Annotated in this window: 54 protein-coding genes, 1 tRNA gene and 5 pseudogenes (1 of these 60 cut by a window edge); 29 read left to right on the plus strand and 31 right to left on the minus strand. The window is 58.3% G+C overall.

What is annotated here, in order from left to right:
- Positions 1–298: 298 nt before the first annotated feature.
- The 7 genes from KDX37_RS14515 to KDX37_RS14545 form a co-directional block, all read right to left on the minus strand.
- Positions 299–1,021 (minus strand): oligogalacturonate-specific porin KdgM family protein, encoded by a 723-nt coding sequence (locus KDX37_RS14515; RefSeq protein WP_231653374.1) that lies wholly within the window; start codon positions 1,019–1,021, stop codon positions 299–301.
- Between the two features lie 134 nt (positions 1,022–1,155).
- Entirely contained in the window at positions 1,156–1,920 is a 765-nt protein-coding gene (locus KDX37_RS14520; protein ID WP_231653375.1) for an ABC transporter ATP-binding protein, read from the minus strand.
- 10 nt (positions 1,921–1,930) lie between these two features.
- On the minus strand, positions 1,931–2,770 hold the full coding sequence (locus KDX37_RS14525; RefSeq protein WP_231653376.1) for an ABC transporter ATP-binding protein: 840 nt from the start codon (positions 2,768–2,770) through the stop codon (positions 1,931–1,933).
- Positions 2,771–2,787: 17 nt separating this feature from the next.
- A complete protein-coding gene (locus KDX37_RS14530) occupies positions 2,788–3,693 on the minus strand; it encodes an ABC transporter permease (protein ID WP_231653377.1) in 906 nt (301 codons plus the stop codon).
- Complete coding sequence (locus KDX37_RS14535; RefSeq protein ID WP_231653378.1) at positions 3,693–4,730, minus strand: ABC transporter permease; 1,038 nt, start codon at positions 4,728–4,730, stop codon at positions 3,693–3,695. The genes KDX37_RS14530 and KDX37_RS14535 overlap by 1 nt, the downstream gene beginning before the upstream one ends.
- Positions 4,731–4,770: 40 nt before the next feature.
- Positions 4,771–6,393 (minus strand): ABC transporter substrate-binding protein, encoded by a 1,623-nt coding sequence (locus KDX37_RS14540; protein WP_231653379.1) that lies wholly within the window; start codon positions 6,391–6,393, stop codon positions 4,771–4,773.
- A 90-nt stretch (positions 6,394–6,483) separates the two neighbouring features.
- Positions 6,484–7,638, minus strand: coding sequence for a mandelate racemase family protein (locus KDX37_RS14545; RefSeq protein WP_231653380.1), 1,155 nt, complete (start codon positions 7,636–7,638; stop codon positions 6,484–6,486).
- A gap of 615 nt (positions 7,639–8,253) precedes the next feature.
- On the opposite strand from KDX37_RS14545, the gene pmrG reads away from it, so the two are divergent.
- Genes pmrG through KDX37_RS14560 form a run of 3 tightly spaced genes read left to right on the plus strand, consistent with a single transcriptional unit; the run spans position 8,254 to position 10,444 of the window.
- The gene (pmrG, locus tag KDX37_RS14550; RefSeq protein WP_231653515.1) at positions 8,254–8,865 is read left to right on the plus strand and encodes a lipopolysaccharide core heptose(II)-phosphate phosphatase PmrG; all 612 of its coding nucleotides are present in this window, start codon (positions 8,254–8,256) and stop codon (positions 8,863–8,865) included.
- Positions 8,862–9,713 (plus strand): phosphatase PAP2 family protein, encoded by an 852-nt coding sequence (locus tag KDX37_RS14555; RefSeq protein WP_231653381.1) that lies wholly within the window; start codon positions 8,862–8,864, stop codon positions 9,711–9,713. The genes pmrG and KDX37_RS14555 overlap by 4 nt, the downstream gene beginning before the upstream one ends.
- Before the next feature lie 56 nt (positions 9,714–9,769).
- On the plus strand, positions 9,770–10,444 hold the full coding sequence (locus KDX37_RS14560; protein ID WP_231653382.1) for a response regulator transcription factor: 675 nt from the start codon (positions 9,770–9,772) through the stop codon (positions 10,442–10,444).
- Between the two features lie 129 nt (positions 10,445–10,573).
- On the opposite strand, the gene KDX37_RS14565 is transcribed toward KDX37_RS14560, so the two are convergent.
- Positions 10,574–11,488, minus strand: a complete 915-nt coding sequence (locus tag KDX37_RS14565) for a GGDEF domain-containing protein (protein ID WP_231653383.1) — start codon at positions 11,486–11,488, stop codon at positions 10,574–10,576.
- A gap of 105 nt (positions 11,489–11,593) precedes the next feature.
- Between KDX37_RS14565 and KDX37_RS29550 the strand changes: the two are divergent.
- A pseudogene (locus tag KDX37_RS29550) lies at positions 11,594–11,921 on the plus strand (energy transducer TonB); the annotation flags it as partial.
- Positions 11,922–11,965: 44 nt separating this feature from the next.
- Here the strand turns inward: KDX37_RS29550 and KDX37_RS14570 are convergent.
- Complete coding sequence (locus tag KDX37_RS14570; RefSeq protein ID WP_231653384.1) at positions 11,966–12,367, minus strand: DUF4430 domain-containing protein; 402 nt, start codon at positions 12,365–12,367, stop codon at positions 11,966–11,968.
- Here KDX37_RS14570 and KDX37_RS29420 point away from each other — a divergent pair.
- Entirely contained in the window at positions 12,366–12,494 is a 129-nt protein-coding gene (locus tag KDX37_RS29420) for a hypothetical protein (RefSeq protein ID WP_264759254.1), read from the plus strand. The genes KDX37_RS14570 and KDX37_RS29420 overlap by 2 nt on opposite strands.
- A 28-nt stretch (positions 12,495–12,522) precedes the next feature.
- Here the strand turns inward: KDX37_RS29420 and KDX37_RS29750 are convergent, their stop codons facing one another.
- A complete protein-coding gene (locus KDX37_RS29750) occupies positions 12,523–13,368 on the minus strand; it encodes a methyl-accepting chemotaxis protein (protein ID WP_406646031.1) in 846 nt (281 codons plus the stop codon).
- Between the two features lie 15 nt (positions 13,369–13,383).
- Positions 13,384–14,520 (minus strand): annotated as a pseudogene (locus KDX37_RS29755) (HAMP domain-containing protein); the annotation flags it as partial.
- Positions 14,521–14,772: 252 nt separating this feature from the next.
- Between KDX37_RS29755 and KDX37_RS14580 the strand changes: the two are divergent.
- Positions 14,773–14,848 (plus strand) — tRNA-Asn (locus KDX37_RS14580).
- Between the two features lie 175 nt (positions 14,849–15,023).
- Here KDX37_RS14580 and KDX37_RS14585 read toward each other — a convergent pair.
- Positions 15,024–15,800 carry a class I SAM-dependent methyltransferase gene (locus KDX37_RS14585; RefSeq protein ID WP_231653386.1) on the minus strand — a complete coding sequence of 259 codons (777 nt, stop codon included), beginning with the start codon at positions 15,798–15,800 and terminating at the stop codon, positions 15,024–15,026.
- Between the two features lie 190 nt (positions 15,801–15,990).
- Between KDX37_RS14585 and KDX37_RS14590 the strand changes: the two genes are divergently transcribed.
- Positions 15,991–17,232 carry a M20/M25/M40 family metallo-hydrolase gene (locus tag KDX37_RS14590; protein ID WP_231653387.1) on the plus strand — a complete coding sequence of 414 codons (1,242 nt, stop codon included), beginning with the start codon at positions 15,991–15,993 and terminating at the stop codon, positions 17,230–17,232.
- A 289-nt stretch (positions 17,233–17,521) separates the two neighbouring features.
- On the opposite strand, the gene mapR is transcribed toward KDX37_RS14590, so the two are convergent.
- Both mapR and KDX37_RS14600 read right to left on the minus strand, forming a co-directional pair.
- Complete coding sequence (gene mapR / locus KDX37_RS14595) at positions 17,522–18,931, minus strand: GntR family transcriptional regulator MpaR (protein WP_231653388.1); 1,410 nt, start codon at positions 18,929–18,931, stop codon at positions 17,522–17,524.
- A gap of 60 nt (positions 18,932–18,991) precedes the next feature.
- Complete coding sequence (locus KDX37_RS14600) at positions 18,992–19,495, minus strand: cupin domain-containing protein (protein WP_231653389.1); 504 nt, start codon at positions 19,493–19,495, stop codon at positions 18,992–18,994.
- Positions 19,496–19,750: 255 nt separating this feature from the next.
- Between KDX37_RS14600 and KDX37_RS14605 the strand changes: the two genes are divergently transcribed.
- Positions 19,751–20,377, plus strand: a complete 627-nt coding sequence (locus KDX37_RS14605; RefSeq protein ID WP_231653390.1) for a glutathione S-transferase N-terminal domain-containing protein — start codon at positions 19,751–19,753, stop codon at positions 20,375–20,377.
- 51 nt (positions 20,378–20,428) lie between these two features.
- Here the strand turns inward: KDX37_RS14605 and KDX37_RS14610 are convergent, their stop codons facing one another.
- The gene (locus KDX37_RS14610) at positions 20,429–21,745 is read right to left on the minus strand and encodes a sensor histidine kinase (RefSeq protein ID WP_231653391.1); all 1,317 of its coding nucleotides are present in this window, start codon (positions 21,743–21,745) and stop codon (positions 20,429–20,431) included.
- A 128-nt stretch (positions 21,746–21,873) separates the two neighbouring features.
- Positions 21,874–22,509: a TetR/AcrR family transcriptional regulator gene (locus tag KDX37_RS14615; protein WP_231653392.1), complete on the minus strand. Its 636-nt coding sequence runs from the start codon at positions 22,507–22,509 to the stop codon at positions 21,874–21,876.
- A 142-nt stretch (positions 22,510–22,651) separates the two neighbouring features.
- On the opposite strand from KDX37_RS14615, the gene KDX37_RS14620 reads away from it, so the two are divergent.
- The 4 genes and pseudogenes from KDX37_RS14620 (at position 22,652) to KDX37_RS14635 (ending at position 27,040) form a co-directional block, all read left to right on the plus strand.
- Positions 22,652–23,902 carry a serine hydrolase domain-containing protein gene (locus KDX37_RS14620; RefSeq protein ID WP_406642416.1) on the plus strand — a complete coding sequence of 417 codons (1,251 nt, stop codon included), beginning with the start codon at positions 22,652–22,654 and terminating at the stop codon, positions 23,900–23,902.
- 122 nt (positions 23,903–24,024) lie between these two features.
- Positions 24,025–25,352, plus strand: a pseudogene (locus tag KDX37_RS14625) (alginate export family protein).
- Between the two features lie 38 nt (positions 25,353–25,390).
- Positions 25,391–26,488 carry a polyamine ABC transporter substrate-binding protein gene (locus KDX37_RS14630; protein ID WP_231653393.1) on the plus strand — a complete coding sequence of 366 codons (1,098 nt, stop codon included), beginning with the start codon at positions 25,391–25,393 and terminating at the stop codon, positions 26,486–26,488.
- A gap of 48 nt (positions 26,489–26,536) precedes the next feature.
- A complete protein-coding gene (locus KDX37_RS14635; RefSeq protein ID WP_231653394.1) occupies positions 26,537–27,040 on the plus strand; it encodes a DUF3237 domain-containing protein in 504 nt (167 codons plus the stop codon).
- Here KDX37_RS14635 and KDX37_RS14640 read toward each other — a convergent pair.
- Positions 27,007–27,443, minus strand: a pseudogene (locus tag KDX37_RS14640) (NADPH-dependent F420 reductase); the annotation flags it as partial. The gene KDX37_RS14635 and the pseudogene KDX37_RS14640 overlap by 34 nt on opposite strands.
- Positions 27,444–27,480: 37 nt before the next feature.
- On the opposite strand from KDX37_RS14640, the pseudogene KDX37_RS14645 reads away from it, so the two are divergent.
- From KDX37_RS14645 to KDX37_RS14665, 5 genes and pseudogenes are all read left to right on the plus strand, one after another.
- Positions 27,481–27,731, plus strand: a pseudogene (locus KDX37_RS14645) (DUF1348 family protein); the annotation flags it as partial.
- A 112-nt stretch (positions 27,732–27,843) separates the two neighbouring features.
- Positions 27,844–28,854: a GlxA family transcriptional regulator gene (locus tag KDX37_RS14650; protein WP_231653395.1), complete on the plus strand. Its 1,011-nt coding sequence runs from the start codon at positions 27,844–27,846 to the stop codon at positions 28,852–28,854.
- 134 nt (positions 28,855–28,988) lie between these two features.
- On the plus strand, positions 28,989–29,219 hold the full coding sequence (locus KDX37_RS14655) for a zinc ribbon domain-containing protein (protein ID WP_231653396.1): 231 nt from the start codon (positions 28,989–28,991) through the stop codon (positions 29,217–29,219).
- Positions 29,220–29,470: 251 nt separating this feature from the next.
- Positions 29,471–29,899: a DUF2231 domain-containing protein gene (locus tag KDX37_RS14660; RefSeq protein WP_231653397.1), complete on the plus strand. Its 429-nt coding sequence runs from the start codon at positions 29,471–29,473 to the stop codon at positions 29,897–29,899.
- Entirely contained in the window at positions 29,896–31,188 is a 1,293-nt protein-coding gene (locus tag KDX37_RS14665; RefSeq protein WP_231653398.1) for a PQQ-dependent sugar dehydrogenase, read from the plus strand. The genes KDX37_RS14660 and KDX37_RS14665 overlap by 4 nt, the downstream gene beginning before the upstream one ends.
- 146 nt (positions 31,189–31,334) lie before the next feature.
- On the opposite strand, the gene KDX37_RS14670 is transcribed toward KDX37_RS14665, so the two are convergent.
- Entirely contained in the window at positions 31,335–32,252 is a 918-nt protein-coding gene (locus KDX37_RS14670) for a LysR family transcriptional regulator (protein WP_231653399.1), read from the minus strand.
- 90 nt (positions 32,253–32,342) lie between these two features.
- Here KDX37_RS14670 and KDX37_RS14675 point away from each other — a divergent pair, with 90 nt between their 5' ends.
- Complete coding sequence (locus tag KDX37_RS14675) at positions 32,343–33,296, plus strand: DMT family transporter (RefSeq protein ID WP_231653400.1); 954 nt, start codon at positions 32,343–32,345, stop codon at positions 33,294–33,296.
- A 15-nt stretch (positions 33,297–33,311) separates the two neighbouring features.
- On the opposite strand, the gene KDX37_RS14680 is transcribed toward KDX37_RS14675, so the two are convergent.
- From KDX37_RS14680 to KDX37_RS14690, 3 genes are all read right to left on the minus strand, one after another.
- Positions 33,312–33,767: a type VI secretion system amidase immunity protein Tai4 gene (locus KDX37_RS14680; RefSeq protein ID WP_231653401.1), complete on the minus strand. Its 456-nt coding sequence runs from the start codon at positions 33,765–33,767 to the stop codon at positions 33,312–33,314.
- A complete protein-coding gene (locus tag KDX37_RS14685; RefSeq protein ID WP_231653402.1) occupies positions 33,767–34,267 on the minus strand; it encodes a type VI secretion system amidase effector protein Tae4 in 501 nt (166 codons plus the stop codon). The genes KDX37_RS14680 and KDX37_RS14685 overlap by 1 nt, the downstream gene beginning before the upstream one ends.
- 282 nt (positions 34,268–34,549) lie before the next feature.
- The gene (locus tag KDX37_RS14690; protein ID WP_231653517.1) at positions 34,550–35,056 is read right to left on the minus strand and encodes a nucleotidyltransferase family protein; all 507 of its coding nucleotides are present in this window, start codon (positions 35,054–35,056) and stop codon (positions 34,550–34,552) included.
- A gap of 256 nt (positions 35,057–35,312) precedes the next feature.
- On the opposite strand from KDX37_RS14690, the gene KDX37_RS14695 reads away from it, so the two are divergent.
- Complete coding sequence (locus tag KDX37_RS14695) at positions 35,313–35,753, plus strand: hypothetical protein (protein ID WP_231653403.1); 441 nt, start codon at positions 35,313–35,315, stop codon at positions 35,751–35,753.
- A gap of 65 nt (positions 35,754–35,818) precedes the next feature.
- On the opposite strand, the gene KDX37_RS14700 is transcribed toward KDX37_RS14695, so the two are convergent.
- Positions 35,819–36,256, minus strand: a complete 438-nt coding sequence (locus KDX37_RS14700) for a winged helix-turn-helix transcriptional regulator (RefSeq protein ID WP_231653404.1) — start codon at positions 36,254–36,256, stop codon at positions 35,819–35,821.
- Between the two features lie 251 nt (positions 36,257–36,507).
- On the opposite strand from KDX37_RS14700, the gene KDX37_RS14705 reads away from it, so the two are divergent.
- The gene (locus KDX37_RS14705; protein WP_231653405.1) at positions 36,508–37,293 is read left to right on the plus strand and encodes an SDR family NAD(P)-dependent oxidoreductase; all 786 of its coding nucleotides are present in this window, start codon (positions 36,508–36,510) and stop codon (positions 37,291–37,293) included.
- Positions 37,294–37,358: 65 nt separating this feature from the next.
- Here the strand turns inward: KDX37_RS14705 and KDX37_RS14710 are convergent, their stop codons facing one another.
- Positions 37,359–38,777, minus strand: coding sequence for a sugar porter family MFS transporter (locus KDX37_RS14710; RefSeq protein WP_231653406.1), 1,419 nt, complete (start codon positions 38,775–38,777; stop codon positions 37,359–37,361).
- Between the two features lie 100 nt (positions 38,778–38,877).
- Positions 38,878–39,153, minus strand: a complete 276-nt coding sequence (locus KDX37_RS14715; protein WP_231653407.1) for a hypothetical protein — start codon at positions 39,151–39,153, stop codon at positions 38,878–38,880.
- Positions 39,154–39,195: 42 nt separating this feature from the next.
- Here KDX37_RS14715 and KDX37_RS14720 point away from each other — a divergent pair, with 42 nt between their 5' ends.
- The 7 genes from KDX37_RS14720 to KDX37_RS14750 all read left to right on the plus strand — a co-directional run bounded on the left by KDX37_RS14720 (position 39,196) and on the right by KDX37_RS14750 (position 46,518).
- A complete protein-coding gene (locus KDX37_RS14720; RefSeq protein WP_231653408.1) occupies positions 39,196–40,599 on the plus strand; it encodes an amidase in 1,404 nt (467 codons plus the stop codon).
- A 32-nt stretch (positions 40,600–40,631) separates the two neighbouring features.
- The gene (locus tag KDX37_RS14725) at positions 40,632–41,438 is read left to right on the plus strand and encodes a DeoR/GlpR family DNA-binding transcription regulator (protein WP_231653518.1); all 807 of its coding nucleotides are present in this window, start codon (positions 40,632–40,634) and stop codon (positions 41,436–41,438) included.
- Entirely contained in the window at positions 41,416–42,696 is a 1,281-nt protein-coding gene (locus KDX37_RS14730; RefSeq protein ID WP_231653409.1) for a Zn-dependent hydrolase, read from the plus strand. The genes KDX37_RS14725 and KDX37_RS14730 overlap by 23 nt, the downstream gene beginning before the upstream one ends.
- Positions 42,697–42,705: 9 nt before the next feature.
- Entirely contained in the window at positions 42,706–43,662 is a 957-nt protein-coding gene (locus tag KDX37_RS14735) for a phosphotransferase family protein (RefSeq protein WP_231653410.1), read from the plus strand.
- A complete protein-coding gene (locus tag KDX37_RS14740) occupies positions 43,659–44,594 on the plus strand; it encodes a choline kinase family protein (protein ID WP_231653411.1) in 936 nt (311 codons plus the stop codon). The genes KDX37_RS14735 and KDX37_RS14740 overlap by 4 nt, the downstream gene beginning before the upstream one ends.
- 137 nt (positions 44,595–44,731) lie before the next feature.
- Positions 44,732–44,992, plus strand: a complete 261-nt coding sequence (locus tag KDX37_RS14745) for a hypothetical protein (RefSeq protein WP_231653412.1) — start codon at positions 44,732–44,734, stop codon at positions 44,990–44,992.
- On the plus strand, positions 44,989–46,518 hold the full coding sequence (locus KDX37_RS14750; protein WP_231653413.1) for a sodium:solute symporter family protein: 1,530 nt from the start codon (positions 44,989–44,991) through the stop codon (positions 46,516–46,518). Before KDX37_RS14745 ends, KDX37_RS14750 begins: the two co-directional genes overlap by 4 nt.
- Positions 46,519–46,623: 105 nt before the next feature.
- Here KDX37_RS14750 and KDX37_RS14755 read toward each other — a convergent pair whose 3' ends face one another.
- Positions 46,624–47,475: a pirin family protein gene (locus KDX37_RS14755; RefSeq protein ID WP_231653414.1), complete on the minus strand. Its 852-nt coding sequence runs from the start codon at positions 47,473–47,475 to the stop codon at positions 46,624–46,626.
- A 114-nt stretch (positions 47,476–47,589) separates the two neighbouring features.
- On the opposite strand from KDX37_RS14755, the gene KDX37_RS14760 reads away from it, so the two are divergent.
- Together KDX37_RS14760 and KDX37_RS14765 are read left to right on the plus strand one after the other, a co-directional pair.
- Positions 47,590–48,516 (plus strand): LysR family transcriptional regulator, encoded by a 927-nt coding sequence (locus KDX37_RS14760; RefSeq protein ID WP_231653415.1) that lies wholly within the window; start codon positions 47,590–47,592, stop codon positions 48,514–48,516.
- 218 nt (positions 48,517–48,734) lie between these two features.
- Positions 48,735–50,573 carry a bifunctional diguanylate cyclase/phosphodiesterase gene (locus KDX37_RS14765; protein WP_231653416.1) on the plus strand — a complete coding sequence of 613 codons (1,839 nt, stop codon included), beginning with the start codon at positions 48,735–48,737 and terminating at the stop codon, positions 50,571–50,573.
- A 200-nt stretch (positions 50,574–50,773) separates the two neighbouring features.
- On the opposite strand, the gene KDX37_RS14770 is transcribed toward KDX37_RS14765, so the two are convergent.
- From KDX37_RS14770 to KDX37_RS14795, 6 genes are all read right to left on the minus strand, one after another.
- Positions 50,774–51,220 (minus strand): helix-turn-helix domain-containing protein, encoded by a 447-nt coding sequence (locus tag KDX37_RS14770; protein WP_231653417.1) that lies wholly within the window; start codon positions 51,218–51,220, stop codon positions 50,774–50,776.
- A 322-nt stretch (positions 51,221–51,542) separates the two neighbouring features.
- Entirely contained in the window at positions 51,543–52,169 is a 627-nt protein-coding gene (locus KDX37_RS14775; protein ID WP_231653418.1) for a PqiC family protein, read from the minus strand.
- Positions 52,166–53,845: a PqiB family protein gene (locus tag KDX37_RS14780; RefSeq protein ID WP_231653419.1), complete on the minus strand. Its 1,680-nt coding sequence runs from the start codon at positions 53,843–53,845 to the stop codon at positions 52,166–52,168. Before KDX37_RS14780 ends, KDX37_RS14775 begins: the two co-directional genes overlap by 4 nt.
- Positions 53,838–54,452 carry a paraquat-inducible protein A gene (locus KDX37_RS14785; protein WP_231653420.1) on the minus strand — a complete coding sequence of 205 codons (615 nt, stop codon included), beginning with the start codon at positions 54,450–54,452 and terminating at the stop codon, positions 53,838–53,840. The genes KDX37_RS14780 and KDX37_RS14785 overlap by 8 nt, the downstream gene beginning before the upstream one ends.
- Positions 54,449–55,078: a paraquat-inducible protein A gene (locus KDX37_RS14790; protein ID WP_231653421.1), complete on the minus strand. Its 630-nt coding sequence runs from the start codon at positions 55,076–55,078 to the stop codon at positions 54,449–54,451. The genes KDX37_RS14785 and KDX37_RS14790 overlap by 4 nt, the downstream gene beginning before the upstream one ends.
- A 233-nt stretch (positions 55,079–55,311) precedes the next feature.
- Positions 55,312–55,441, minus strand: partial view of a protealysin inhibitor emfourin gene (locus tag KDX37_RS14795; RefSeq protein WP_231653422.1) — the final stretch only. It continues 170 nt past the right edge of the window; the window shows 130 of its 300 coding nt (coding positions 171–300); its start codon lies off the right edge, out of view; its stop codon occupies positions 55,312–55,314.

Raw genomic sequence — 55,441 nt, forward strand, 5'->3', positions numbered from 1 at the left:
CAGGCTGAGTTCTGGCGCTGATCCGGGGGGCAATCGGCAGGGATGCCGATTGAGCTGCACCGGGCCATGGATGGCCCGTTGCAGCGACCGCCGGATCAGGGTCAGGATGAAGGAATCCGCCGCAGGCGGACCCAACCGGAGCCTGGGGCTTTGCCCACTTTGGCCCCATCAAAGCGGGTCGCCGAGGGGCGAAAAGGTGACCTGAGTCGAGCACTCAGGTCACTAAGTCCACAGTCCAGAGTCCAGAGTCCAGAGTCCAGAGTCCAGAGTCCAGAGTCCAGAGTCTACAAACTACAAACTACAAAAAGTTGTACTGCACACCCACGCGCAGCCGCAACTGGCGTTTATCGTCTTCGGAATTGACCTTGATATCGCCCACCTCAAAGAACGGCACCCAATTCTTGTCCCACTTGTATTTAAACGCAGCGTTCTGTTCGTAATCGGTCTTGTCGTTATCGTAGCGAATATAGTCAGCATCAAACCAGGTGAACTGATACTCGTAGGTCCACGGTCCCTTGGGCGCGTAGTTGAGCCACACGTCATAGCGATTGACCGACTGGTCATTCATCTGGTTATCCGGCATGTCACGGTTGACCTTGTCGCGGTCCAGTTTGATCGAGTCATAACGGTAGCGGCCGGATACGGTCAGTTGGTCGGTCACTTTGTAGCCGACCTTGAGCCCCATCTTGTAGGCCGTCGACTTCTCGATGCTTTCCAGCGCCAGCGAGGGCGTGAGCAGCCATTTGTCGTTGAGCCGGTGCTGATAGCTGACCGTCAATTCGTGGCCGTTGCCGACGGTGTTGTCGAACGCCACGTCCTGGCGGTCGCCAGCAGTCTTGTATTTGAGTTCACCTTCAAAGCCCCAGCCACTGTCCAGGCGTGTGCCGAACTTGACCCGGTCAGCGTGCATGCGTGTGCTTTCGGCGTACTGGTGGCGGTAGTTGATGTACGCGCTGTCGGCATGGGTCCATGCGCTTGGGAACAGGGCGGTCAGGGAGAGCAGAGCGATTGATTTTTTCATTTTTTTATTCTTGTTTGGGTGAGAATTGGGTGAGTTGAAGCAAATCGCAGGCAGCCGGGTTCCGTGGCCAATCTGGCCTGGGATCACGGTGTCAGCAGGGGCTCGGTGTCAGCGTCAGCCAGACGGGTTCTGGATCACCCGCTCGGGCGAACGTCCATGTCGCGACTGGCCTGGATCAGCATTCGCGAATAGTCGTGCAGGGCCTGGTCGTTGATCAGCTGGCTGCTGTCGAGGGTTTCCACTACCTGGCCCTGCTGCATCACCGCGACCCGGTCGCAGAGGTGTGCGACGACGCCCAGGTCATGGGTGACCATCAGGTAGGTCAGGCCTTGCTGATGACGCAGGTCCGCCAGCAGGTTGAGGATTTCAGCCTGCACCGACACGTCTAGTGCAGAGGTGGGCTCGTCGAGCAGCAGCACGCGCGGCTCCAGAATCAGCGCTCTTGCAATAGCTACGCGCTGACGTTGGCCGCCGGACAACTGGTGTGGATAGCGAAAGCGAAAGCTCTCGTTGAGGCCGACCCGGTTGAGCACCTCGCACACGCGCCGGTCGCGCTCGTCGATCTTGTGAATGCTCAACGGCTCCTTGAGCGCCGCGTCGATGGTGTGGCGTGGGTGCAGCGACGCATAGGGGTCCTGAAAGACCATCTGCACGGTGCGGTAGTGGCTGGCATCCAGCTTGCGCCGCACCGCCTGGCCCGCCACGCTGAGCGCGCCGCTCCAGTGATGATATTGCCCCGCCAGGCAGCGCAGGACCGTGGTCTTGCCAGAGCCCGACTCGCCGACCAGGCCGAACGACTGGCCTGGTTCGACTTGCAGGTTGACGTCACGCAGAACCTGATTCAGCGCCGTGCCGGTGCCAAAGCTCAAGTTCAGTGAATCGACTTGGATCATGGTCATGGTCGTAGTCTCAGTGAGTGAGCCAAAGGGGATCGCGCTGCAGAACCGGGAGGCTGGCGCGCGGACGATCGAGGCTGGGCAGGGCGGCCAGCAGGCCTTGGGTGTAGGGATGACGCGCCTGATCCAGCTCGCTGGCATTGAGCGACTCCACCACGCGGCCGGCGTACATCACCAGCACCCGGTCGCAGAAGTGCCGGACCATGTTCAGGTCGTGACTGATGAAGATCAGCCCCAGGTCGCGCTCGCTGACCAGTTCCTCCAGCACGTTGAGGACCTGACGGCGCACCGAGACGTCGAGCGCCGAAGTGGGCTCGTCGGCAATGATCACCTGCGGATCGGTGATGACCATCATGGCAATCATGATTCGCTGCCCCATGCCGCCCGAGACTTCGTGCGGGTACAGTTCGTACACTCTTGCCGGTTCGCGGATATGCACCTTGGCGAGCATGTCCAGGGTGCGTTCACGCGCCTCTTTTCTGGAGACCCTGTGGTGCGCCAGATAGGCTTCGGCGATCTGCTCGCCGACCTTGATCACCGGGTTCAGCGAGTATTTCGGGTCTTGCATGATCATCGACATGCGCCGACCGCGAATGCCCTGGATCTGCTTTTCGCTGCACGCCAGCAGATCAACATCGCCAAAACGCAGGGTCTTGGCCGTGACGCGGGCGGTCGCCGGGTGCAGTCGCAAGAGGCTGCGACCCACCGTGGATTTGCCCGAGCCAGACTCGCCGACAATCGCCAGCTTTTCCCGCCCCAGATTGAAGGACACGTCGCGTACTGCTGCTGTGGTCTTGCCAGCGTGGCTGAACTCGACCCGCAAATCTTCTACCGCAAGCTTTATCTGTGACATGGCTGTCGTCCTTGTTGTTATTCGCTGCGTGGATCAAGTACATCGCGCAGGCCGTCGCCCAGCAGGTTGAAGGCCAGGCTGACCAGCATGATGGTGGCGCCGGGGGCTGCGACCAGCCACCAGCTTTCCAGCATGTAACGTCGGCCGCTGGAGATCATCGCGCCCCATTCAGGCAGCGGAGCCTGCGCACCCAGGCCGAGAAAGCCCAGCGCTGCGGCGGTCAGGATGATGCTGGCCATGTTCATGGTCAGGCGGATGATCACGGATGACGGGCACATCGGGATGATGTGGCGCCCGATCACACGTACCGCAGAGGCGCCTTGCAGCTTTACGGCCACCACGAAATCGGCATTGCGCAGCGACAGGGTTTCGGCACGCGCCAGGCGGGCAATGGGAGGCCAGGCGGTGAGGGCAATGGCGATGACCGCGTGCTCCAGACCCGGACCGAGAGCCGCGATGAAAGCCAGCGCCAGCACCAGGCTCGGGAACGAGATGAAGATGTCGGTGATTCGCATGAACAGGCTGTCGACCCAGCCGCCGAAATACCCCGATACCGTGCCGATCAGCAGGCCGATGGGGCCGACGATCACGGTGACCAGCATGACGATGTACAGCGTGATCCTAGAGCCATACACCAGGCGGCTGAACACATCACGGCCGTATTCATCGGTGCCGAACCAGTTTTGCGCGCCGGGCATACGCAATGCGGCCGACAGGTCCTGGGCGAGCGGGTCGTGGGTGGCGATCCATGGCGCGAACAGAGCGACGATCATCAAGGTGCTGATGACAATCAAACCGGCCAGTGTCATCGGGTTGCGCAACAGAAAACGCATCAGGCGTGCACTGCTGGCGGCGAACGCGGCCAGGCTCGAAGTGGGGGCCTGAACCAGGGGTTTGGTGCTGCTTGCCAGGGAAGTCGTCATCAGCGTGTTCTCGGGTCAAAGACTTTGTAGAGGGCGTCGCTGATCTGGTTGAGGATCACGAAGATCAGACCGATCAGCAGCACGCAGGCCATCACCGCATTCATGTCGCCCAGCAACAGGCTGCTGGTCAGGTACTGGCCAAAACCAGGCCAGGCGAAGACGGTTTCGATCAGCACCGCACCTTCCAGCAGGCCGCCGTAGGCGAGGGCGACGATGGTCAGCAATTGCACACGAATGTTGCGGAAGGCATGGCCCCAGACGATGCGTCGTTGGGACAGGCCCTTCACGCGGGCGGTGATGATGTATTCCTGCGACAGTTGTTCAAGCATGAAGCTGCGCGTCATGCGGCTGATGTACGCCACCGAGTTGAAGCTGAGGATCACCGCTGGCAGCAGGATATGGCGCAGGGCGCTGCGAAACGCCTCCCAGTCGCCGGACAGGGCGGTGTCGATCAGCAACAGACCGGTGCGGGTTTCGATAAGGCCGTCGTAGGCCAGGCCGATACGCCCCACGCCACCGGCCCAGCCCAGCCAGGCATAGAACACCAGAAATGCCATCATGCCGAGCCAGAAAATGGGCGTGGAATAGCCGAACAGGGTTATCACCCGTGCAACATGGTCGCCGGCACGGCCTTGATGCGTGGCTGCGTAAACGCCGAGCGGCAGGCCGATCAGCACGCCAAACAGGATGGCCAGGGTTGCCAGTTCCAGTGTGGCGGGGAACACCCGCACGATGTCGTCGATCACCGGATGGCCGGTGAGCAGGGCATTGCCCAGATCACCATGCAACAGGTCCTTGAGATACATGACGAACTGGGTGGTCAGCGGCTTGTCCAGCCCCAGCTCCTGAAAAGCCTGGGCGTAGGCGGCCGCGTCTGCGTCCGGGCCGACAATGGCCAGTACCGGGTCCAGCGGCATGACCCGACCGATAAAGAAAGTGAGCAACAGCAGGCCGAACAGGGTCGCCGCCACTGATCCGCTGCGACGGGTGCCATTGGCGACCCGACTGCTCCAAAATGAAATCGATGCACTCGACATGGTTATTCCTGCCTTGGCTTGAGCGATTGAACGCGGGGTTTCAGCGTTGCTTGTAGACGTCGCGCAGTCGCGTGGTAGCGGCGCTGTGACCTATGTATTCCCTGACGTCGGCGTGAATGACCACTTCGTCGGTCATCTGCGACACCGGCATGATCGGGCCGGCTTTCTGGTCATAGAGCGTCTGAATGCGCTGGTAATAGGCCAGTTGCTGAGCTGCGTCGCGCTCGCGCTCGGCCTGTTCGATCAGCTGATTGATCTCGGCGTCGTAGAACGAGGTGCGCCAGCCCTGAAAGTTGCTCAGCTTGGCTTCTTCCCGGTTGTCGGGGTTGTAGATCAGAGCGCGCAGGCTGGAATGCGGGTGTCGTTCGGCACCACCACCGCCCCGGCCGACCAGGATGTCGAAGCGCCGATCACGCATGGCGCCATAGATCTGATTGCCGGTGCCGGTAATGATCGTTGCCTGAATCCCGGCCTGGGCGAGGGTGGATTGCAGGCTGGTGGCGATGTTGATAAAGGGTGAGTCGGTGAGTGAGCGAATGGTGATTTTGAAGCCGTCCGGGTACCCGGCCTCGGCCAGCAGGCGTTTTGCCTGAGCAACGTTGAGGGCGTAGCCCGGATCATCGAGCCTGGCCGCCAGCCCCAGTTGCAGCGGACGCTGGTTGATCAGGCCATAGTGCGGCATGACCACATTATTGATGCCCTGATAGTCGATCAATGCGCGAATCGCCTGGCGCACCCGAATGTCCTGAAACAGCGGTTGTTCCATGCTCAGGGCTACGTAGTACAGCGTGCCGCGCGGGATGGTCTGCACGGTGACCTCGTCCGACCGTGTCAGGGCCTTGATGTCGGTGGCGGCCATGCCGCGTGCCACATCCAGATCGCCACGCTCGACCATCAGGCGCAGTGCCTGGGACTCGGTCATGTTACGCATGATCACCCGGCGCATTTTGGCTGGGCCGCGCCAGTACTGATCGAAGCGGCTCATCAGGATGACATCGTTGGCGCGCCAGATGTCCAGCTTGAACGCACCGGATCCGGCCGTGTGAGTGGTCAGCCAACCTGCACCGAGGTCATCGCCCTTGGCGTGTTGCAGTGCCGTGAGGCGATCGATGACAAACGCGCTGGGCGAGGTCGCCAGCGTGTTGAGCACCAGCATCGGATCGGTGGCTTTGGGCAGGTCGAGCACAAAGGTCGAAGGACCCTCGGCGCGCATCAGCTCGCTGACGTTTTTGGCCGTGTAGCCATAGGCCTTCCAGGTCGAAGCCAGCGCCTTGTTCAGGGTGACAACGCGTTGCAGCGACCAGGCGACGTCGTGTGCGGTCAATGGGTTGCCGGAATGAAACGTCACAGCGGGGCGCAGGTGAAAGGTCAGGCGCATGCGGTCGGGACTGATTTCCCAACGCTCGGCCAGGGCGGGAATCAACTGGTCCGGGCTTGCCGCGTCCTGTTCCAGCAGCATTTCGTAAACGTTGGCGTTGACCTCGGAGACTTCCAGGCCGGTGGCGCCTGCGGGGTCGAGGGAAAGCAGGTTGATCATGCTCATGCCTACCACCAGTTGGTCGACCGGTGTTTCGCCGCGTGCCAGGGCGGGCGGGGTGTACATGAGTGTCGCCGTCAGGGCGAGGCATAGCAGCCAGGGCAGGCGCTGGGGCCAGAGCTTCATGGGGGCGGTCCTTTTTTATAGTTATAAAGACACGTGTCTGTTGATGTGCCTGCGACAAGGGCGTGCTGGTCGCCCTTGTGGCGTGGCCGGTCAGTAGCGTTGCACGGTGTGCGTCTCGATATAACTGAAGTTGATGTCTTCGCCCAGTCCCGGCTTTTGGGAAAGATGCACGAAGCCGTCGCTGTCCATCGGGTCGACCAGCGTATTGAGGTAGGCAGGTACGTCATCGTAATCAAGGAAGGGGTGCAGCAGGCCTCGTTCGTACCAGCGACAGTTGCTGATCGCGCCTACCACCGCCAGGTTGGCGGCACCGTTGCCGTGAACCTCGCAGTCCATGCCGAACGACTCGGCCAGGTGCGCAACTTTCAGGCAAGGCCCGATACCGCCGACACCTGCAACCCCTGCACGCAGAATGTCGCAGGATTTGTTGGCAACCCAGCTGGCGCGGCTGTGGTATTTGCCAGCGATGCTTTCGGGGCCGAGTACCGGAATATCCAGATTGGCTGCGAGCCAGGCGTAGGACTCGGCGGAGTCTTCCATCATGGGCTCTTCAAACCAGGCGAAGTCGAGCTTTTGCAGTTCACGCCCGATATACAGCGCGTCGGTGCGGCTGTACCAGTGATAACCGTCCAGCATCAGCGCGATGTCCGGGCCTACTGCTTCGCGGACGGCGGCGCAAGCCTGTACGTCCATGCGGGGGTTGGGCGCAAACGAGATCGGCGGCATCCAGGTGTGCAATTTGATGCCTTTGTAGCCGCGTTGAACCAGCTTTTCGGCGAACTGGCCGTACTCGTCAGGTGTGGACAAACCTCCCGGCAAGTCGTCGCCGCACATGGTTGAACCGTAAGCCAGAACCTTGTCGCGGTAGCCGCCCAGCAGTTGGTGAACCGGCAGCTTCAAAGCGCGCCCGGCCAGGTCCCACAGTGCCTGTTCCACCAGGGCCAATGCCCGGTCGGTGAACTGACTGGCGCTGCCGCGTTGCCAGTGGGCGAGTTCCTGCCAGATCTTTTCGCGGTTCATCGGGTTTTGACCGACCAGTACCTTTTTCACGAACGAATCGATGACGTGCGGGCGAACCAGTTCAGGTGCGCCGAAAGCAAAGCCTTCGCTGCCATCGTCACAGGCGATGCGCAGCATGGCAGTTTTGACCGGTTTTTCTTCGCCCGGGTGGGCATGGCCTGCGCTGTCTACGGCGCGACGGGAGGGGAAGGTGAAGACGTCGACGTTGACCGAGGTGATTTTCATGATGACCTTCATGGATATTGTAGTTATCAGATTTTATTAGTATGTCGTCATACAACTTTTAGCCGATTATTTGCGTTCTTGTAGGACGATGTCAATAGTCGTATGACGACTAATTTTTCAATTTTCCTTGTTTTAAAGCCTATAAGGAGCACTTGATATGTTTATGGGTGAGGCAAGAGGCGGTTGGCAGTCTATAAGTCGTCATACCTATTCGTATGAGTGTCGGATCTCTTTTCTATCTGGTTGAAAGAAATTCACCCGATGCGGGAGAGGTGGTTACCAAACTGTCGGCGCATTTCAGAAAAAAATCGGAGTCAGTTTCCATGTGCGTTTCGCCATGCAGCACCCTGGGATGGCGCTGAGCGGGCCTGTCAGCCTGGTTCCAACTTCTTTTTCACATCTTCTTCACCGCTTCCGTACGACTGCGACCCTATCTTTGCCGCCATGTGAGGGTGATGCAGCCGGCTCTGCCTGGCGCTCAGCCTCGGCGTCTGTTCAAGCAGGGGTAGCCACGTGGTGCGTAGTTCAATAAGTAGATCTTCGGCAGCAGCCGACGTACTGGTTCTCAAGCCGGAAACCGGAAAGTCCTTTCTGAGCAACCGGCGCATCGCTCTCATGGGCATGGCTGTCGTTGTGACGGCGCTTTGCGCCTGGGCCTGGAGCGTGTTCTCGATCGCTCATGTCGTTGATTTGAGCGCAGACAGCAATCTGACAAAGTCCGGTCTGTATAAGCTTTGGTTGCAGGGCGATGTGGTGGTGATGATCCGGCATGGTGAGCGTTGTGATCGATCCAGCAATCCATGCATGAATGGCGGGGATGGCATTACGCGAGTGGGCAGTGAAGCGGCATTGGCCGTCGGGGCTGGCCTGAAGAAGCTGGGGCTGGGCAAGGCTGTCATGATTGCCAGCCCCACGACGCGCACCCAGCAGACCGCAGAGCTGGTGTCAGGCCATGCCGTTGCGACTCAGGACTGGGCCAACGATTGTGACAGTAGCTTCAAGGACGCAGTGGTTGCGCACAAGAATCGCGGCGAAAACCTCGTCCTGGTCACACACAGCGGCTGCATCGATCATTTCGAGCGCAAGCTGGGCGTGCCTTTCAATGAGCGCTCCGCCGCCTACGCAGAAGCCGTTTTCGTTCAAATAGACGGTACACACAGGCCCAGGATTCTGGGCTCTATCAAGGCCGGACAGTGGGCAGACCTCAATAGCGAGCAGTTGAATTGATCAAACCAGCCAGTGGTCGTTTCAGATTTTACGGCAGCAACCTGATGATTCCGGTGTTGCTGGGTGTGTTGGTGTTTGTAGCCTTTGACCTGACTGGTCTGGACCGGATGCTGAGCGATATGCTCTATGACCCGGCTGCGGGTGTATTTCCTCTGGGTGAGAGCCATCTGTTCGAGAAAATCACCCATAAATGGGCGCGTATTCTGCCGAACTGGACGGGCGAGCTGGCAATAATCGGCGCACTTCTGTCGTTTATCTGGCCGTTGCTGGAAAAACGCCCCAATGGCCGACTGATGCACTGGGCAGGCCGCGCGCGGATCGCTGCTCCGTTGCGTTTCACGCACCGTTATCGGCTGGACTTCTTCTACGTGGTGGTTGCTTTTGCGCTGAGTACCGGCGCGATTCACTTCCTGAAAAGCCACACCAGTGTTTATTGCCCGGTCGAAACCACACTGTATGGCGGCGCCCAGGCTCATTACGAGTGGTACAAGAACTTCACCCTGTGGCATGAGGCAGGCGCAGGTCGTTGCTGGCCCGGCGGTCATGCGTCCAGCGCGTTCAGCCTGTTTGCGCTGTATTTCGTCGCCCGTCGCCACGCCTGGCCTTATACCCGTCTGGTGTTTGCTGCGGTGACCGTGCTGGGCTTGATCTATGGCACGACACGTGTCCTGCAAGGCTGGCACTATATGTCGCATACATTCTGGGCCGGGCTCGTCGTGTGGCTGGTGATGTTCGTGGTAGCGCTATGTTTCTATGGTCGGTCCAGATTGCAGCAACCCCTGAACGACGTCCGTAAGGTACAACGCAGCGATACACTGATCATCCGCAGCCCCGAGTCTGTGGTGTGATGTCCGGGTTAGCTCCGCTGGCAGCGGGTCGGGTAGAAAAACAAGAAGGCGCTGCAATGAATATTCTGGTTATAGAAGACCACCGTGACATCCACGACAACCTGGTGGAGTTCTTCGAGCTGCGTGGCCATGCGGTCGAAGGTGCGCTCGATGGTTTGAGCGGGCTGCACCTGGCCGCATCCAAACCCTTCGATGCAATCATTCTGGACATCATGTTGCCGGGTATCGACGGCAACCAGATCTGCCAAAGCCTGCGTCAGTACTCCAAGTCTGAAGTGGCCATCGTGATGCTCAGTGCTCGCGATGAGCTGGAGGATCGCCTGATCGGCTTCAAGGTCGGTGCCGACGACTACATCACCAAGCCCTTTGCGATGTCCGAAGTGCTGGCGAGGATCGAGGCGGTCGTCGGGCGTCGGCAACGCAAGGACAACCGCATCATGGTCGTGGCCGACCTGACGTACGATCTGGACACCCTCGAAGTGTGCCGGGCCGGCAAGCCGCTGAAACTCAACCCGACCAACATGAAGCTGCTGGAACTGCTCATGCGCAAGAGTCCGCATATTGTGATGCGCGCCGAAATGGAGCATCTGGTGTGGGGGCGCGACGCCCCGAACAACAGCAGCTTGCGCAGTAACGTTCACCTGTTGAGGCGCGCGCTGGACGATGGTTTCGACTTTCCGCTGCTGCACACCGCGCATGGCCTGGGCTACAAGCTGTGCAGGCAGCACTGACTTACGTTATCAATCGAAGCGGAACAGGCGCTGGATCAGGGTCGGTGTGCTGCCGGTCCAGCGGTAGTGGCCCGGAATGAAGCGGCTGTCGGCTTCTTGTCCATCGCTTTTGAGGGGCATGGATGCCCCTCAGGCTGTACGCGTCAGTGGGTGACGAGCACGCGCCAGCGCGAGATTGAGGCGCCGCAGCAGATTGTCCGGCGTTTCGGTGAGGGCCATCACCACCGCCACACTGGCAGACAGATGAATCCGCTCGCCATGCAATCGTGTCTTGTGGGCCAGGCTGGCAACCGCTTGCTGCAATTCGAGCGCCAGCAGCTTGGCCTCGCTTTCACCGGTGTCGGGCAGCAATACCACAAAACGGTCGCCGGCCAGGCGGCAGAGCAGATCTTGACGCCTCAGGTTCAACGCCAGCAGATGGCTGAGCGCCGACAACACTTCATCGCCTTCGGGGTGCCCGTAAGTCCAGGTGATCGCGCTGAAATCATCCACGTCCACAGCCAGCAGCGATAACGGCTGTTGTTGCGTGAGGCTCTGTTCCAGGCTCAGCACCAATTGACGCTTGAGGTAATCGGTGCTGCCCAGAGGGGTGAGCTTGTCGTAAAGCAGATGCTCGCGAAAGCCGCGTTCGCGCTTCTCCATCTGCGCGCTGATCGCCAACTGCTCGCGGTGCCAGTGGTAAATGCCGATGGTCAACAGAATCTGCCCGACCGGCATGAGACCGGATTCCAGCCAGCGGTCCCACTCGATCTCGGCGGGTAGTCGAATGAACTCATCCAGCGCGTCGATCCACCAGGAAAAGAACACGCAGATCAGCCCGATCGCCAGGTAATTGGTTGCGCGTCCGACAGGACGACTCTTGAACACCAGAAACAGCCAGGCCAGCGACAGCAGGGCAGAACCGCCTTTACCTACGATGTCGAGCCACTTCCATTCGCTGACGTATTTGATGTCGCCAAAGGCGAGAAACGCCAGCAGTCCCAGGTTGCAGGCAATCAACAGCACAGCGAGCTTCCAGCGATGAGGTTGAATAATCCTGAACATGGCGGGCAGGCTCCTGAAGTACTGAGTCGGCCAGCAAAACAGAGGCAGATGACACTCGAGTGACGGGTGGCAGGGGCACCACAGAGGTCGAATCAGTGACAGAACCGCCAGCCGGAGCAGGCTGCGCTGGCGCGCGAGCGTGAGGAGGAGCAAAAGCGAGAACGTGAAATCGAGCAACGACCAGCCGCTGAGCAAGGACGCCCGGATTACTCCGAGCGTGCACTGTACAAAGGCATTGAGGGCGATTCCCCGGGCTCTGCGACGTCTCGCCACAAGGCCGGGTGATAAACCCGCAGGTGCGGGGCAGCGGTTATTGTTCATGCGCCCGTCAGTGGTCGTGGCTGAAACCTTTCGGTATCAGCCACGGCTTGTCGAGAGCGAGGCAGTGATGGTTCCCTGGGTGAAAAACACCTTTCACTATCGGATCAAATAGCGGCGATTTGAGCGCAGATCCGGGTCTGATCTGCCGGGCAGACGTCAGCGAGTCGCCAACGTCGACTGCGATTCGTTTTTACCGGCCACGGTCGATAACGCGTGCTTGGTCGCGTTATACGCTTCGAATTCGAAGCTGATCACGTCACCGGCATTTAGTGTGACCCCGTCGATACCGCTGGGCGAAGCCACCCCGTTGACCAGGAATTCCCAATAGAAATACGGTGCAGATGATGAGACAAATGAATCATAGGTCTCGTTGATCATCATCACCAGATAGCCGAACTGACTGCCGTAATACTGCAGCGCGTAGGTGAACTTTGCGGTGCTGTTGATCTGGTTATAAGCGCTTTCCAGTGCAGTTTGCGCATTCATGCCTTGCTGCCAGGGCACCGTTGCACTGGGTCCGCCAACGACGTTTACGGTTACCGAAGGGGTGGTGTTCATGAGGCCGCTCATCCTTTTGCTGTTTGAGTTGGCGCTGCTTGAGCAACGCAACGTGCCAGAAGGCCTGAGCGGTATAGTTGACGGTGGGGAGTTTGTACAATGGCGCATCACTGCGCAGCGAACCTGACGCGCGCTGCGTCAGGTTCGCCCAGGCCTCAACTGACTTTGAAGCGACGTACCAAGGCGATCAGGCGGGTATTGGACTCAGAGAGTGCCGCCGTGCTGCGCTCGTTGCTGGAACCACCCTCAACCAGCTCTTCGACGATATGACGCACAGCAATGATGTTGCGACTGATTTCCTCGGACACCGCGCTTTGTTCCTCGGCGGCCGTGGCGATCTGCATACTCAGGTCGTTGATGCGCAGTACCGAACTGGTCATGTCATCCAGCCCGGCGGTCACTGCCGTGGTCTTGCCGGCGGTGGCTTGACAGCTCTGGCGGGTTTTTTCCATGGCTGCAACCGCTGCGCTGACGCCTTGCTGCAGACTGCTCAACATCTCGTTGATTTCCGAGGTGCTGGCCTGGGTACGGGCGGCGAGGGCGCGTACTTCGTCAGCCACCACCGCAAACCCGCGACCCTGTTCACCGGCCCGTGCCGCTTCGATGGCCGCGTTGAGTGCGAGCAGGTTGGTCTGACCGGCGATTTCACCAATCACCGCCAATACGGCGTTGATGCGCTTGGCGTCCTGCTCCATCGATTGCACTTTGCTGGTGGCAGAGTCCACTTCGCTGATCAGCGCGGTCACGCTGTCCGATGCATCGGCTACAACGGTCTTGGAGATTTGCGCGTTTTCATTGGCTGATTGCGTGAAACTGGCAGTCTGTGCCGCGCTGCGCGCTACTTCATCGGCCGTGGACGACATTTCGGTGATCGCTGTAACGGCCTGATCGGTCTCGTTGGCGTGACGGACCAGAATGGCACTGGTGTTGCCCGACTGACTGCGCAACTGTTCAATCCCGCTGGCAATCTCGCTGGTGGAACTGCTGACTTCCAGCATCATGCGCTGCAGGTAAGCAATGAAGCGATTGACGGATTCGCCCACCTGATCCACTTCGTCCTGGCCCTTGACCGCGATGCGGCGGGTCAGGTCAGCGTCACCGGCCGACAGCGTATCGATGTTGGTCTTGAGCACATTCAGGCGATGCATCAAGGCGCGCAGTGCGACAACCATCAGCACCAGCAATACCAGCACCATCGGGATCTGCAGCCAGGCCAACGTCTTGAGGACCGCTTCGCTCTGGCTTTTCAGCAGGGCTGTTTTCTGCGACACGGCCAACAACCAGGGCGTGCCTGCGACCGGCATCAGGAACAGGGTCGACTCTTCGCCGTCGGCGTTGTCATAGGTCAGGCGTGAGGTGCCGTTTCCCTTGGCCGCCAAGGCCGATTTGATGCCGTTGATGAAGGGCGACTGTGCAGCCAGTTCGGAGATATTGCGCAGTACGATCTTGTCGCTGCTGCCTGGCACGTTCGACAGGATCTTGCCGTCGGCCTCGATGATCATGATGCGCCCGTTGACTTCGCGCTCTTTGGCTTCAACCAACTGATTGAAAAAGCCCAGCGTCACGTCGATGGTCGATACGCCCCAGGGCTTGCCGTCCTTGGTGATCGCCATGGCGCAGTTGGTGCGCGGTTCAGGGCTTGCAGCGTCCTGATAGGCAGGCGCCCAGGCGCATTGGCCGGCAGGCGAGTTCAAACCGCCTTTATGCCAGCCTTGCTCGAAGTAATTGAGCGACTCGGGCGAGTTCCAGTGGGTGTTGACGATCAGCTTGCCCGACGCATCGCGGTGGTAGAAGGTGCTGTGCTTGGCACGCCCTGGGGTGCGTGCATCAGGTAGCGGCCAAATGCCGCCGCCAAAGACCTTGGCTTCGCCGTACTGGTTGACCAGGAATGGCAACAGGCGGTCGATGTCGTCGCTGGACAACTGCGGCACCAGCTCGGTGATCGCGCGCTGTTGAGCTTGAACTCGCGCCAGCTCGGTCTTGATTTCGTTACTGATATCAGCCGCCTTTGCGGTCAGCATATTCTCGTCAGTCGCGGTGAGCCTTGGGGTCACGAATTGGCCGATGCCATAAACGGTCAACAGGATGACCAGCGCCATGAATCCCACGAATGTTGCGGTGTAGCGTGCTTGCACAGTTTTTAGCGTGGCCATTGTTTTTATACCTGCGACGTGAGAATTCAGCTGCCTGAATCAGGTGTCGGCATCACAAGGTATTTCTTGAAAGGGGAAATCGGCCATTTTTGGGTATGGCTATCCTCATTGAGCCCACATTGAGGAGTAAGTTGAAAGATCTACGACCCCGGCATTTGCACGGCTGGCGATGAGTCAGATGGGGATATAGAGCAAAAAAAATTTACTGAGCTGGCTTGACTTCGTTTTGTGAATCAGTAACATAGCGCTCATTCCGCGATAGCTCAGTTGGTAGAGCAAGTGACTGTTAATCACTGGGTCCCTGGTTCGAGTCCAGGTCGTGGAGCCAGACACGGTTTCGAAGGCAGCTTGCAAAGCCTCTGATAGCCCTCAAAAACCCGCCCTTCGGCGGGTTTTTGCGTTTCAGGGGTTTTCCGGCCTTTTGTGCCTGCGACGCCCTTGCTCGTCGAGTCTGGGTGCAGGTCAGTAACCTGTCTCAGCCATCACCGCGACTCACCACCCCCTTATTCTGAATTGATCCGGTGGCAGAGATAGGCCTGGGTCTGATACGGAAATTCGATGATTTCACGGCCCTTCAAAGACGGGTGAGTGGCTATCAGCGCGTGCAGCTGTTCTGTCACGTTGGCTTTATCGGCTGGCGGCAATGCGGCGATGAAGCTCACCGAGAGGAAACGGTCGAGGATGACCTCCTGAGGGCTGCCTGAATGCACGTACTTGAAGCAGGTCATCTGCGGCTCTGAAAAATGAGGGCCGCTGAAAGGCGCCCGCCAGAGCCCGGTGTGGAAACGCGGCGTATCGCCTTCGTAAGGGGTCATGATGTCGGTAATGGCGGCCACCCAGTCCACCGACTCGTCCCGCACGTTCCAGATCATCCCCAGTCTGCCGCCCGGTTTCAGAACTCGATGAATCTCGGCAAGCGCACTTTCGCTGGCAAACCAGTGGAAGGCCTGCGCGCAAACCACTGCCTCTGCGGTGCTTGAATCGACCGGAATGCATTCGGCAGTGCCGTTCAGAATACTGAGGTCCGGCAGGGCCTTCGAGAACTCCGCCCGCATGGCCTCGACAGGTTCGATTGCCACAACATCCCGGGTTATTGAGTTCAACAGCCGCGTGAACTTGCCGGTGCCTGCACCCAGGTCGATCACGGTTGACTCCGAATCGATCCCCAGCTCATCCATGAGCCAGGCTTGCAGCTCGATCGGGTAGCTGGGGCGTCCTTTGGCATAGGTGCCTGCCTGAGATGAGAAGCCAATCTGCGCAGCTTTTTGAATGCCGGCCATGGGGTGCGGTCCTGGTTGGGAAGTTGATCGATTTTACAACGTGATCCGTTCATGGGCGAGGCGGGCTCCACTGGATGCAGACATTTCGAGGGCGAGCGTCAGGTGGGGCGTTACCGCGCCGTTGAAAGTGTACTGTCCTGTTGTAAGGTACGTCTGCACACTCAATGTCAGTCAAAAGGATGTATTCAGGATGATCACACTTTCTCGCCGAACACGTGCCGTGGGTCTGGGCCTTGCGCTTGCCTTGTCCGCTTTTGCGCCCTTCGCGCTGGCCGAGCCTCACGCAAAGATCCAGGCCGACGCCGAGCAGTATCAGGGTGAGGCCTTGAAGCTGCTGGAGCGCCTGGTCAACATCGACTCGGGTTCCGGCTACGCGCCGGGTATCAATCAGGTGGGCGACATCGCGATTGAAGAGCTGAAAAAGCTCGGCGCGACCATCGAGCTTGTGCCGAACACACCGGACCCCAGTAATCATGTGATTGCCACGCTCAAAGGCACCGGCAAGAAAAAGATTTTGCTGATGGCGCACATGGACACGGTCTTCAAGGAAGGCACCGCAGCGGAGCGACCGTTCACCATCAAGGACGGGCGAGCCTACGGCCCCGGCGTGATGGACGACAAGGGCGGAATCGTTGCCGCTGTCTACGCCCTGAAAGTGCTGAATAACCTCAAGTTCACCGACTACGCGCAGATCACCGTGCTGCTGGACGCCAGTGAGGAAACCGGCTCCAGCGTCGGCACCGAGCTGATCAAGAAAACCGCCAAAGAGCATGACGTCACGCTCAATCTGGAGCCCGGCCGCCCGGCAGACGGGCTTGTGGTGTGGCGCAAGGGCGTGGCGACGGCGCTGGTCGAGGTCAAGGGCAAGTCGTCTCATGCAGGCGTTGCGCCAGAGCTTGGGCGCAATGCGGCAACCGAGGTGGCGCACCAGATTCTGCAGCTTGGGAAGCTGGGTGACGAAGCCAGGAAAACCACCATCAACTTCACCGTGCTCAAGGCCGGTGATCGCACCAACGTAATTCCTGATCAGGCCAGCGCCAAGGCTGATGTGCGTGCGGTCTTGCCGGAAGAGTTTGATCGCATTGAACAGGATCTGGCAAAAGTGTCGGAGAACCGCCTGGTGCCGGATACAGAGGTCAAGACCAGCCTGGTGCGTGGCTTGCCGCCGATGCCACAAACCCCTGAATCCGACGCGTTGGTTGCCATGGCGCAGGACATTTATGGTGAGCTGGGACGCAAGCTCACCATCGAAGGCAGCGGCGGGGCGGCTGACTCCAGTCTGTCGGCCAGTGTGGGTACACCGACGCTGGATGGCTTTGGCATCGTGTGTGGCAATATCCACACCGCTGATGAATACGCTGAAGTCAACAGCGTGGCACCACGTATCTATCTGCTGGCGCGGATGATCATGAAGGTTGCCGGGGCGCAGTGATATAAACCCGACGCACAGGTTGCGGCGCGTCGGGTGGCGTCATCCAGTGTCAGGACGGCGGAATGGTGGCGAGCAGGCCAATGGCAATGGTGAACGCTAAAAAGCCCAGTAAAGACAGTGCAAGCTTACCCATGAGAACCTCTTGAACAGTGGGTTTGAGTCACGGTGGCGCAATGCACACATCGGCGTGGCGTCAGGGCCGTGGCAACTGAGTGCATGGCCATTATCGGGCTGCTCGCATTTCTGGTACAGATTCAGAAAGGAGAAAAAAACAGAGATCAGATGGGGTTCAGAATGAGGCGGTGATGCGACCCAGCGTCGCCATCGCTGCTTCACTTCGCTCATCCCACGGGCTACCGTAATTGAGGCGGGCACAGTTCTGAAAACGCTGCGAAGGTGAAAATATCGGGCCCGGCGCAACGCTGATGCCTTGCTCCAGTGCCTGTTGAAAAAGCTGCAACGAATCAACCTGCTCAGGAAACTCGAACCACAGAAAGTAGCCGCCCACAGGCTTGGTCACGCGTGTGCCCGACGGAAAGTAGCGGGCTGCGGCCGTGAGCATCGCAGACTGCTGGCGTTCGAGCGCGTCACGCAGTTTTCGCAGGTGGCGGTCATATCCACCGTGCTTGAGATAGTCCGCGAGCGCGGCCTGGGCCGGCACCGACGGCGAAATCGTGGTCATCAGCTTCAGGCGATTTATCTGCTCGGTGTAGCGTCCGCCTGCTACCCAGCCTACCCGATAGCCTGGCGCGAGTGCCTTGGAAAACGAACTGCAATGCATGACTCGTCCGTCGCGGTCCAGACTTTTGATCGGGTGGGGCGCCTGGGTGCCGAAGTACAACTCGGAGTACACGTCATCCTCGATCAGCGGCACGTCATGTTTTTCGAGCAAGTCATAGAGTTGCGTTTTTTTCGTCTGCGTCAGGCTGGCGCCCAACGGGTTCTGAAAACTGCTCATGAACCAGCAGGCCTTGACCGGCAACCGCGCAAGGCTTTCCTCCAGCGAAAGCAGGTCCACGCCGTCGCGAGGATGCACGGGTATTTCCACTGCTTTGAGTTTCAGCCGTTCAAGCACTTGAAGGCAGGCATAGAACGCGGGCGCTTCGATGGCGACCAGATCGCCGGGCTGGGTGACGCATTGCAGGCACAGGTTCAAGGCTTCCATTGCGCCGTTGGTGATCACCAGTTCACTGGCGGGCAGGCGTACGCCGCTGATCATGTAGCGCAAGGCGATCTGACGGCGCAGTTCGTCGTTTCCGGTGGTCATGGCGCTGACAATGGCGGCTGGTGTCAGCGCACGAACCGCCGAGGCCATGGACTTTGCCAGGCGCGGCAGGGGATAAAGATGCGGACTCGGGAACGCCGAGCCAAACGGAACCGTATCAGGGTCCTTGAGCGAGGCCAGCACCGAAAAAATCAGGTCGCTGACGCCGACATCGGTCCCGTCACTGGTGTGTCTGATCAGCTCCGGCTCAGTCATGGTTTGCGAGCTGGCGTCTCGCACGTAATAGCCTGAGCGGGCTCGGGCCTGGATCAGGCCCTTGTCTTCGAGCAGGTAGTACGCCTTGAACACCGTGGTGGGGCTGACCGCGTAAGTGCGGCTCGCCATTCTCACCGACGGCACTTTTGCGCCGGGCGGCAGGATACCGTTGCGGATCAGTTCAGCGATGTCGGCGGCGAATTTTTCGTAGCGTTTCATAGACGGCATCAAGCGGATGATGCACGCATCATGCTTGAAAGCGGACAGTCAGCACAAAGCCTAGGGTTCGCCATCCCAGTAATCAACGCTCTGATCGACGCGTTGACTTGCCACGAAATAGCCGCCTGAGCTCGACGCCATTGCCTGATACTTGCCGGAGTCGGGGTATTCGCAGATTTCCGGTTTTTCTCTCGTGCTGACCGACAGGTATTTGAGGGGCAATGATGACGTGTTGATGATCTGATGAGGGTATTCAGGGCCTGCCGGGATGAAGATCACATCGCCGGTCTTGATCGGCAGCATTTCACCCGCGACCCGCAGGCTGCCGTCACCTTCAATGACGATGAACATCTCTTCCTGAGCGTGATGAAAGTGATAAGGGCACGAGCGTTTGCCCGGCGCAACGATATCGACAGAGGCGCCCAACTTTGTCGCTGCCGTTCCGGTACCGAGACGAGCCGCGAGACTTTCATACAACGGTTCGCGCACCTCGTGTTCCAGGGCTGCGTCATTGAAATTGCGGATCAGCCGGGAAGCCAGTTCATGCCTGGATATATTCGTCATTGCTGCGCGACCTGCGAACTTCGGAGAACCTGAACTGTAGACCATTATGTTTCAGCGGCTGGCGCTCGATGGCCCGTTTTCGACGGGGCGCCTCTGGAGTCGCTGCTACCCTTTATTTACCTTGTGATACTGCTGATCGTGTCCCTCGTCATGCACTGTCAGGTTTGGCAGTGATCAACGCAGAGTAACCCTGTACCGGTAAAACATGTCGCTACCCAGTCAGGATTGACTGATGGACCTGAAGGACTCTCGAACATGTACACACTTTTTGGCGCCGAAGGCTCGGGCTCGGTGGCTATCGAAATTGCCCTCGGCCGTTGCAACGTTTGTTACACGCTGATCCCTGCATGCGCTTGGGAAGAGGGGTCAGACAAGGAGGCGCTTGAACAGGCCAATCCACTTGTTCAGGTACCGACCCTGATCCTGCCTGACGGTAGCGTAATGACGGAAAGCGTCGCGATATTGATTCATCTGGGGCTTGAGTTCCCCGAGTCTGGACTGCTGCCTCGAAGCGTTGTCAGTCAGGCCCATGCGTTGCGGGCGCTGGTTTATATTGCCGCCAATTGTTATTCCGCCATCGGGATCATTGATCATCCGGAACGCTGGATGCCCGATACTGATCAGGTGTCGTTGACGCGGCTGGAGGAGGGTGCTCGTTTGCGCCTTTACGAACATTGGGAAACATTCAGCGATGTGTTTGTGCAGCCAGACTTCTGGAGGCCCGATGCGCCAGGGGCGGTCGAGGTTCTGGCAGCCGTCGTGACTCGATGGAGCGGTACGCGGGAGCACCTGCAAATGCGACGTCCCGAGTTCCATGTTTCGCTGTTGCAGATCGATGCTCATCCGACAGTCAAGCCTGTTGCCGAGCGCCAGTGGGCATAGCCTGCCTGGATGAAATTATCCGATATCTGATGCCTGCACTTACGGGAATAGCTACGACGCCAGCGGCTGCCTGCGGTCAATACGACCCAATATTCGCAGGTAAATATTCATCGAGGCCCCGCCCCCCGGAGAGTTTTCGACGCGGACGCCACCGCCGGCACTGACGGCGAATTCCTGAACCTGCGCCAGGCCAAGGCCGGTGCCCAGTCCCGTCTTTTTGGTGGTGAAGAAGGGTTCGAAAATGCGCGTCACCAACTCTTGGGGGATGCCCGGTCCGTTGTCGGTCACGCTGAGTACCAGGTAATCACCTTCAGGCAATTGCAGGTCCTCCTGAATGGATTCCGTGCGTGTGCTGATGTGCGCGTGGCCAGGGCCGGACATGGCATCGCGGGCATTGGCAAGCAGGTTCAGGATGGCAGCGTGAAGTTGCGGCTCGACGCACAGCACGCCCCAGCCTTTGGCTTCAAGGTCGAACGACAGCTTCATTTCGTCACCCACCGAGCGCAACAGCAGGTCACGTGCGGCTTCCAGCCGCTCACTGACATCAATGCAGATCAGCTCTGGGCCATCCTGGCGAACACTGGTGAGCAGGCGGCTGACCAGCTGTCGGCCATGCTCCACCGCTTGCAAGCCGGTGTCGCTGAAGCTTTCGACGTCAGTGGGGCGCCTGGCACGCATGCGGATCAGTTGCAGGCTGGCGCTCAACGCCTGAAGCAGGTTGTTGAAGTCATGGGCGATGCTTGCCGTAAGCATCCCCAGCGATGAAACGCGTTGCGAATGCTGCAGATTACGCTCGGTTGCCCTGCTCTGACTCTGTGCGTTGTCGAGGTCTGCCGAGAGCTCGGCGACACGTTGCTGATGTTGCTGATCGAGCAATCGTAACTGCATCAACGCAGCGGTCTGCCGCGCCAACGCCTGCAAGGCCAGACGCTGCTGTTCAGTGAGCGTACGCGGACGCGTGTCGATCACACAGACAGTCCCCAGCGACAGGCCCGACTCGGTACAAATGGGCGCACCGGCGTAGAAACGGATGTACGGCGGGCCCAGTACCAACGCGCTTTCCTGAAAGCGTGGATCCAGCGTGGCGTCTTCCACCACCAGGACGTCGGCAGGTTGCAGGATCGCATGGGCGCAGAACGCCAGGTCACGGTGAGTCTGGTGGACGTCAAGCCCGATGCAGGCTTTGAACCACTGGCGCTCGCGGTCAATCAGTGACACCAGTGAAATAGGCACGTCACACAAAGTGGTAGCCAACAGCACAACATCGTCGAAGCCTTGCTCAGGTGCGCTGTCCAGAATCCTCAGATGCTCCAGGGACAGGATCCGGTCTTTCTCGTTTGCTGGAAAAGGAGCGGGACGGTGAGTCATGGCAGCGCATCACAACGGGGATAAAATGTGTCGGTATCATGCCTTTACACCCGACGGCACAGCAAGAAACTTCAACGAGGCGTTACCGGTATTCAGAATATGTGCTACCTGCGCCTCGAATTGTATGTTTATGACGAGGAAATGCCGGGGTTTACCGGTCGCATCCCTTCGAACACCAGGCGGGTGATGCGCCTGACCTGCTCGCGGTGGCCTTGCAGATCCAGTTCCGGGCGGCTGGTCAGACGCAACAGTTGCAGGTGTGAATAATCATTGAGCAGGTAAGCCGCCAGATCGATATCCAGGTCAGGCCGCAGCTTTCCGGCATTTTGCAGTTCCGCCAGCACCAAGGTGATCTGCTTTTGCAGGACGCCGTTCATTTGCCGGTAGGTTTCCGGCAGCCCGCCATCGCCGCCGCTCAGTATCAGCGGCAGCAGTTGACGCCAGAGAGGCGCGCCGAGGACGTCCAGCGCGTAGCCCACCAGCAGACTTTCAAGGTGGCACAACGCGTCGACAGGGTCGTCGAAATCGGACAGGCAGGCGCGGGTGTCCAGAATCGCGCGTTCGTCCGCCGCCCGTAGCATCTCCAGAATGATTTCCTGCTTGCTGCCGAAGTATTTGAATACCGTTGGTGCTGACACTCCAGCCACTTGGGCGATGCGCTCAATGGTGGTGTTTTCAAACCCCTGACTTTCGAACAACTCGACCGCTGCCTTGGCGATAGCCTGGCGGCGCATTTCTTTTTGACGCTCTCTGAGTCCGCTCACGTGCGCTCACTGTTTGATCTGATGCAGAGATCATAGCGGGGATGCTTTGTTCTGAAAAATAATTTATTGACTAAAGAAATTTATCTGTTTAATTTTTTAAACGCAGCTGCCATCGGCGGCGTCATTTTTTCAGGACATCTTCATGAGTCGTTCCCTTGAACTGATCTACGAAAACGCCCGGCAGCCTGCAGGTCCGGTATCGTCGGCAGAGGATTTGATGCGCGGTTTTCCAGCCACGGACGAGCGTCGGGTGACGTGGCATAACTGGATGCGTGCCCCCTTCAATCAATGGGGTTTCCGCCATTTGGCGCGTTTGCGCCCATCGATCAGCGTCAGGGCCGGGCAGGGCAGCGCTTCGGCGTTCACCCAGGCGCCGCAGAATCTTGATGGGCTGTTTTTCGATAGCGAGTGCGGACAGCGTGTCAGTGTTGCGGAACATCTCAATGCCAGCCACACCGATGCGTTCATTGTGGTCAAAGGCAATGCCATCGTGTTTGAGCGCTACTTCAACGGTCAGCGTGACCACGATCGGCACATCATGTTTTCGGTCACCAAGTCACTGATCGGCATTCTGGGCGAACAATTGGTGTCCGAAGGTCGACTGCTTCCGGACGCGCTGGCGAGTGTTTATGTACCCGAGCTTGCGGGCAGCGCCTTTGCAGACGCCACGGTGCAGCAATTGTTCGACATGGCCGTCGGGATCGAATACAGCGAAATTTATGACGACCCTGATTCCGAAAGCTCGCAGTACGGCTATGCGTGCGGTTTTCAGCCAACGCCTGCGCAGTACGCCCGGTACCAGACGCTTTATGAATATTTGCCCTCGTTGAAGAAACGTGACGAGCACGGCGGCTTCTTTCATTACGTCACGGCCACTACCGAGGTACTTGCGTGGGTAATGGAGCGGGCGTGTGGCGAGTCCTGTGCTCAACGGCTGGAAGCTGTCTGGCGCGAGCTGGGCTGCGAACGCGACGGCTATTTCACAGCTGATCCGTGGGGTCGGAACGTCGCCGGAGCAGGGTTCAGCGCCACCTTGCGAGACATGGCGCGCTTTGGCCGGCTGGTGGCAGGCGATGGCTCTTTCAATGGTGTGCAGCTCCTTCCCGCCTCGGTATTCGAACGTATTCGTGCAGGCGGCGATGCATCTATTTATGCCGCCGATGAAGAGTTCTCGAACTGGACGCCGGGCGCCTCTTACCGCAGCCAGTGGTACGTATTCAACGACCACAGCCAGGCTGTGATGGCCGGCGGTATCCATGGCCAATACCTGTTTGTCGATCACGCCTCTCAGGTGGTCATCGTCAAGCAGTCTTCGCTCCCGCAGGCCGTCTCTGAACTGGACGCCGACAGCGTGCGAATGATGCGGGTCATTGCCGCACATCTGGCTGACTGAGACCCATAACAACAACGTATCTCCAGCTGCGCCTTGCCTGTTTCGACAGGCCCAGGCGGCGTTTTCGGCCGTCTGATTTCACTGCCCTGTAATACAAAAACGACAGACACAGGAGCTTTCCCATGGTGCTCGATATCCGATGGTCGCGTGCGGTACTGACGTTAAGCCTGCCATTCGCCAGTCATGCGGCGATGGCGGGTTACAGTTTGAAGAAAATGATTTGAAAGGAGAGTTCACATTCAGTGCGGGAGGCGCCCTCAACACGGCGCGTAATGTGAACTTTGGTGCCGGACGCGTCGACCAGCGCAGCCGTCAGAATGACGGCAGTAAGGTCGACTGGCAGGAGCTTTACGTCAAACCCGGCCTCACGCTCAGCTACCCGATTGCGTCTGGAGTCGATCTGCTGGCCGGAGCCTCGGTGGTAGGAGCAACGACTTTCGGTGATGGAGATCCGGGTGGTTTCACCCGCAGCTCCGATGGCGATGTCGCCCCGGAAGAACTGTATGCCGGGCTGCGGGCGGGGGACTGGAAGCTGACCGTGGGCCGCCAGAACTACATGATCGGCACTGGCTTCATCGTCATGGACGGCAACCTCGATCAGTTCAAGGACGGTGGCTACTGGCTGGGTCCGCGAACCGCGTTCAAGGACTCCGCGCTGGTTGGCTGGGATCACGGCGCGCTCCAGGCTCAGGGCTTCTCGTTGCGTGTGGATGACGACCTTGGCGGGTTTCGCATGACCGGTGCCAACGTCGATTACAACCTGGATGACCGTGTGACGCTTGGCGCCATGGCCATGAAGGTGAAGGCTCTTGCCCGGGAAACCATTTTTCGCCGCGACGGGATGCAGGTGTACAACCTGAGAGCGTTAAAAGGCAAAGTGCCTGGCTTGCCGTCGCTGACACTCAATGGTGAGTACGCAGTGCAGCGTGGCAGTGGCGACGGAGTGGACTACGACGCCAGCGCCTGGTACGCGCAGGCGGATTACGCCCTGGACATGTTGCCGCTCACCCCCATGGTTGGTTACCGCTACGCCAGCTTTTCTGGCGATTCGAACCTGGCAGACAACAAGGCCAAAACCTGGGACCCGCTCAGCAAGGGCTTTGTCGATTGGTCGACCTGGCTGATCGGTGACGTCGTGGGCAACTACCTGATGTTCAACAGCAACGAAAAGGCTCAGCAGTTCTCCATCAAGAACCACCTGAGTGAAACCGTGACGCTGGGCGCGATTCATTACCAGTTCTGGCTGGACGAGAAGAACTACCAGGGCACACCGGTCAGCGACAAGCGCTTTGCTGATGAAAGTGTCATTTACGTAGATTGGGTAGCCACCCCGAGGCTCTATACCTCGCTGTCCTACAACTGGGTAAAACCGATGGCTGCCGCCCGGCAGGTCTTTGGCAATGACAAGAACTTCAGCGCGCTGGAACTCTATTTCACCTATCGCTATTGATCGTCGCGAGCCTTCGCGGCCGCTCAGGAGTGTTTCTCATGTTCAAGCCTCATGCATTGATCGCGTGCCTGCTGTCGTTACTGGTCAGCGGTGTCTGTCTGGCCGAAGAGCGCACGGTGCGCATTTATAACTGGATCGAGTACTTGCCTGCGCAGGTGCTGAAAGACTTCGAGCGAGATACCGGTATACGTCCCATCTACGACGTGTTCGACAGTGTGGAAACACTGGAATCCAAGCTGTTGACGGGCAACTCGGGCTACGACGTCGTATTCCCCAGCAGCTCGACCATCGGCAAGCTGATCGCCGCCGGGACGTTCGAGCCGCTCGACCGCGGGCAGTTGAGCAACTGGTCGCACCTGGACCCAGAATTCATGACGTCTCTGGCAAAGGTCGGTGACACCGGCAATCGCTACAGCGTGCCTTACCTGTGGGGCACCACATTGATCGGCTATAACGTCGACAAGGTGGCCAAGGTGCTCGGCCCTGACGCAAAGCTGGACAACTGGGACGTCATTTTCAAAGGTGACACACTGGCGAAGCTGTCCAGCTGCGGAGTCGGCTTTCTGGATGCGGCAAACGAGATTCTGCCCATCGCGCTTCATTATCTGGGCCTGAACCCTAACAGTCAGGAAAAGGGCGATTATCAGAAAGCCCAGGACCTGATGCTCAAGATTCGTCCCAACATCAAGTACTTCAGCTCATCGCGCTACGGCATGGATCTGGCCAACGGCGATATCTGCCTCGCTGTTGGCTGGTCGGGCGGCATGGCGCTGGCCAAACAACTGGCAATCAACGCCAATAACGGTGTTCACGTAGAGATGGCGCTGCCCGTACAGGGCGCTCCTATGTGGTCTGACGTCATGGCCATCGCCGCCAAGGCGCCGCACCCCGCGGAGGCACACGCGTTCATCAATTACATTCTGCGTCCTGAAGTGATCGCCCAGATCAGTAACAAGATTGGCTATCCAAACCCCAACAAGGATGCGACTGCACTGGTCGCCCCGGAAATTCGCAACAACCCCGCCATGTATATCCCGGACGACGCGCGCCGTACGTTGTTTGCGCTGGAGCCTTTGCCGAACGCCATTGAGCGTGTACGCACCCGTGCCTGGACGACCATCAGAACCAACCGTTGAGACAGGTCGCCCGGAGCCTTGGGCTCCGGGCTCCGGTCAGGAGCTTTCATGACGACACAATCAATACCTTTCAGCCTGCCGACACTGCAACACGTCTTGACCCTGCAGGTGCGCATTGGACAGCCAGACTGGATGGGGCAGAGCATTGACGGTTTGCGCAGTAATTACCGAATTGTCGGCGGGCGTTTCGAGGGGCCGCAATTGAGCGGGCAGGTGCTGGCAGGCGGCGCGGACTTTTTTGTTGTCCGGCCTGACGGCACCGGTGAGATGAACGCCACTTACAGCCTGCTTACCGACGAGGGCGAGCTGATCAATCTGCACAACACCGGCACATTGCGGATCAGTCCCAAGGGGCAGGATCTGGAACAGCGGGGTATCTGGCCCATTCCCGACAGCGAATACCACTGTACCTGCACGCCACGTTTTCAAGTGCCCCAAGGCCGTTTGAGCTGGCTTGCCCAGACAGCCTTCATCGGGCAGGTGCGGTACCCAAGTGGAGATGACGTTGAGGTGCAGGTCTACAAACTGGCATCGCCCGGTCCAGGCGTCTGAGCATGACGCCAGGAACCGTGGGGCAATTCTACGGTTCGTTCGGCTTTGGCGAGGGCCTGTTTCAAACCGGCCTTGTCGAGAGGGATGCAATACGCGGGTTTGGCCCGTTCGAATCGCCAGCTGTCGTCGAGAATGCCAGCATCAACAGGGTCAAATCCGATCTCGTCGAGCAAGGTCATAATCGGCTCTTTGGCCTGCTGATCATCAGCGGCGACGGGGAGGGCGCGCCTGTCTGGAGCGTGCTTTGACCGAGCGTCGGTGACCAGATCTTCCGCAAGAATGGCATTGAAGACTTTCACCACATGCGAGCCTGCAAAGTGTTCGGCAATCAGACGGCTGGTGTGGTTGCAAAACCGTCGAGTGCAGCAACATGGCCATCGCGTCCCGGGTAATGCCTGACTGCTGCAGACATTCACGTTGTCTGGAGGTATCCCGTGTCGCTGACTGTCCACACCCGTCCGCGACGTCCACCGTTTACCCAAGCGTCTGCCGTCGAGAAAGTTCGTCTTGCTGAAGATGGCTGGAACAGCCGTAGCCCTGAAAATGTCGCTCAGGCCTATACCAGCGATACTCAATGGCATAATCGTGCCGATTCGTCACCAACCGTGAAGAAGCCCGACGCTTTATAGAGCACAAGTTGCGCAAAGAATTGGATTACCGCCTGATCAACGAGCTGTGGTGGTTCAGCGACGGCTGGCCGTCAGGTCGTTCTGACGATCATCCTGGGTTGTCCAGGCCAGGGCGTTGATACTCTGAGGTACACTGGCGCCTTGCCAGCCCTTAATGGCCACGGGAAGACAATAATGCAGCGCCGTCAATTCAGCGGAGGCATGAAGGGCAAGAACCTTCGCTATCTGAACGATGAACACCCTGAGCCTGTGCAGCAGGCGCGGACGGGTTTCTTGCTGCTCGAACATTTTTCCCTGCCTGCCTTTACTCAAATGCTGGATACGCTGGTCACGGCCAATCTGTTGCGACCCAGGCTGTTTTCCTCCCGGACGTTCGGACTGGAGGAGGGCGAAGTCATGAGTGATCTGGGGCTGGTGATCAGGCCCGATGAGCGTATCAGCCATGAGGCCCTGACTGAGCTTGATCTGCTGGTCATTTGTGGCGGTTACCGGACCGCGCTGAATGCAAATGACCCTCTGATCGGCCTGCTCAAGGCCGCGTCAGAGCAGGATGTCGCGCTGGCCGGGCTGTGGAACGGTGCGTGGTTTCTCGGGGCGGCCGGGTTGCTCGACGGTTACCGGTGTGCAATCCATCCCGAACATCGCCCGGCGCTCGCAGAAATCTCCAGGGCCACGCAAGTTACCAGCGAGGCATTCATTGTCGACCGTGACCGTCTGACCGCTTCCAGCCCGACGGGTGCTTTTCATATGGCGCTGGAGTGGATCAAGGGCCTGCATGGCAAGGCGCTTGTCGAAGGTATCGAAGACATTCTTTCCTTTGAAGAGTCGCGATATCGTCGGGTCAAGGCTTCGCCCAATGTCTGTGTGAGCGCGCCCTTGCGAGAGGTCATCAAACTCATGGATGCCAACCTTGAAGAGCCGTTGGAAATGGAACAGCTTGCAGTCTATGCGGGCCGCTCGCGCCGCCAGGTCGAACGTCTGTTCAAGGAGCAATTAGGCACCACACCGCAACGTTACTACCTGGAATTGCGTATCACCGAGGCACGCCGTTTGCTGCAACACACCGAGATGTCCCAGGTTGAAGTGCTGGTGGCCTGCGGGTTTGTCTCGCCCAGCCATTTCAGCAAATGCTACAGCGCGTTTTTCGGCTACCGGCCTTCACGGGAGAAACGTTCGGCTCGATAGCAAAGCTTCGGCAGACTGTCAAGTCGCGCACGTTCCGGTCAGGCAAAAGCTCCGGGGAGGGCAGGATCCAGAACAAAATCCGGTTTTCGCAGTCTTTTGTGTACCCGACGTTCCCGTCAAACCGAGGTTGTGCAATGAGTCTTATCGATTGCCCAGAATGCTCTGCCCGAATCTCCGACAAGGCGTATGCCTGCCCGCAGTGCGGTAATCCCTTCCGGGAGCCATCGCGCTTCAATTTGAGCGAAAAAAATGTTGGTCAGATTGCCGGTGCCACGGGTGTCTGGCTCACCGCGCCCTGGATAGCCCGCATGGTGTTTGGGGTGGTGGCCGTTATTGCGACTGCAGCGGTATTGATCCTGCGCTGAAAAGCACTCCGGTGCGCCACTGCGCGTTTGACGGCAGGGCTGCCGGCGCTGCTCAGTTTTTCTGACAAAACCTGCACAGCGCTCTAAACCGACTGTTCTGGCGAAGCTTTGCAAAATATTTCGACAGGAACATTACGCTGAACTAACGCACCAACGGCACGATCCTTTCCTAAGCGCAGTCAGCGCCATCCGGAGATACCCAGTGATTCGCACTGCGTACGTCCCAGGATCGCTAACGATAAGGAGCCGCCGTGACCGTTACCACCCATCCCGTTTACCGAAGCACGCCAAGCCCGCTTCACGCCATTTTTCTAGCAGGGACCGTTCCGCTGTTTCTTGGCGGTCTGTTCAGTGACATTGCCTACTTCAAGACCTTTCAGATCCAGTGGAGCAATTTTGCCGCCTGGTTGATCGCCGGTGGTCTGGTGTTCTGCGGTCTGGCGTTAGTGTTCGCGCTGGTTAATCTGATACGTGCAGAGCGCAAGTCAGGACGTCCTGTGTTGTATTTCCTGCTCTTGCTGATCACGTGGGTGCTTGGACTGGTCAACGCGTTCGAGCATGCCAAGGATGCCTGGGCTGTCATGCCGTCAGGTTTGATTCTGTCGGTGATCGTGACGGCGCTTGCCTTTGTTGCCGCCTGGATCGGGCTTACCAACCTGCGTTCGGGAGATGCCCAATGAAACAGTTGAACGCATTGAGTGCGCTGAGTATGGCGTTGTTGTTGAGTGCTTGCGGTGGAGAGGCAGACAGTACCCAGGCACGTGGCCCCGACCCTAAACTGCCTGAACCACAACGTGGGCTGTTGCCGAGCATGAAGATTGCCGAGCCCGCCTTGTGGGGCGATCAGAAGCCGAAGGTGCCGGAAGGCTTCAGCGTGACAGCCATCGCGACTGACCTGAGAATCCCGCGTCAGACGCTGGTGTTGCCCAACGGTGACATTCTCGTCGCAGAAGGCCGCGGAGGCAGCGCCGCCAAGCTCAAGCCCAAGGATGTAATCGCCAGTTTCATCAAGGCGAAAGGCAATACTCAGGTTAAAGGTGGCAACCGGCTGACCCTGCTGCGCGACGCTGACGGCGATGGCACCTATGAGATGAAAACCGTGTTTGCGGAAAATCTCAACGCGCCTTACGGACTGGCCTTTGCCGACGGCAAACTGTATGTCGCCAACCAGGACGCGCTGGTTCGCTTCGACTATCAGGATGGTCAGACCCAGGCCGGCAGCCCGCCTGTCAAAGTCACTGACTTGCCATCCGAGATCAACCACCACTGGACCAAGTCTCTGGCGATCAGTCCCGACGGCCGTTCGCTGTATGTGGGGATCGGCTCGAACAGTAACGTCACCGAGCGCGGCATGGAGGTCGAAATCGACCGTGCCATGGTCTGGCAGATCGATGCCGAAACGGGCGCGCACAAGCCTTACGCAACCGGTATCCGCAACCCGACGGCACTGACCATTCAGCCAGACTCCGGGCAAGTGTGGGCGGTGGTCAACGAACGCGATGAGTTGGGCCCGGATCTGGTTCCGGATTACCTGACGTCGGTACAGGAAGGCAAGTTCTACGGCTGGCCTTACAGCTACTGGGGCCAGAACGTCGATCCTCGCGCGCAGCCGCAGAACCCGGAAAAGGTCGCCGCCGCGATCAAGCCTGATTACAGCCTCGGTTCACACGTTGCCGCGCTGGGCGTCGACTTCTCGATGCCGGTGATGGGCGACAAGTTTGCTGATGGGGTTTTCGTGGGTGAGCACGGCAGTTGGAACCGCGACAATCCAGTCGGCTACAAGGTGATCTTCGTGCCGTTCAGCAATGGTCGTCCTGCGGGTGAGCCCGTGGATTTTGCAACGGGCTTTCGCGGCGACGATGGTAAAACGCGTGGCCGGCCGGTAGGCGTGACAGTTGATCCGAAAGGCGCATTGATCATCGCGGATGACCTTGCGAACACGGTCTGGCGAGTGACGCGCAACCAGTAAATCGTTTCGCCAGAGCCACGGGAAGATTTTTTCTCCCTCGCGGTTCTGACCACCTCTGCTGGTCAACGCCCCATAACGCGATGCTCTACGGATCGTCGCGTTATGGGGCGTTTGCTATCCGGTGCAGCGGTCACTCGTGTTGGCGGCTAACTGACAGGCTCATCCGACAGCTCGGCCTTTAGCCATCCAAGCAATGCTTCTGTCTCGTCTGCATGGCCAGAAGACGCTAGATGTTTGAATACAGACAGCGCGTGGGGCAAGACGACGCTTTCTTTGCAGGGGCGGATCAATTCCCCGTTGCTGATCAGTCCGCCAGCCGTTCGAGCCCAGCCAACCGCCATACCGTGCCCTTCGACTGCCGCCTGAAGCATCATCGGGTAGCTGTTGTACGACTGACTCTGTGCCTCAGAGGCTGGCGTGACGCCGAAGTGAGCCAGCCAACTCTCCCACTCCATCAAATGCGGGGGCGTGGCGCGGTGATGCAGCAATCGATGCTGTGGTAGCTCCCAGACTTCGATCAGGTCCTGTCCCGCCATGTAGCCGGGGCTGCATACCGGAAATACCTCGTCGCTGGCGGTGAAGACCAGTTGGCTCACTCCACTGTTTCTGCCGCTGCTTTGCAGCCCTACATCGAAATGCTCAGCGAATTCCGACAAGGGCTGTGTCGTGGTGACTATTTGCAGTTCGATCTCGGGATGCATCTGGTGAAAGCCTGACAGACGTGGCATCAGCCAGTAAAACGCCTCGCACAGTTGGCTGAGCAAGACGAGTGGACGCTTGCTTCGGTTGTCTCGCAACGCTTGTGCCGTCGAGCTTATCTGACCCAAGGCAGTGCGCACGACATGCGCCAATTGGTATCCCTCGGCGGTCAGAAAAACGGCCCTGTTACGTCGTTCAAACAGCTTCACGCCAAGGTGGCGCTCCAGCTCCCTGATCTGCCGGCTCACAGCTGCCTGGCTCAGGTGTAACTCGTCCGCTGCGCGGGTAAAGCTTTCGAGACGCGCTGAGGCCTCGAAGGGCAGCAGGCAGGCAAGAGGTGGCAAAGATTTACCCAACAGATTCATAACGACAGATTATGCATTGGCGGCCGAGATCTCGTTTTTACCACACGTACACCAGGGTCACCATGGCGCATATCCCGTTACGGAGTGACTATGTGCCGTTCAAAAAAACCGCTGATCAAAGGTGTCGCTTTTGCAGTACTTGCGGCGTTGTGCTGGGGAACGAACTTCATCGTCCCTTACGTAAAGGGCGATTACAGCCTGATGGCTTTCATGGGCGTCAGGTTTGCTGCGGTCGGATTGACCGGTATCGTCTGGTTGGTGCTCAACCTTCACGCGCTTGGTCTATTAGAGTGGCCCGAACGGTTGATGGGGCTGGCCTTGGGGGCCATCGGTTACTTCGGCTACGCCATTTGCATCGCTTACGGGGTTGCGATGAGCGGCCCGGTCCTGACTCCCGCCTTGATAGCGACCGTACCTGTTTTGCTGGCCTTGCTCGGCAACGCGAAAACGAAAAGTGTCAGATGGAGAGTACTGGCAGTGCCGTTACTGGTGCTGTTATCAGGATTGTTGCTGATCAATGTCGGCGCAGGCAAAAAGACGGCTGGGGACGCGGATAACCTGAGTGCCGGGGGCGTCTTTGCGGCAGGAGCGGTTGCATTATGGTTGATCTTCAGCGTTTCCAACCAGCGCTGGATCGGCAAACTGCCTCACCGTTCAATGGGTGTCTGGACAGCACTCATGATGATTGGAAGTGCGCTGGGCATGACATTGATGTTCACCGCCGGGTACGTATCCGGGCTTTTCAGCGCACCTGCGAACATTCTTGCGGTTTATGACGCACCAGGCGTGTATGTGTGGGCGATCGTTATCGCGTTACTGTCATCGGTCGTAGGCGCATGGGCATGGAATGCTGCCGCCCGCGTACTTCCCATGGTGTTATCCGGACAGCTCATTGCACTGGAACCGCTTTTTGCGACGGCCATGAGCCTTATGTTCGAGAAGCGCTTGCCCATGCTGCATGAGGCGCTTGGCATGGGCGTGACGCTGGCAGGTACCTTGCTGGCTATAAAGGTTGTGAGCGCCAGGCAGTCAAAACATCCTTGAGCGTCAGAGGCAGGATCAGTCCTTTTTCACACGTGGCGGATTGTCCTGGCGGTAAGTGTGCTCCGGGTCAATGACCAACTGCTTGACCTGACTGTCCAGCTCTTGGCTGTGGTAAAGGTCCAGACACTTGAGCATCTCAAATCGCACACCCTTGCGCTCTGATTCAACCAGCGGATTATGGTAGTCGCGGGCCAGATACTTGTCGATCAGAGGCTTGCCTGCCAGTGGTGCCTCTTCCAGATCGAACGAAGTCCAGTCCATCAGCGCGCTGGCGCTGCTTCCAGCGTCCTTTGCCGCGTCGGGCTCGCTTTTGTAGGCAGTCGCGATGCAGCCTGCGAGCACCATATCCTTATAGTTCTGCGCGTACGTGCGATCACCGGCTTGCGGTGAAGTCGACGCGTCATCCTTGGCCCAACTGCTCACCGGCATGGCGGCGCAGGCCGCGAGCAGTATCGTTGCCGTGTAATTCATCAGGGCAAACTCCAGAAGTTGGCACGATCGGTCTTGTAGGTCGCGCCCGGCTCATTGAAGTAACAATGGTCATAACAGACATTTCCATCGAATAACGTCGCGTGCCCTGCGGCGTCCGACCAACCAGACACTTCAAACAAGATGAGCCCTTTCTTGCCAGCCAGAGGGCCACCATCAGCAGCCGGGTAATTCACGATTTCCGCGCGACCCCACTGTTGCTCCAGATAGGCGATCAGATTCTTGACGCGATAGAAGTACCAACGCTTGTCGGCACCTGACACAGTTTGTCCGACCACGCGCGGTATAAGCGATCCAGAGTAATTAAGGATGTAGCTCATACGAACCGCGCACGTGTTGACCCATCTCACATCCGGGTCGCTACTGTTGATGTTCAGTGCGACATTTCCGCCAATGACCGTTGCGACTTTTTCAGACGGATTGAGCGTGTTGTAGATCCTTTGAGAGGCCGCCCATGCGCTGGAGAACGAGGGTCGAATCATGTCGGGTCCTTGATATGAATGGTCATCGAGTGTCGCATTGTAATTTGCTGTTATCGAAGCGCCTATGGTGGCACTTGCGTGCTGACAACTGCAGTGCCGAGGTCGAGCTACGCTGATTTTTGACAGCTTTCACCAAGGGAATCCTGCGCAAGCTTCCGTCAGCATTTCGGGTATGCATGCCTATTCTGAGTTTCAGCATGAGCGACTGGACGGCCTGAGGAGTCAGTTCGATTCCGCTGATCACTGGGCAGACAGTTTCACGGCGGCCAGTTGTGCATCGGGTTATACCAAAACGATATTCAGCCTGGGCCATGTCGCCTTCCAGTTTTTCTCGCTCAGGCGTCTCAGGTAAATCAATCTTTTTTCTGTTTCGAATCGTGGGGTTGGCCGAACGATGAGATTGAAAAGATCATCGGGTCCCAAAGGCGCCACCACCTCCAGGATGTCGTCCATGGACAGTCTGGCAGCGATAGCTGTTGCGGTTTCTGGCCAGAACCTCATCGCATCAACCGCCGAGGTATAGGGCTGATCTGAATTGCGAACATGCATGCGTGCCTGGTTCTTTACCGACCAGGTCAAAGTGGGGTCCAGTTGCTGTAAGCGCGTTTCGATCCTGGCATCAATCTCTGGTGAAGCTTGGGACTTATCGAACCAGATAACGTCGATGTCGGGCGGCAGCGGTGAGTGAGTCCGGGCGTGCTTTCGATCCCATACCAGACTGCGGACAAACCCGGCCGCAACCCAGCAATCCGGGAGATTGACCTCCCTGACCAGTCGAAGAATACGCATTCGCTCACGGTCGCAAGCTATCAGGGTTTTTAGCTGGTCGAGGTAATCCGTCAAGGGCTGAGCTCAAGCAAGGGTGTGGAGTTCGTGTCGTACGTTAGTGCCACATACCGCGTTCAGTAAAGTGCTTAACATTAGAATCAAGTACCCTGTCGACTGCACAGACACTGGCCTTGAGCAGCCTTAAGCGGACGACCAGACTGATGTGGTCTGATGTTCCCGTCGTTTTCGAACCAACTGTATTTGAGCTGATTATTCCATGACGTATTCGCGCATGTTTTTCATGATGTTCATGGCGACACCCGCGTTGGCCGCTCCACAGGTGTTCGACTGTGCAGGTGCTCAGGTCCGGATTGAAGTTCTGGAAAAGGCACCGCTGGACACGGTCCTGAAAGTGGTTCGCGGCGAGCGCACCACTCAGTTGAACTTCAACGATATCGACTTCATTGGCGGTGACTGCATGGCGGGTCGACTGGGGAAGCCGCTCATTGTTTTCCAGGCTGTATGTGGCGGAAGTGGTTGTCAGGATCTTGCGAATTGGGGCGTGATCGATCCGCTCAGCCTGAAAGTGCTGCTGATACCGTCAGACAACCCGGACGAAGTAGGCAAACTGTTGTTGTCGACCCCTGTGCCATTCAAATCCGGGCGTATGGTAGATATTGGCCAAGAGGCATCACGGCTGGGCGTTGATGTTCCATAGTCACTACCGACATCAGCTGTCTTTATCCGAATCCACCAAGACTGTCGATACCGCCGCTTGCCTGTTCAGTCGGGCATGACGAGACGGATTTCACGCGACCCGATCGGGCTTCCCGTGACCTTGTCGATCGCCACTGCATCGATTTCGGTGCCGTTTTGCGCGTCGAAAAAACGCGCAAGCTTGCCGCCAACCCGGTGTTTGAGTCCCCAGCCGCCAAGCATGAACAGCACGGGCAGAAAATCACTGCCGGCCTCTGTAAGCACATATTCGTCGCGCGGCGGGCGCTCGGAGTAACGTTGTTTTTCCAGCAGCCCCGCCTCGGTGAGCGTCGCCAGGCGCTTGGTCAGCATGGTCGGGGCTATGCCCAGGCTCTTTCTGAACGCGTCAAAACGACGGATGCCAGCGTGCGCATCCCGCAGGATCAGAATGCTCCACTGGTCGCCCACCGACTCAAGCGTCCGTTCGATCGGGCAAACACAGCCTGAAAATAATTCTTTGTTCATATCGTTTCGATATCGACTAAGTACTGTTTTGATAGTAGCCTGCTTGCCACAGGCAGTCCAGCGCCGAGTATGGGGCAAAAAGGCAGGCGGACCGAACGTTGGTGACCGTCGGATGAGCATTGGCTCGACAGGTTGGTGCTGTTCGTTGACCCGCAGCACGTGAAAGGCCGGCATCGAAGCGCTCAATGAGCGTGCCGGGTCAGCGCTCAGTTTTCTTTGTGATTCGATTGCGTGAACCAGGGTGCATTCCAGTGAGTAAACAAAACGATAAATGGGTTCTCGTCACGGGTGCCTCCAGTGGCTTTGGTGAAGGGTTTGCAAAGCAGTACGCGCAATTGGGCCATCCGTTGGTGCTCGTTGCCCGAAGACTGGAACGTCTTCAGGTAGTGGCTGCCGCGTTGCAACAACAGTTCGGCGTGGACGTTGTTGTCGAAAGCGTCGACCTGTCGGACAACAACGCAGTTATCGAGCTTCATGCTGATCTTGCGCGTCGTGGTATCGCAATCGATATTCTGATCAATAACGCCGGCCATGGACTGCAAGGCGCGTTACTGGACACCCGATTGGACGATGCACTGGCGATGATCCAGCTGGATATCGCAAGCCTGACCGCCATGACCTATCTGTTCGGGCGGGACATGAAACAACGCAAGCGAGGCAGGATCCTGCACGTTGCGAGCATGCTGGCTTACCAGGGCGTGGAAAATTTCGCGGTGTATTCGGCGGCCAAGGCCTATGTATTGCGTTTGGGTGAAGCCTTGCACCGTGAGTTCAAGGCGCATGGCGTTATCGTGACCACGCTGTGCCCTGGAATGAGCGACACCGGGTTTGCAACAGCTGCCAGGCAGACGCTTACTCCGGGCTTGAAGCTGCTGATGATGCAGCCGGCGCCCGTGGTGCGTACCGGTATCAAAGCGCTTGAGGCCGGACGGATCAGCGTGGTGCCGGGCTTCCTGAACAAGGTCAATGTGGCCTTCATGTGGGCTACGCCACGCTGGCTGCACCAGGCGATCATCTCCCGGGTGATGAACGGCTGATGCGCCTCGCTTGATTCAGCACGATGCGCTTTATTTGAAACAGCGCGTCCTGCTGACCCGAAGTATCACAGCTCCCTTTTCATGTGTTTTTCTATCTGTTCGAGCGACTTGCCTTTGGTTTCCGGCAGGCAGAAGAACACGAACAGCAACGAGCCGACGTTAATGGCTGCAAACACAAAGAAGGTCGGGTTACCGATCGTGTCGACAGCGATAGGAAAAGCAAACGCTACCGATGCGTTGAACAGCCATTGCATCGACACCGCGGTACCGGTCAGCAGTCCACGGACCTGCATCGGGAACAGCTCCGACATCAGCAACCAGTAAACCGGTGAAATGCACATTTGCATGAACAGCAGAAACACCAGGATGCAGGCGAGGGCGGCATAGCTTTGCGTCAGGTTTTGCGGCATGAATTGCAATACGCAACCCAGCGCTGCCTGCATCAGAATGACCATGACCAAGCCTGTCATCAGCAAGTGCCGGCGGCCGTACCGACCGATTGCCCAAATGCCCAACAGGGTCGCAATGACCGACACAACGCCATTGCCGATGGTGGCAGTCAGCGCTGCATTGGTGCCCATGCCGGTGTTCTTGAGAATGATGGGGGTGTAATACATGAAGGCGTTGACGCCCGTGAACTGTGCTGTAAAGCCCAGCCCGATGCCGATCAACAGAAGTTTGATGATCCAGCTCTGACGCAGTAATTCTTTGATGGGTGGACGCTTGCGCGCCTGCTGGTCCTGCGCTTTCATCTCGTCGACTTCACGCTTGGCGTCGGCCTTGTCGTCACGCAATTGCTCAAGCACTTCCTGAGCTTCGTCGAATCGGCCTTTGGAGGCCAGCCAGCGTGGCGACGCGGGTACAAAGAAAGTCCCGACCAGCAGCAAGACGCCCGGCACCATGGCGATGGCCAGCATGTAACGCCAGATGCCCGGTGTGTGCAGCAGCGCGGCAAGCACGGCGCTCAGCACATATGCCAGCAACTGGCCGCTGACAATCATCAATTCGTTGCGGCTGACCAGCCTGGCACGACGTGAGGGGCCCGCTATTTCGGCAATGAACACAGGCACGATCGCCGACCCGCCGCCCACCGCGATGCCCAGCAGAAAGCGCGCAGCGATCATGAATGAAATGGACGGGGCTGTGGCGGTGCCCAGCGCGCCCAGGATGAACAATACTGACAGGAGGCGCAGCGTCACCCGTCGGCCATATCGGTCCGAAATATAGCCGCTGGCAAGCGATCCAAACGCCGCACCCACAATCAATGATGCGGTGACGAGGCCTTCACTGAACGCATTCAGCCCCAGCCCGCCCTGATCGGCAGGCAATGTCATGAAGGGCAATGCACCCGCGATGATGCCCGTGTCATAACCGAAGGCGAGGGCGCCCATGGTTGCCACCAGCACTGAGATGAAAACCAGTCGACCTGGTGATGCGTGTTGACGGCCCAGATCAGCCGCCGTTGAAGTGATGCCTGAAGACATGAAAACCAAATCCTTCACGTGGGACCGGCGTTGCGCCGGTACAGATGTGAGGCTTAGGGGTGTCTGTGCCGTGTGAGTTCCCTGTTCTGGAAAAATCGTTTCAGCTCGTGTCCGAAACAGGTGATGACGCCTGCTGGTTATCCCGTTCGGGAGCATCAATGCGCCACAAGCCTCCTGAAACCTGTGCCGTGGTTACAAAAACGCTGGTTTGCAACGCACCGGAACTGGGCAGTGTGTGTGTTTTATGCGGTTTTAAGCCCTGCATCAGTGCCGTTACAAAATTAAAAGCCACAAAACCAAAATATCCAACAAAACCCACTTGACGCGTCAACTGTTGCTGAATGTAATGCGCTGACATCCGGTTCAAACGCTTCATCTTGCTGGAGTATCGAATTTGATTGAGTCAGAAAGGTTTTCCATGCCCTCGGTGACGGAGGCTGCTGCCCACCTGCGCGACGGTAGCCTGACTCCTGCGCACCTGGTGGAAAGTTGCCTTTCGGCGATTGAACTCCACAATCCCACATTGAACGCTTTTGGTGATGTCTACGCTGATGCAGCCCTTGATCAGGCTCGACTCCTGACAGAAGAGGCGCAGCGTGGAGAATGGCGCGGTCCTTTGCATGGTGTGCCGTTTGGCATCAAGGACCTGTTTTCAACGGCCGGTCTGCGCACCACGCGAGGGTCGCTGACCGGGCTGGACAACGTGCCCGCGCAGGATGCCCCGATCATTCGTCGCCTGAAGGACGCCGGGGCGATCATTCTGGGTAAGACCGCGACCACCGAATTTGGCTGGACCGGTGCCAGTACCTCGCGGGTCTTTGGCAATGGGCGCAACCCCTGGGACCCTGCACTCACCAGCGGCGGCTCCAGTTCCGGTTCGGCGATTGCCGTAGCGGCGCGCATGGTTCCGGCTACGCTGGGCTCCGACGGCGGTGGTTCAGTGCGAATTCCCGGGGCGTTCTGCGGCCTGTTCGCGCTCAAGGGTTCTCTGGGGCGGATCCCTACCTGGCCATGGTCTGCGACTGAAACGCTTAGCCATGCCGGACCGATCACCCGCACGGTGCGCGACAGTGCCTTGCTGTTCGACATTCTCTCGGGGCCTGATCCGCTCGACCATCAGGCTTTGCCCGCGCCTGACGAATCTTTTCTGGCGCGCTGCGACCGGCCGTTGAGCCGATTGCGCGTCGGCTACTGTGCGACGCTGTTTGAAACCCCCGTCGATCCCGTTATCGCGACTTTGGTGGAGGCTGCTGTTGAACGCATGGCCAGTACCTTGCCAGTCGACGTCGACAGACTGACGCTCGACTGGCGCGACCCGTTGCCAACGTTCGAAACTCTGTGGGTGGCTGGGCGTGGCATCGCGTATGGCAAGGCTCTGGCGCAGCAGATGGACCAACTCGATCCCGGTTTTGCGGAACTGATCAGGCGTTCTGCCGATTACGATCTGGGTGATTACCTGCAAGCCCTTCAGCAGCGAGCCGCATTCGCCAATAAGGTCCATGGCGTCTTTGAGGACTACGATTTGCTGGTGATGCCCACGTTGCCAATCTTGCCGTTTGCTGCCGACGACGTAGCCCCCAAAGGGTATGCCGGGCAAGACGGCGCGGTGCCCTGGGCACGCTGGACGCCTTTTACCTACCCTTTCAATATCACCGGGAACCCTGCGGCCAGTCTGCCGTGCGGCTGGAGCCCGAAGGGTCTGCCTGTGGGTTTACAAGTCGTCGGACCGCGCTTCGCCGATGCTCAGGTGCTGCAGTTCTGCGCCGCATTCGAAGCCATCGCGCCGTGGGATCACCACCTGCCACCGATGTTGGCGCAATGAACACGCTGCTCGTGTCTGGCGAACAGCCGTCGATGGATCGGCATTCTGGAGGCTTCACTTTGCAGCGCACGGTTACCCCTACACTCAATCAACCTCGTCTGGATGAAATCATGCGCCTGCTGACGCAGCAGCAGCGCGTCAAGGCATCGGAGCTGGCACAACTGCTCTTCGTCTCCGAAGAAACCATCCGCCGCGACTTCAAGCATCTGGAGGAAGAAGGGCGGCTGAGGCGAATTCATGGCGGCGCGATTCTGCCCAGGGCCAATGAAGAATTACCGTTGCAGGAGCGCAGTCGGCTCAAGCCGCGGGCCAAGTCGAGTATTGCTTCCACGGCGGTGCAACTCGTCACCGAGGGCATGGCGATCTTTCTCGATACAGGTACTTCCACGCTGGCATTGGCGCAACAGCTGACATCGTTCAGCCAGTTGAAAATCATCACCAATTCGCTAGACATCGCGCAGTTGATATCGCACCAGAGCGAGAACCAGGTGCTGGTTGCGCCCGGTGATGTCAGGCGTACCGACAATGCGCTGATAGGGCCTCATACCCTGGATTTCGCTCGGCAGTTTCATTACGACATTGCGTTCATGGGCATCGGCGGCATCGATGTGGAACTGGGGCTCATGGACTATCAGGAGCCTGAAGCCATGCTGCGCCGGACGCTGGTTCGCCACTGCGTGCGCAGTGTGATCCTGGCTGACGATGGCAAGTTTGGCCACCGCACGTTCATCAATACGTTGCCGTTCAGCGCGATTACCCATCTGGTCACCAATCGACCGTTATCCGACGAGTTTGCGAGCCGCCTGGAGAAAAGCCATGTCGACATCCTTCACCCCTGAACTGATCGAGCCGAGCGCTGATGATGTCGCTGCGTTCGAGACGCTCTTCAGGCGCAGCTCGGCCATCGGTGCAACACCTGCCGGCGGTTTGCATCGTCTGGCAGCGTCCGTCGAGGACGGCCAGGTACGTGACCTGTTTCGTGACTGGCTGACGGACCACGGCTTTGAGGTACATGTCGATGCGGTCGGCAATATGTTCGGTCTGATCACGTTCGATCCGGCGGCGCCTTATCTGCTATGTGGCTCGCACCTGGACAGTCAGCCCAGCGCCGGTCGTTTCGATGGGGTTTACGGTGTGCTCGCCGGTGCAGTCTCGGTAGCAAGCCTTGCACGGCAACTGCGCGCTCGCGGTGAAACGCCGGCCTGCAACCTGGCGGTGGTCAACTGGACAAACGAGGAAGGTGCCCGCTTTCAACCGAGCCTGATCGGCAGCGGCGTATTCACTGGCTCGCTGAGCCTGGACAACGCCTGGGAAAGCCGTGACAGCAATGGTATTCGGCTAAAGGATGCTCTGCACGCTATCGGTTACCTGGGCGAAGGCCGTGTCGATCTGAACATTGCAGGGTACGTGGAGATCCACGTCGAGCAGGGCATCGGTCTGGAGAGCAGGCAACTGGCAATCGGGGTGGTGAGGGAGACCTGGGCGGCACTGAAGCGGCGGGTCCGGTTTGATGGTGAGCAGAACCACACCGGACCTACGCCCATGGCCGCGCGCCGGGATGCGTTGCTGGCCGCTGCTCACGCTATCACGGCGGTGCGCGCTGAGGCTGACCAGCATGGTTTGCAGATGCACAGCTCGGTGGGGCGGCTGGAAATCTACCCCAACTCGCCGAACGTCGTACCTGCCAGGGTTTCACTGCTGATTGAATACCGGGCTCGCGATGTGGGCCTGCTGCAAGAAGCGGGTGAACGGCTGGATGCCACACTGCGTGCCATCGCCGACCGAACCATGACCGGTTTCGAGGTGGAAAGCAGCGTGTTGCGACCGGCCTCCAGCCTGCATCAAGGTTTTGCCGAACTGGCCCATCGTGTCGGTAAGGAGCTGGGGTTGCCGCTTGCCGACAGTGAAACGGTGGCGGGTCATGATGCCATCAGCATGAACGGTCATTGCCCGGTGTGTCTGTTGTTCATCCCCAGCAGCAATGGCATCTCCCATAACGAGGCCGAGTACACCAGCGACCAGGACATGCGCAACGGCTTGCGCATGTTGACGGCGCTGTTGTATCGGGCCTGCAACTCACCTGATTCCTTTCGCTGAGGGTTGACCATGCCGCATTCGGAAAACGCGATTGCACGTCTGCTGGACTCGTTGAGTGCCGCCGGGCTTGGAGTCGATCTCAAGATTGAAGAGGGCGCCGCAGGCATCGCGTCGCCATCGAGGCTGGCGACCGAATGGGCAGGTTTTCACGTGACCGGCAATGAGGGCAGTTGGTACGCCAAGGTACTGCACGTCGACATGCTGGAGGTGGTGGACTTCGAGCGTGCTGCTTGCGCCAGTGAATGCGCTGGCCAGTCGGACGCCGCGCCGCATGTGCGTCATGTCGATCGCAGCAATCGCGTGCTGATTTTCAATGCGCTGCCTGCCGCTCAGTGGCGCAGCGCGCACCTTGACGATCTGCTGACGCCCTCTGGCCTAGAGGCGTTGTGGGCGCTCAAGCGGCAAGTCCACGCCGGGCCGGTCCCTGATTTTGCCCGCTCGCCCTTGCGCGATATTCATCACCTGCGTGAGCTGTGCCTGCGCGATAACGTTGCGCTGCCTGCCGAACATCTCTGGATCGAGCGCTGTGTCGAGATGGCGTGGCAGGCATTGCAGCCGCGTTCGGTGCATCAGGTCCCGGTGCATGGCGATGGCGCGGCCAGCAATGTGATGGTCTCGGTCGATGGCGATCTGCGCTTGATCGACTTTGACCATGGCGGCTGCATGGACCCCTGGTATGACGTGGCGGTAACCCTTAACGAGCTCTTTTCCTTTGAAGGGCAATGGCGCGAAGGGATTGCGGCCTGGGCGGGCGAGTGCCGGGAAGAAGACTACGCCGTATGCCGTCTGTATGCGTTGATTGATGACTGGTACTGGACGTTGTGGGGCCTGTGGACGGGAACGACATCGGCCCGGCAATTGGAGTTTTCCAAGGTGGGACAGTGGACGTTGTTGCGCTGTCGACAGGGCGTTCAGGACCCGCGACTGGAAAGCTGGCTGCGGCAGGTTGAGAGGGGAAGGGCATGAAAACACTCGGGCAATCCGTCACCGCGCAAGAGCAGCAGCTTGAGGCCGCTGTCACCAGCATCGAACATTGGCGAGGGCTGCGTATTGGCTATGAACCCGTGAGTGGCGGCATCTCCAATACCAACTGGCGAGTCGAAGTGGAGGGTGCTGATACCGCGTACTTTTTCAAGGTGCCGGGTGCCGGCACCGAGATGTTCATAGACCGGCGGACCGCTCACGAAGCCAGCGTCAAGGCTGCACAGACCGGTTATGGTGCTCCGGTATTCGCCTTTCTCGAACCCTTGGGTGTTGAGGTTTTCGAGTTCATGGAGGGCTGGCGAGCCTCGTCCAATCACGATTTTCTGCAACGTGACATACGCCACAGCGCCTTGCGTGGGCTCAGGGCGTTCAATGAGCAGCCGTTGCTGAACCAGACCAAGACGGTGTTCGACATGATCGCCGAGCACCAGCGTCAGGTCGCCGAACTCAAGGGCTTGAAACCCCAGGACGATAGTTGGTTATGCCTGCAGTATCAGCGGGCAAGGGACGCGTTACAGGCTTCGGGTATCGATCTGGCGCCGTGCATGAATGACACCCTGGCAGGCAACTTCATGCTCAACGCGCAGCGCGACGTTCGCCTGGTGGATTTCGAATACGCCTCCAACAACGACCGGCACTACGAACTTGCGCTGTGGTTCGGCGAAATGTTCTTCACCGACGACATGGAGCTGGCGTTGATCGAAGACTATTTCGGTCAGGTTACCGCTCAGACCGTCGCGCGAATCAAACTGAACAAGGCACTGGCTGATCTCAAGTGGTCGACCTGGGCCATGGTCCAGCATGCCGTCTCACATCTGGATTTCGACTTCTACAAGTACGGCGCCTGGAAGCACATGCGGGCGCGCAGCATCATCAATGACTCGCAATGGGAAACCTGGCTGCGTCAGGCCTGAGTTCCTTTTGCAGAGGCTCGGACACGGTCCGACCTGGCACCACACAACAAGAAAATAGCGGGCAACCGCATGTTCCTTTCACTGCTTGAGTTTTATCCGGCCCCCTTTTGCCAGACCCTGAATTCAAGGAGCATCCCATGAATACCATTGCGTCTATCACACCCACCGGGCGCCTGAAAAGCCTGGTTTTTGGCCTGTACTTCTTTGCGTTGCTGATGATGGCGCTGTTCCCGCCGTTCTACCTTCAGGTGAGCGGCAGCACGCTGATCGTTCTGGGTATTGCGCTGCCGATCTTTTACTGGATTCTGATCTCGGTGCTCATGGGCCTGGGGTTGTGGGTGCTGTATGTGGTCGAGTCCGCGCTGGGTGAGATTCCTGAAGAAGGAGGTGCGCAATGATCAGTACTCTGGTGGGCTCCGACCTGTACATCACGTTCGGTCTGATTGGTGTGTTTCTGGCCGGCATGATTGGCGTGCTGTATGCGACAAATCGCAGAAGCGACAGTTTTGCCGACTACGCGGTAGGCGGTCGCTCATACGGCCCGTGGTTCATCGCCATGTGTTACACCAACTCGTGGTGGCCCGGCGCGACCTTCACTGCATTCTTTGCCTTGTCGGTCGGTGGCGCGCTGGGCTTCTACGGCATGGTTTACGCCACGCTGGGCGTGACGGCAATGTACTTGATGGCCAACCGGGCATGGACCTGGGGCAAACGCTTCAACCTGACCACTCAGCCTGATCTGCTGGGCATGCGCTTCAATAGCCCTGCGGTCAAACGAATCGCTTCGATCATCGGCATCATCTCGGTGTTCCCGTGGGTGGTGATGGGCATCCAGGCACTGGCAACGCTGTTCCAGTTCGCCAGCTTTGGTCGCTGGGGTGTAACCACCTGCCTGTTCGTCGGCGTTGCTGTGGTACTGATCCGTCAATACTGGACGGTGAGCATGGGCATGCGCGGACTGATCATGACCGATATGTATCAGGGCTTGATCGCCTATGTGCTGTGTGCGGCGCTCTGCATCTTCCTGTTGTTCGGTGATCAGGCCGCTTTTTCCAACCTGTCGCAGTTGCCGGGCAGCATGCTGGTGATTCCTGGCGGCGCGGGCAGTACTTACGGTCCGATGTACATGTTCAGCCTGATCTTTACCGGCGTTATCGGCTCCATGTGCTGGCCGATGAGTTTCCAGCGCATCTACACCGCCAGCGGCGTGCGCTCGGTCAAGAAGGGCACATTGCTGACCATTCTGTTGGTAGGCGGGTTTTACGGAATTCTGATGCTGTTTGCGGCGGCGATCAGCCAGGACCCGAACGTCGCCGCGCATCCACAGCATGGCTGGTTCCTGTCGTTGTTTGACATCGGCGGGTCCTGGTTGCTGGCGTTGGCCATCGTCATCGTGCTGGCAGCCAGTATCGGTCACGTCGACGGTTGTGTTCAGGTTTGCGGGACTCAGTTCGCCAATGACCTTGCCACCTGGAACACGCCACGCAGCGATCGTCAGAAGACGGTGCTGGCCAAGGTCGGCATGGTGATATTCATTGCCGCAGCCTCTCTATTGGCCTACCTGACCTTCGATTACGCCCGCCTGCAACTGCTGGCGCAGATTTCCTATCAAGGCATCATTCAGCTGGCGGTACCGCTGTTTTTCGGCATCTTCAGTCGCCGTGGCAACAAGCAAGGGGCGATTGCAGGGATGCTGGTCGGTATCCTGATCGCCATTGTGCTGACCACGATGTACCCGGACGACATCCCGGCGTTGGGATCGTTGACCAGTGGCATCATCGGTCTGATATTCAATGCCGGTATTTTTGTCACGTGCGCCATCGTGATCAAACCCAGCCCGGCGGAAGTGAAGCGGGTGGACGAACTGTTCGCCATGGCCGCCCCTCAACGTCACTCGCTGGGTGCGATGCCTGCCATGAACTGATATGGGTTGCGCCCGAAGCGGGCGCACCGTCTTTCATGCAGTTGGTAGTTGGCCACTGGCAACCCCGGTCAGGCAGGTCGTGACGCCGCGACGGCGTCGAATGCCTCAGCGCAGACGGCCTTCCTGTCGCAGCCCGGCAGCGATGCGCTGGATTTCCTGTTCGCCCTTGGCCAGCGCTTGCTTGCTGGTGTGGACCGAGTAGTAACCCATGACCAGGTCATGAGGGTGTTTGACGGCCGAGCCCAGGACGAACGAGGTAGTGCCTTTTGCCAAAAAGTCGATGGAGCGATCCGACTCCTCAAACACCGCCAGTTCGCCCGTGGTGACCAGCCCGCCTGCCTCGACCTGGCCCTCATTGACAGCTATCCAGCCTACGGCATGACCAGCAGGTGGGGTGTAGCGCCAGCGTTCGCCATCCTTCAACCGTACCGCCAGGTAGTTCATGCCATTCGGCGCGGGAATGCTGCTCCGGGCCGCGCCGTAGCGCCCCAGCAATACCGTGGCTGGCCCTTCTTCAGGGATCTGTAACGGCTCCAGATAGACGCTGTACGGCGGCGCATTTTCCTGCGAGGGCGGCAGCGCGACCCAGAGTTGGAAGCCTTTAATGGGCGAGCCATCGACCGGTCCGCCGTCATGCCATACGCCGTTGCCAGCGCTCATCCATTCCACGCCACCGGCTGGCAACACGCCAGATTTCCCCGTGGTGTCTTCGTAAGTTGTCTGGCCTTCGATCAGATACGTCAGTGTTGCGATCCCTGAGTGCGGGTGCATGCCGAACTCCAGTTGACCAGGCTTTGGCTGCAGGTCCACAAGGTCGAGAAATACGAAAGGTTTCAATCGCTGGCCCAGATCGCCAGGGCTCATCAGGCGGGTAATCGGTCCATGGCTGTTACCACGGGTGCGGTGAATAATGGTGCGGGCTTGCGTGCGTAGCGGAGTTGCGAGGGTGCTGTTCATGGTGCTGCGCTCCGGAAGTTGATGCCTGTGTCCGAAGCATATGCGCCTCTCGATTGGTTTATTAGTTGGTATAGTTGGAATGAACTCGTCCATAAAAGACAGGAATTTGCCTGAGTGATTGATCTTAATGATGTGGCGTTGTTCGTGCAGGTGGTGCGCGAAGGAAGCTTTGCGCATGCCGCGAGGCGATTGGGCATGCCGTCCAATACGGTCAGCCGTCGCGTCAAGCAGCTGGAGCAGCAACTGGGTACGCGATTGTTGCAGCGTTCCACGCGCAAGCTGGTATTGACCCTGCCTGGTGAGGCGTTCTTTGAACGCTGCGTGAGCGCGGTGGATGGCTTGATTGATGCCGGAGAACAAGTCGTCTCAGGCAGCGGCGAGCCCAGCGGCCGTATACGAGTTGCTGCCATGGCGGACTTTTTCAGCTTCTTCCCCATGGAGTGGGTCGCAGACTTTCTGGCTGCCTATCCCAAAGTGCAATTGGAATTCGTGCTCAGTGATGCGCAGGCTGACCTGATTGCCGATCGCCTGGACATCGCCTTCAGGGGTGGCCCTTTGCAGGATTCCGGCTACGTCGGGCGGCAACTTATCGAACCCAGTGCCGAGGGTATGGTCGCCAGCCCTGGCTATCTGGCAACCCACGGCGTACCCAAATCGCTCAACGACATGATGGGCCATTTCTGTGTGAGCGTAGGGCACCCCAGTGGCCTTACCGGATGGCGACTGTCAGGGCCTGATGGCGTTGAGCATGAAGTGCAGCTTCCCAGCCGCTTCAACGCCAACATTGCGCAGGCCATCCGCAAGGCCGCTCTTGCGGGTCTTGGCATCACGCTGCTGCCCGCACGTCTCATCGAGGCTGACGTTGAGCAGGGGCTCCTGGTACCTGTGTTGCCGCAATTCCAGCGGCGCAGTCATGGCGTGCATGTGCTGTACCCCAGTCGCCAGCATCTGCCGCTGGCAGTGTCGGCTTTCATCGGGATGGTGACCGAAAAAGCTCAGCGTGAAGGCATTTCCTGCCAAGTACGGACCGTTACTGGATAGTTGACTTGCCCGACGTCTATCGGCTTGAACTTGGCTTTTCTGGGCGGGCCCAAAAAACGGATCGCGCCCTGCAAAAATGCGGAGAGGTCTGGGTGACAATGGGCTGTCGGGCCAAGTGTCGCGAGAGAAATATTGCGTAGTGCGGGCTACCCTGCAGAGACATTCAGAAACACTGTACCGTCGCATCAAACCTCCACGCCGGGAACCGGGATGTCCCCATGTTGAAACCTGTCAAACCCGAGAACGAAGAAGCGCGTCTGCGTCTGCTGCACAACCTGAAAGTGCTGGACACCGCGCCCGAAGCTGTCTTCGACCGCATCACACGTGTGGTATCGCAATTACTCGGCGTGCCGATCGCTCTGGTGTCACTGATTGACGCGGATCGTCAGTGGTTCAAGTCCAATGTCGGCCTGGATGCCAGTGAAACTTCCAGGGATCTGGCGTTCTGTGCACACGCTCTTCACGTTCCGGACCTGTTGATCGTTGAGGATGCAAAAGAAGACCCGCGCTTTTGTGACAGCCCACTGGTGCTGGGTAGCCCCGGGATTCGTTTCTATGCAGGCGTACCGTTGCGTTCTTCGGAGGGTCTGGCTCTTGGCACGTTGTGCGCCATTGATACCGTCCCGAGGACGCTCAGCGCCGATGCCATAGGCACGTTGAAAGACCTCGCCGGCATTGTGGAGCGTGAATTGCTGCAAAGAGCAACCTTCTTGCAGGGGCGTGATGTCTTCAGCGTCGAACGACAGGCACGGACCTTGAGCGAGGCGCGGTTTGCGGCTGTGTTCCGACAGACGCCAACGGGCAACGCGATCATCGACCTGACCGGGCGCTTCATGGAGGTCAACGCCAAACTGTGCGAGATCACCGGCTTCACCGAGCAGGAGCTGCTGGCTAAAACTGTCGCCGACGTCACCCATCCGGCAGACATCGACATCTTCCTGTCGCTGACTGCCGAGCTTGTCGATAACCGGCGCGACAGCGGTATTCTGGAAAAGCGCTACTGGCGCCATGATGGATCTTTCATGTGGGTGGAGCTCTCTGTTTCCCTGCTCAGGGACAACGAAGGACAGCCTCTGCACTTTATTGCGGTGGTTCTGGATATCACAATTCGTAAACGCACGGAGGGCATTTTGCTCAGCCATCAAGAGGAGCTTGAGCGGCGCGTTACGCAAAGGACGCAAGAGTTGCACCGGAGCCGGGAAACCCTGCAGATCATTGCTGACAACCTTCCGATATTGATCGCCCAGGTCGACCTGAACCTTCGTTACCTGTTCAACAACGCGGTTTACACGCAGATCTTTGGCGTTACGCCCGAGTACCTGAAAGGCAAGAGCATCCGTGAGACCTTACGCCCCGACCTGTTCGCTCATCTGGAGCCCTGTTTCACCCGGGCACTCAATGGCGAGCGCTCCCAATGCGCCGATGTCTGCTACAACCCGGACCAGGGTCGCCTGTGGCGTGCGACTTATATTCCTGACATTCGTGAAGGCAAGGTCGTCGGGTTCTTTGTGATGTCACAGGACGTGACTGAAGCCCGTCACGTCGAACGCGCCTTGCACGACAAGGCCATGCTCGACACGCTGACAGGTCTTCCCAACAGACGCTCGCTGCTCGAACTGCTGCAGAGAGACATTCAGCCTGCAGACGCGACGCCCGATACGATAGCTGTGTTGTTCATGGACCTTGATGGTTTCAAAACGGTTAATGATCAACATGGTCATGACGCCGGTGACGACCTGCTCAAGCAAGTGGCGGCAAGGTTGACCCATACGCTGCGGCAGCAGGATTTCGTCAGTCGGTTGGCGGGTGACGAGTTCGTCGCGGTAATTGCTGGCATGCAATCGGAAGAAACCTGTGCCCGGATAGCGGTTGATATCTGTGCCTCGCTCAGTCAGCCTTTCAAACTGCCTGCCGCGACGGTTCGCATTGGCGTCAGCATCGGCATCGCACTGGGTTCGCGGGCGCAGGCCGAGTCCTCTGAACATCTGCTCAAACGCGCAGACGCCGCCATGTATGAAGCCAAACGCAAAGGGCGCAATACTTACAGATTCGGCTGAAAGTAACTGAGTAAAAACTCTATCCCTGATGGATTGCCAACTGAATGGCGTTAGCAGCGATATGAATATGATTGTTTATTGACGCCTGCATATCGAGTGCCTGGGATAAATATAGTCGGTCGGCTCAACACAATCAGTTAATTCAGCGGTGAGTCCACGATCAATAATGTATGAATATTTGTAACAGGATATTGAATAACTCACCTAACGCCAGGAGTCATGTAAATGAGGCGCACCGTTGCTACGGTAATCGCTTCCGCATCGGCTTTGATAGTTTCCAGTTGCGACTTGTCCAACTGATCGTTCGAGAGTTCTTCCACGACGCGCGTCACGTGGTAGAGATTCTGGGTAACGTCATGCAGGCTTTCGTGGAGGCGGGTAATGACGTGGTTCAAATGCTCATGAACCTCAGGGTACGGCGCGCTGACCACGGGCCTTGCACGGTCCATGCTGAACCCTGTAATGACGTATGTGATGTCAACGCCAGCGCGTGCAATAAGTGACAGGTAATCCGCCTTGGGTGAGCGAGTACCGTTTTCGTAGTTGCTCTGTGTATTGATCTCAACGCCACCTATGGCACCCAGTGCGCTCTGCGAAAGCTTGAGCCGTAAGCGTTCTTTTTTAAGCCGTAAACCCATCTTTATCATCTCATGTGCCTCGTAACAGCTCCTGAAAGAAAATAAAACTCCTGTACCGCATATCTCCGCCATAGTGGGTTGGAGAGAACTAATAAACAGAGTATTGAGCCACCAAAGAATACGCGCTGCTTTTAAGAGTGTCTATTCAAATGAGTGTCTCCTGAGCTGGATAGTACTCGAAAGATAGCGTTTTTAGAAGGGGCGCAAGGGGGTGACGACTACTTTGCGGGGTGGTGACGGAAATGAAGAGGCAGAATTTGTACGTATGTGCTCTAAGTTTTTTTCCCGGGTTGAAACAAAAAATGCCCCTCGGGGCATTTTGCGTTTGATGTCAGAGGCAGCGTGAAGAGGACGGTTGCCGAGACCAGCTTTGAGCGGTGCTGGCGATCTTCTCCGCGAGTCGCGCAACCGCCTTCTGATGGGCAATGATCAGGTTCTCCATACCGACCCCGGCCTGCTCACGGATAACGCTGCTGCAAGTGAGGTTCTGGCGTTTGCTGCCGGCCGTCGCGCCTGCATCACGCAGGCCCAGGGTCCAGACCACATCTATCAGCGCGTAGTTGCCCGGTACTGATTCGAAGCGCCTGACGTCTGTGCGGACCGAAAGTACAGGCTGATCGGTGTTCTTGGGAAGACCTGCCAGGTCGCGACCGCCAAAACGCCTTTCGAGCTGAGGCGTCAGCGCGTCGTGAAATTCATCGCCCAACGGCGAGCCCCAGCGCTCTGTGTCGAGAATCGCCAGGCTGCCGTCACCCTGGCGTACCACCAGCGGCGGCTGATCCACCTGAACCGGCATGATCACTGGCAACATCTCGAACTGAAACTGCGCGGGCTGCGCAGTTGCCTTCTCGGCTGAATTCATGGGCGCAATCAAGGTGTAGTAGTGAGTCTGGGTCGACGTGCAGGCAGTCATGCCCAGCGCTGCCGATAACACCATCAGTTTCAGGCGCAAGGTCATTGTTTAGGCTCCATATCAATTGCACGGGACGACGACGGGGCGTTGAACGAGCGCGGGGCGGCGTCTCCGGTACGGCCGCGGATCAGCGATTCGGGGTGGCGACTGAGGAAGTCGGTCAGGACGCGGACCGAGCGAGCGGTGCGCTGTACTTCGTCCATGACCTGGCCCAGCTGTTGACGTGCAGGTGAATCTTCGGCGAAGGAGTCATTGGCCGTGCCGAGAGTTTTTTCAGCCTGCTTCAAGGTCCCGCGCATGGCCGGGAGGACGCTGCTGTTGACTTGCTTGAGCGTCTTCTGCAGCTCGCTCAGGCTGCCGTTGAGGTTACCTGCCAGTTCGTCTATCGGCAGCTTGCTGAGTTTTTCGACAAACGCCTGCAACTGCTCCTGCAGCTTGTCGAAGCTGCCCGGCACGGTCGGAATTTCCAGCGGACGAGCTTTGGCGTTGAACACCACTTTCGGTGCCTTGGGGTCGAAATCCATTGCAATATACAACTGGCCGGTCAGCAGGTTGCCATTGCGAATCTGAGCACGCAGACCATTGCCGACGAAGGCAGCCAGTACTCTGGCAGACTGTTCCTCTTCATCACCTTTACCGCCCAGTTCCTTGAGCTTGGATTCGGCAGCGCCCAGGCGTTTCGGATAAATCACAGCACCGACGATACCCGGGAACGTTTTGGTGACCGGGTCGTAATCCAGATCCACCGAAACTACGCGACCAATGTTGACGCCAAGGAAGTCCACCGGAGAGTTGACTGTCAGGCCTCGCAGCGACTGGTTGAAGCGCATTCGGATGTAACGCGGTTCGCCATCCGGTGGCGCCAGTGCAGTGGTCTGGTCGTCGAAGATCTTGAAGTCGGTGTTTTCGTCGGCCAGCTTGGATTCGGGACTCCAGTTGGGTTCCCGGAAGGCAATGCCGCCCGAGATGATAGACGTCAGTGACTGGGTATTGATCTTCAAGCCCGCAGCGCCAACTGTCACATCCACGCCACTCGCGTTCCAGAAGCGGGTGTCGGTGGTTATGTACTGATCGTTGGGGGAGTTGATGAAGATCTGGATGTCAACGCCGCGGCCATCCTTCGACAGGTCGTAGGCAACAACCTGGCCGACTTGAATACGGCGATAGTAGATAGGCGAACCGATATCCAGTGAGCCAAGGTCGTCGGTGTGCAGCGTGAAGCGTTTGCCTTTCTCGCCAAAGGTGATGGGAGGCGGTGTCTCCAGGCCGGTAAAGTCGGCTTTGGTGTCTTTGGCGCTGCCAGCGTCGGCACCAATGAATGCGCCGGACAACAACGTATCTACCCCGGACACGCCATGTGCCCCGATGCGTGGGCGCACGACCCAGAACTGACTGTCGATGCGGGTAAACGGTTCTGCTGTGTTGTTGAGCTCGATGGTCGCCAGAATGTGGGTGCGGTCATCGCTCAAGGTGATCTCCGTTACCATTCCGATAACCACGTTCTTGTACTTGACCTGGGTCTTGTTGGCTTCCAGACCTTCTGCAGTCAGAAAACTCACCGTGATTCGCGGACCGATGTTCATCCAGTCGTGGAATGCCATGGACAAACCGATCAGCCCCGCAATGATCGGCACCAGCCAGATCAGCGAAACACGCAAACGACGGCGTTTGACTTCAGGGCGCGGCACTGAACCAGACGGGGGGAGGGTATTGTCAGACATCTTCAACCTCTGCATCCCAGATAAGCCGGGGATCGAAACTCATGGCGGCAAGCATCGTCATCACCACGACCAAACCAAAAAACAGAATGCCGATCCGGGGCTCGATGGTGCTCAGCTCACGAAACTGCACAAGGGATGCCACGAGGGCCACAACCAGTACGTCGAGCATCGACCAGTAGCCGATCAGCTCGATAAAACGATAAAGACGGGCGCGTTCGCGCATGGCCCAGCGACTGCGACGCTGGCAGGTGATCAACAGCATCCCCAGGACCAGAAACTTTACGCAGGGCACCACAACGCTGGCGACGAAAATCAGGACCGCGATGTCCCAGGAGCCGCTTTCGACAAACTCGATAACACCGCTCATGATAGTGTTCTGGCTGCTGTTGCCCAGCAGGCTGGTGTACATCACTGGCAACACGTTGGCCGGGATATAGAAGATCAGTGCGGCAATCAGGTAAGCCCAGGTACGGCTGATACTGTTCGGCTTGCGTCGATGTACGGGGGAATCGCAACGTGGGCAACGTTCAGCTGCTTCCTGGCAGGCATAGCCGCAGGTATGACACAGACACAGTTTGTGTTCGTGCGCAAAGGGAATGCCATTCATTCTGCCGGGACTCCCAGTTCATCCCAGAGACGCCGAATGCTTTTGTTGGCGATCAGCAGAATCAGCACCATCAGCATCGCCATGGCCCAAAGCCCTACGCCAGGGTGCACGTCGAGCATGCCGGCCAGTTTGATGATAGCTACCAGAATGCCCAGCATGCACACTTCCAGCATGCTCCAGGGCCTGAGGTGTTCCAGCGCGCGCATGCAGGCTTTGAAGCCGGGCGCGATGATCCCGGAATTGGCATGCAGCAATACCCACAGCAGCAAAGTGATCTGCAGCAGCGGAGCGAATATGATTGCCAGGCCGGCGACCAGCGCGATGATGGTAATCCTGCCTTGGGCAAGCGCTTCGACTGACTCCCAGAGCGTAACCTCGTTGGTCAGGCCCTTCATGCTGATGCTGATGACCGGGAAAATATTGGCAAATATGAAGAACATCGCGGCCGCGATGGTCAGGGCCAGCAATTGTTCGATACTCAGCCGATGCCCACGACCGAGCAACGACCTGCAACGCAGACAGAATGCTGCCTCGCCGGGCTTCAAGGGCTGGGCTTCATACAGCGAATCGCAATGCTCGCAGATGATCAGGTCTGGTGTATCAGTGGTAGGGTGCACAGTGCTCATCAATGCCGTGAATGCAGATGTCTGGGGGTTAGAGCTTGAGGCAGGGAAAGATACCTTGTTGGCTGTTTCGCGGCACGTTTTTCTACGCAGCCCAGGTCGATCATCCGCTCTGAATGATTGACCGCGAGGAGACAGGGTCGTTCAGATGTCACAGCGCCATTATTCCATTGTGCTGCGATGATGGCGAATCCGGCTCGTGGTGTAGGTCTGTGCCAGCTGCTGGGATGAGGTAATCAGAGCTTGCCAGGTCGGGCGCGCTGCTTGAGAAAGCCCAGCAGCTGTCGGGCAGACTCTGGCACGTTGTGCTCGTCGAATGTCAGACAGATCTCGCTGGCGTCGTCCTCAATGGTGATCTCGTATTGG

The sequence above is a fragment of the Pseudomonas californiensis genome (assembly GCF_021147775.1).
Taxonomy (GTDB): domain Bacteria; phylum Pseudomonadota; class Gammaproteobacteria; order Pseudomonadales; family Pseudomonadaceae; genus Aquipseudomonas; species Aquipseudomonas californiensis.

Excerpts from the sequence above, each read along its gene's own strand:
- KDX37_RS14515 (WP_231653374.1), bottom strand. The coding sequence starts at position 1,021 with ATGAAAAAATCAATCGCTCTGCTCTCCCTGACCGCCCTGTTCCCAAGC.
- KDX37_RS14520 (WP_231653375.1), bottom strand. The coding sequence starts at position 1,920 with ATGACCATGATCCAAGTCGATTCACTGAACTTGAGCTTTGGCACCGGC.
- KDX37_RS14525 (WP_231653376.1), bottom strand. The coding sequence starts at position 2,770 with ATGTCACAGATAAAGCTTGCGGTAGAAGATTTGCGGGTCGAGTTCAGC.
- KDX37_RS14530 (WP_231653377.1), bottom strand. The coding sequence starts at position 3,693 with ATGACGACTTCCCTGGCAAGCAGCACCAAACCCCTGGTTCAGGCCCCC.
- KDX37_RS14535 (WP_231653378.1), bottom strand. The coding sequence starts at position 4,730 with ATGTCGAGTGCATCGATTTCATTTTGGAGCAGTCGGGTCGCCAATGGC.
- KDX37_RS14540 (WP_231653379.1), bottom strand. The coding sequence starts at position 6,393 with ATGAAGCTCTGGCCCCAGCGCCTGCCCTGGCTGCTATGCCTCGCCCTG.
- KDX37_RS14545 (WP_231653380.1), bottom strand. The coding sequence starts at position 7,638 with ATGAAAATCACCTCGGTCAACGTCGACGTCTTCACCTTCCCCTCCCGT.
- pmrG (WP_231653515.1), top strand. The coding sequence starts at position 8,254 with ATGGGCATGGCTGTCGTTGTGACGGCGCTTTGCGCCTGGGCCTGGAGC.
- KDX37_RS14560 (WP_231653382.1), top strand. The coding sequence starts at position 9,770 with ATGAATATTCTGGTTATAGAAGACCACCGTGACATCCACGACAACCTG.
- KDX37_RS14565 (WP_231653383.1), bottom strand. The coding sequence starts at position 11,488 with ATGTTCAGGATTATTCAACCTCATCGCTGGAAGCTCGCTGTGCTGTTG.
- KDX37_RS29420 (WP_264759254.1), top strand. The coding sequence starts at position 12,366 with ATGAGGCCGCTCATCCTTTTGCTGTTTGAGTTGGCGCTGCTTGAGCAA.
- KDX37_RS14570 (WP_231653384.1), bottom strand. The coding sequence starts at position 12,367 with ATGAACACCACCCCTTCGGTAACCGTAAACGTCGTTGGCGGACCCAGT.
- KDX37_RS29750 (WP_406646031.1), bottom strand. The coding sequence starts at position 13,368 with ATGATGCTGGAAGTCAGCAGTTCCACCAGCGAGATTGCCAGCGGGATT.
- KDX37_RS14585 (WP_231653386.1), bottom strand. The coding sequence starts at position 15,800 with ATGGCCGGCATTCAAAAAGCTGCGCAGATTGGCTTCTCATCTCAGGCA.
- KDX37_RS14590 (WP_231653387.1), top strand. The coding sequence starts at position 15,991 with ATGATCACACTTTCTCGCCGAACACGTGCCGTGGGTCTGGGCCTTGCG.
- mapR (WP_231653388.1), bottom strand. The coding sequence starts at position 18,931 with ATGAAACGCTACGAAAAATTCGCCGCCGACATCGCTGAACTGATCCGC.
- KDX37_RS14600 (WP_231653389.1), bottom strand. The coding sequence starts at position 19,495 with ATGACGAATATATCCAGGCATGAACTGGCTTCCCGGCTGATCCGCAAT.
- KDX37_RS14605 (WP_231653390.1), top strand. The coding sequence starts at position 19,751 with ATGTACACACTTTTTGGCGCCGAAGGCTCGGGCTCGGTGGCTATCGAA.
- KDX37_RS14610 (WP_231653391.1), bottom strand. The coding sequence starts at position 21,745 with ATGACTCACCGTCCCGCTCCTTTTCCAGCAAACGAGAAAGACCGGATC.
- KDX37_RS14620 (WP_406642416.1), top strand. The coding sequence starts at position 22,652 with ATGAGTCGTTCCCTTGAACTGATCTACGAAAACGCCCGGCAGCCTGCA.
- KDX37_RS14630 (WP_231653393.1), top strand. The coding sequence starts at position 25,391 with ATGTTCAAGCCTCATGCATTGATCGCGTGCCTGCTGTCGTTACTGGTC.
- KDX37_RS14635 (WP_231653394.1), top strand. The coding sequence starts at position 26,537 with ATGACGACACAATCAATACCTTTCAGCCTGCCGACACTGCAACACGTC.
- KDX37_RS14650 (WP_231653395.1), top strand. The coding sequence starts at position 27,844 with ATGCAGCGCCGTCAATTCAGCGGAGGCATGAAGGGCAAGAACCTTCGC.
- KDX37_RS14655 (WP_231653396.1), top strand. The coding sequence starts at position 28,989 with ATGAGTCTTATCGATTGCCCAGAATGCTCTGCCCGAATCTCCGACAAG.
- KDX37_RS14665 (WP_231653398.1), top strand. The coding sequence starts at position 29,896 with ATGAAACAGTTGAACGCATTGAGTGCGCTGAGTATGGCGTTGTTGTTG.
- KDX37_RS14670 (WP_231653399.1), bottom strand. The coding sequence starts at position 32,252 with ATGAATCTGTTGGGTAAATCTTTGCCACCTCTTGCCTGCCTGCTGCCC.
- KDX37_RS14675 (WP_231653400.1), top strand. The coding sequence starts at position 32,343 with ATGTGCCGTTCAAAAAAACCGCTGATCAAAGGTGTCGCTTTTGCAGTA.
- KDX37_RS14680 (WP_231653401.1), bottom strand. The coding sequence starts at position 33,767 with ATGAATTACACGGCAACGATACTGCTCGCGGCCTGCGCCGCCATGCCG.
- KDX37_RS14685 (WP_231653402.1), bottom strand. The coding sequence starts at position 34,267 with ATGATTCGACCCTCGTTCTCCAGCGCATGGGCGGCCTCTCAAAGGATC.
- KDX37_RS14690 (WP_231653517.1), bottom strand. The coding sequence starts at position 35,056 with ATGCGTATTCTTCGACTGGTCAGGGAGGTCAATCTCCCGGATTGCTGG.
- KDX37_RS14695 (WP_231653403.1), top strand. The coding sequence starts at position 35,313 with ATGACGTATTCGCGCATGTTTTTCATGATGTTCATGGCGACACCCGCG.
- KDX37_RS14700 (WP_231653404.1), bottom strand. The coding sequence starts at position 36,256 with ATGAACAAAGAATTATTTTCAGGCTGTGTTTGCCCGATCGAACGGACG.
- KDX37_RS14710 (WP_231653406.1), bottom strand. The coding sequence starts at position 38,777 with ATGTCTTCAGGCATCACTTCAACGGCGGCTGATCTGGGCCGTCAACAC.
- KDX37_RS14715 (WP_231653407.1), bottom strand. The coding sequence starts at position 39,153 with ATGAAGCGTTTGAACCGGATGTCAGCGCATTACATTCAGCAACAGTTG.
- KDX37_RS14720 (WP_231653408.1), top strand. The coding sequence starts at position 39,196 with ATGCCCTCGGTGACGGAGGCTGCTGCCCACCTGCGCGACGGTAGCCTG.
- KDX37_RS14725 (WP_231653518.1), top strand. The coding sequence starts at position 40,632 with ATGGATCGGCATTCTGGAGGCTTCACTTTGCAGCGCACGGTTACCCCT.
- KDX37_RS14730 (WP_231653409.1), top strand. The coding sequence starts at position 41,416 with ATGTCGACATCCTTCACCCCTGAACTGATCGAGCCGAGCGCTGATGAT.
- KDX37_RS14735 (WP_231653410.1), top strand. The coding sequence starts at position 42,706 with ATGCCGCATTCGGAAAACGCGATTGCACGTCTGCTGGACTCGTTGAGT.
- KDX37_RS14740 (WP_231653411.1), top strand. The coding sequence starts at position 43,659 with ATGAAAACACTCGGGCAATCCGTCACCGCGCAAGAGCAGCAGCTTGAG.
- KDX37_RS14745 (WP_231653412.1), top strand. The coding sequence starts at position 44,732 with ATGAATACCATTGCGTCTATCACACCCACCGGGCGCCTGAAAAGCCTG.
- KDX37_RS14750 (WP_231653413.1), top strand. The coding sequence starts at position 44,989 with ATGATCAGTACTCTGGTGGGCTCCGACCTGTACATCACGTTCGGTCTG.
- KDX37_RS14755 (WP_231653414.1), bottom strand. The coding sequence starts at position 47,475 with ATGAACAGCACCCTCGCAACTCCGCTACGCACGCAAGCCCGCACCATT.
- KDX37_RS14765 (WP_231653416.1), top strand. The coding sequence starts at position 48,735 with ATGTTGAAACCTGTCAAACCCGAGAACGAAGAAGCGCGTCTGCGTCTG.
- KDX37_RS14770 (WP_231653417.1), bottom strand. The coding sequence starts at position 51,220 with ATGATAAAGATGGGTTTACGGCTTAAAAAAGAACGCTTACGGCTCAAG.
- KDX37_RS14775 (WP_231653418.1), bottom strand. The coding sequence starts at position 52,169 with ATGACCTTGCGCCTGAAACTGATGGTGTTATCGGCAGCGCTGGGCATG.
- KDX37_RS14780 (WP_231653419.1), bottom strand. The coding sequence starts at position 53,845 with ATGTCTGACAATACCCTCCCCCCGTCTGGTTCAGTGCCGCGCCCTGAA.
- KDX37_RS14785 (WP_231653420.1), bottom strand. The coding sequence starts at position 54,452 with ATGAATGGCATTCCCTTTGCGCACGAACACAAACTGTGTCTGTGTCAT.
- KDX37_RS14790 (WP_231653421.1), bottom strand. The coding sequence starts at position 55,078 with ATGAGCACTGTGCACCCTACCACTGATACACCAGACCTGATCATCTGC.